The sequence below is a fragment of the Pararobbsia alpina genome (assembly GCF_965118125.1).
In the GTDB taxonomy this organism is placed as follows: domain Bacteria; phylum Pseudomonadota; class Gammaproteobacteria; order Burkholderiales; family Burkholderiaceae; genus Pararobbsia; species Pararobbsia alpina_A.
Map to the genome: position 1 here is coordinate 57,672 of NZ_OZ221289.1, position 56,566 is coordinate 114,237.

The window sequence follows — 56,566 nt, forward strand, 5'->3', positions numbered from 1 at the left end:
CCACGACGGGGAAAATGCACTACCGGTGCTGGCCGGGGGCACTTTGGAGCGATGTGCGCGCGTCGCACAGTCGATGCATACGCACGCTACGGATACAGATTCAGGCGTCGTAAACGCCCCGCGACATTCAGCGAAAACGGCGGGCTTTGCGTCACCCGTTCCAGCACGGTTCTCATTGGTCCCTGCACCGTCAACCGGCGAGAGAAACCGACCGCCTCCGGGTCGGGCCCCTCGGCCACGGCAATTCGCCCAGCTAGACGAGATTCCGTCACTTGACCCTTTGGTCTCCTTGACAATTCTTCGACACGGATTCAGTCCACTGCGGGAACGATTCGGTCGAGAAGTTGCGATGCACGGGGATAATAGCGTCCGCCTTGACGTCGACGCACCAATCGCCCGCGCGTTCGTAAATGAACGCCTCAAGTCGCACGTCTGTGCGGCTGCGTCCGCATTTCTTGTCCATGTCCCGCTCCGCGTCGACTAGACGACTCATCTCTCGTGGATCGAATGGAACAGCACACAGCAATTTGTCACTTCCGAATTTATCCCGTAGATACCCGACGAAGAATTCTCTGAAGGCGTGGTGCGGAGTATTCGAGAGGAGTGGCGATGTGCAAAAGGAATATGTTCGCCGAAAGCCGAAGTACTCAGAAGAACAGAAAACCGTCGCACTCGAGCACTACGTCAATCACCGGCGTTGCTTCAGCTTCACCCTGAAAGCATTGGGCTATCCCAGTCGCCAGTTACTGACAACGTGGGTTCGCAAGCGCTATCCGGAAACCAGGAGATGCGTGGTTGGCAACGTAGGTCGACCGGCCGCGTCATTAGCGTCCAGGCAAGCCGCGGTGTACGAACTCTGCACACGTCAAGGAAGCGCACAGGCGTTGGCGCGAAGCTGGACGTCGAGGGGTGACGCTGTACAACTGGAAGACCAGTTGCTCGGCCCGCACGCGTACCACCGTACCCGATACATTCGCTTCCAACGTCTGATTGGCCTGCCCCGCGATAGCGGGCGAGCCGAAAGCGCACCCATGACTGCGAGCGACACGATCGCGATCGATGACCTGGTGATTTCCAACATTTGCTGCGCCGAGAAAAGACGGAGCGCCCCCACACGGGGGGCGCCCGCATGGGTGGAACACGGAAAGAAAAAAGCCGCGTCCCCCACGGGACGCGGCTTTTCGGAAAACTGGCGGACGATCAGGCCCGCGAAACGAATACTGCCGTGCTAACTGCGACGGTGCTTGTCGGCGTAGTAGCCGATTCCGAAGACGAGAGCGACGGCGAAGAAGGTGACGAAAATGCTCATTTCGAAGGCTCCATTAGGACACTTCCTTGTGCAAAGAGTAGCACGAACGCCAGAATGAGACCCCAGACGGTCAATTCCTGTCCGACCGTCCAGAATCCCAGCCCGTAAGAATGCGCGAGCCCCACAGCCCCCCCTAGCGATGCGATCGCCAACGAATGCAGCGAGCGCCCCATTTGCTGGCGCTGAGCTACCGTCGGGCGCAGCAACGAATCTACCGCCCGGAAGACCCAGGCCTTCGATGGTGGCGACGCCAGGTCCACGAAATAGGTCAAGTGGCTGACGACGTCGACCCGATATTCGCGATCGCCCGCGGCGAGCGTAGCTTCATGAACTGCGCCCTCATCCACCACCGCTCCGATGGCCGATTTGAGGCGGTCAGGGAGAAAGACCTGCCCGTTTTCCTCGGAAAACGACACGCCGCCGGACAGCACGACGCCGTTGGCGAACGTCAGCGTAATAGTTCCGATAGTCATGGGATGGAACGGCCGAGCCGTTGAAGAAGAATCACGCGATCTTCAGGCCCGAGGCGAGCCGCAGATTGCTGAGGAAGGATTGATAGCCGGAGTGCGACATCAACTGCGTGAACGACACGAAGTTGTCTTTGCCGCCGGCGTGGTCATCGCGCCCGCGACAAGTGCGGTAAAGGATTGCGATGCCCGCCCGATTGGGGGCTTTACGGATATGCACGTACAGCGCATCGGCATGGAGAGCGACGTAGCCATCCTCGCCGCTGTGCCTGTCCTCGCGAATCGTGAATTCCGATTCACTTAGATGCATATCACTTGCGACACGACGAAAGAAGCGCGTCGCTTCTCGAACCAAAACATCGACCGCGCCGCTGCTGCCGGCAAAGTCGAGTGCTAGAAAGCTCTTAGAAATCTTCATAGGTGCCCAGAAAGGTTTCGGGCACCCTTCCCTTGCGGGGTCGAGTGCCCCGAACAGGAGAGGTGGACTGGCCGCGGAGCCAGACGTTGTTTCGATGCGTCGATGACGCTACGAAAGCATTGATGCAACCGTGGCGGTGGAGCACCGCTCGGTTGCATCAAGCCTCTCGTTGAAGAACACCGCGCAGCCCCGCAAGGGGCCACGCTGCAAGTTGGTGATTGGTCAATGAGTGACGCGGTAGTCCATGCCACTCGAGACAAGCATCACGCGTTCGCCGGGCGCGAACATCTGCTGCGCCCCCTGCGTAATCGACATGAACCGACCAGACTCGGTCTTCACGACAATTTCGAGTCCCGGCTGGCGCACTGCGCTCGACGTAACCTGTTGGGCAACCACACCACTAATCGTCCCGGACATTGCACCGGCGATGTAGCGGCCGTTGCCGTTACCGATCACCCGCGCGCCGAGGACGGCGCCGGCGACCGAGCTAAGAACAGTCGCGATCGGACTTGCATCTCGGCCGTTCGCTTGCCCTTCAATCATGACCGGGCGGACGCGCACCACCGTCGCAGCTTCGACCTGGCTGCCGCGCATAAGCGACGACGGCTGGTACGAATCAGGACTGCCCACGGGAATTTGTGTGCATCCCGACAGAATGGACGCGACGACGACTGCAACGATGAGTTTGAACATGGCGGATATCTCAAAAAAAGGGCGAAGCCATGCAGTCAGGCAATGGCTTCGCCTGAACGGAGAAAAGGAATAAGCGGACCACTACTGCGTAAGCAAAACGACTGGGATTGCTGTACGTCGAGAACCGTCGTCGACAAGATCCGCGATGCGGTCACCAAGGACTTTGGCAAACACGCGTCCAAACAACTTCGACGCCCCTTCGTCCGGTTGCACCTTGATGCCGAAGCAACGGTCAAACGGGTTGTCGACGATGATGAGAAAACCCTTGAGCTTGCTTGTGTCCACGCGGAACTGAAGCGCGGCCGGGAGCATCGACTCATCGTGCTCACAGGGATCTCGGAAAAGGATGTGCTCGGTAGAAGCACCTGCGTCGACGAGCATTTTCCAAATCGTGCGATTGCCATCGGGCGCCTGCGCAACTTCAATAAGCTCGATCATCTGAAGTAGACGGGGTGAACGGATAGACTGGCGATCGATGGGAAGCTTCGACTGCTGAAATTGGGAGATGGTCATACGTGCTCGCAGGAGACGGAGCACGCCCTTTTGGGGGCGATGCCCCATAGGGAAAGAAAGCTGAAGCCCGCTCGCGCGGGCTTCGAATGTGACGCTGGTGGCGTCAGTAATGCTTGCGTACGAATCGACCAACCATGATGCTGCCCGATGCCAACGAAGGCAGGGCAAACAGCAAGACCAATCCCCACGCCTGAAGCTCGTCACCGAGCCATGGAAGCTGCATCAACAGCCCACCCACCAGCCACTCAGAGAACGGCAGCGGTAAAGGGGCGTCGGTGTACGCGCTGAGTCCGAACAGGTCGCCGCCTTGAACTGCGAGGCCAGCCTGACTCGACGCTGTCAACGCGCAACCGAAAATGAAGAAAATGCATGCGATGACGATGCTGAAAGCCAAGGCTGTCGGCAATTGAACACGGGCAAGTCGCAATGCAACGCGAAGCGAAAACGAAGTCTTCAAGATGTGCTCCTGGAACAAAAAAAGGAGCACTCCCTTGGGGGCAGTGCCCCAATGGGAGGAAGAACAAAGCGAGGCGCAGCCTCGAACAGCAATCGCGCCCAAAGTCAGCGCGGTTTCCCTGGCGGGAGAGTCGATGCGTCGAAGACGCGGAAAGTGCGCAAAGCCTACTGCAACGGCATTCGAAAATCTAGCCCACCACGAGCGAAGGAAGCCTTCTCGCTGGAATGGATACCTCATCTCGCCGACCAAAGTTGAAACGACTATGGCCATTGATCCTATTGCTCTGGAACGCGCGATCGTTGAACACGCGGTGCGCAGCCCACGCGGCGGCCACGCGCACACAGCAGGGTCTTGAAGAATGCTGACGTTAGTGAAGACCTGCTTTGGATGTTTGACGGCCGACCCCGGCTATAGCCACCGAGCCTCCAAACAAAAAAACCCACGCATCCGTTAGGACGTGTGGGTTGGGTAAAGTCCGACAGCACTTAGGGTCGGGGGTGATCAAAAGCCAGCGCGAGCGCGCCGAGAACAGCTAAAGCGCCGCGCTCTGGCTCGACATACGATTGAGCGGCAGATCGGTGGACGTGCACCTGCGGTATGTCGGCACCGGCAGCGCTTGGCCCGAAGCCTAGATCGGCGTAGCAAAGCGATATTGCCAACGACAAGCGTGCTGCATGGCCTGCCGCTGGACGCAGCCGTTGAGCCAGCTGTTCAATTGGTGATCGCCTCACGGGTGGCGCAGGCTTCACTTCATAAAAATCGCGCCGGACCGAGCCATCAGGCAATACGAGCTCACAGAACTCGATATCCCGCGGATCGGCCATCGCATTGTGCCCGTCGTCAAACTTAAACGGCCGGGCAATTCGTACACCACCATCAGCATAGAACTCGCCCTGCGCGATGCATCGAAACACCTCGCTGTCCGCGAACTGCACGACTGTGACTAAAACGGGGTATTCCATTGTTTGCTGCTCCACAAATGAAGCAGACGCAGCAGCCCCAATGGGCGGCTTCGCCCACTGGGGTTAGAAAATATGCGTGACCTACACGTTTGAAGACATCATGCCGAAGCGGTATCTCCGTGCTTCGGCCGCTTTGAACCTCTCCCGCTCATGGTCGCTGTCGAGTTCGCGCTCTTCTTCGTTGGGGCTTTTCGCTTTTTTAGTCGAATAGCCGAAACGCAACCAAGCGTCGGTGTCACACGGAAGTGGGTTTGTTCGACCCGTCCTCAGGTTCACAAAGACGCCGTTGAATGACAGCGTGCCCGTCCGAAACAACGTCCAGAGCAGGTTGTACGCCTGCACAGCGATCGCCTGATTGATAACGAGCGATTGCTTGGCCAGCGCTTCAGCCATGGAACACGACGGCGTGTCGTCATCCTTGTCCAGACTCGGGTTCAATAAATCCGGCAGGAGTTCGCCCGCATGCGCGAGTCGCTCGGATTCGGATGTGGCGCTCCGAATCTCACCAAGGATTACCTGGCCTCGATCCGTGTCGTTGCCACAGTCCAGGTAGTAACCGCCGCCACCAATCGCAAACGCTTTTACGATCGCCGCTCGAGCGGCCCGCGTATCCACACAGCTAACAACCATATCGGCGCAAAGCACATCACCATCGCCGACCCGGCGCGTCAATGCATCCCAGCGCGTGCCCATCAGCGTATTAATCCGCGTGACGAGCAGCGGCGCCTTGTGCTGGCCGACGTCGTTGGGATAGAAAGCTTGTCGACCAACGTTCGTTTCCGACACTACATCGTCGTCGTACACGGTGCAATCGATACCGCCGGGATGACCAAGTGCGAGCATCGCGTGGTGCAGACGCGCGAGAAACGGGAGCAATGCACTCCCCGTTCCTCCCGCGCCGATCACGATGACATGCCATGCGTCCGTCGTCATCTTTGGCGGGATGCGGTGAATGACCTGCGTCATTGAACCTCCCGCACCGAAAGCGACTGCGTCCACGTGGCCGGTACCGACGTTTCTTCGAAGATACCCTTTGCGCACAAGCGAAGCGCAGCCGAGAAACGATCGGTATCGCAGTGACCTAACACCAACGCGAACTTCACGTCGTGTGCATCGTCAGCGTTGTCGGTTCGCGAGAAGAACGCCGGCCCGCGGCCATGGGAATGGCAGTCGATCACAAGCACTTCGTCGGCCTCGATTTCAGGACGGTCGTAGCGCAAATGCCCCTCGCTATGCGAGAGAATTTGCACGGGCACCATTCGAAATCGTCGAGTCATCTCGCTCCACACAATCCACGCACCCGTTTCCTTGGGTGACGCCTCCTGTGCGAGACGAGCAAACTCGCTGATTACGTCGCCAGGCACCTTGCCGCAGAGCAACTCGGTGACCTCTTCCGCAACACCGTACGGAATTGCGGTGCGCACTTGAAAGGACGCGATGCGACGAACAATGTGCACCCACGGGCGCACAATTTCAATAAAGACACCGTTGCTCGCAGCAAGAAGCCGCTCGCCAAGCCCTACCATCGGTGCCACCGACTCCCGTCGCGGCACCATCACGGTTGGAAACGACATCTGCAGCGTTTGATCAATCGGATTCATTGTGACTCCAGTTTGCCCGCGATCAAGTCGCCAAGCGTTCGTTTCATTGGAATTAGCAGTTCTCGTGGAAACTCCGCGAACTTGCCGTCGAGCATCGCTTTCCAGAAGGCAAATTCGCCATCCTTATCAGCCACGCGTTTGCCACCGTGATTCGGATGAGTGAATGCTGAATCGAAGAAGCCGCTCTCCCACCCGTCGATCGATGCAACATCAATGCAATCAGGTACACGTGCACTACCGATGCAGATCTTTCCTGCATTCCACGTGTTGAAGTACGGAGGTTCGAACAACGGCGTCGACGGATCCGGCCGCCTATCGTCTGCGAGCGCGAAGACGCGGAAGCCGCCGTGCGACGCGTGAAAGACCAGCGAGGGGTGCGGCACGCGCTCATTGCGCACGCCGAGTTCGCCGCAATTGAAAAAGACGCGTCGAGGCGCCGACGGGCACCACCACGCAATCGAGTGTTGCCCGATCGAGAGAACGTTCGGCGTGACAAATTCGGCCTTGGTCGTGACCTCGCGCGACAGCGACGCAAGTGCGTCCGTGAGCGCAATTCGATCTATCGGCGCACCGGCTCCCAACTTCGGAACCCGCGTGTCGTCGTCGATGGAAATATCGTGAACGGTTGCGTATTTGATCTCTTGAGCGCTTGTACCGTAGAGCACCATGGCGCGAACCGCATGAAGCTCGGATTCCGCGCCTGCAACGATCTTGGACATGGAAAAACACCTCAGGAAGAAATAAGTGTGAGAACCCGGTCGAGCGAGCCCAGAACTCGAAGTGCATGCCGCCAATCAGCGAACTGCCGACGAATTGCGCGAGCCTCCGTTGCAAACGGCGCGAACCCTTGGAAGTAGGTGTACTCGCCACCCTGCATTTCGCAGTTGTAGTGATCGTCGAGCAGTTGACCAACCAATTGGTCCTCATTCATCGCGAGCGTCGCCGCGGGAAATAGTGAGTTGCCCCATGCTTCGAGGCCAAAGAGGTTTCGGGTTTGATTGCGGAAGCCACGGCGTCGCTTCGCACCTGCGAGAAGCGACTTCAGTTGAAGGAGTTCGCGACACAAGCCTCGTGCAGCCTTGTCGCCTTCCAGCGACAATCGCTCTAGAGCCGGCGCCCCAAGTACGGGCGCCTTTCTCCAGCGCATGACAGACGCGTCGTACCGGAAAGGTCTAGCGTCGTCAGGGCACAGAATTGGACGCACTGCGGAGGGCATATATCGATGGAATTCTTCGAAATCCTCTCCAAAGCGATCTTTCAATTCCTCGGTCGCCTCTTCATCCGTGCAATCGCTACTGCCATTCCAGTACCAGCGCGCGAACATGTCCAGAAACTCGTCCGGAGTGCGCACGTAGACTGTTCGGCGTGACGCTTCATCGATCAACGAAACTGCTGTGGCCATTAATCGCGGATGCGTGCGACGGATGGAATCAACGCGATCGCCGATTGAGTGAAAGGACTCGTTCGACAACTCCAGACCCAAATACAACGGCGACGCCACATCGAGACCATGACCATTGCCTGCGATTTCGACGTCCACTCTCACGGCCTGGGCATCGAGAAGTACGAATTGAAACTCGAGTCGCTCGAACTTCGGACATTCGCGATCGAGCCAAGCGTGGAATGCCTGAGCGAAAGCATCTCCCGCGTCGACTGGACTCGTCACATCGTCGGCGCGCAACACGCCGGTTTGGAAGTGACGAAACACCACTCTCCGATAGTCATGGGTATGCGGGCGACGAAGCACTGCATTCGGCACGACCCCGCCCAACTTGGGAACGCTTAAAAAACCAGCGGCAGGTCGATGTTCGGTAGCGGTACGGCTCGCGCGCTCGTACGAGCGCTGGCCGCTTGCCTCGAACTCGACATCAGCCGATTGAGGATCAAAGAGCATTGCTCGATTTCCTTATCTAAAAGAAAGACCGCCCTTTCGGGCGGCTCCACTTGATTCGACGGACTGTCCATATCGGACAGCCATGTCAGCAAGTCTTCCTTACGCATGGCAACCCTTCGCCCCTGCCGCACGCTTGAACGTGTAACGAGCGACTGCGTTGCTGTACTCAGGTCCTTCCACAGCTGCCGTGGTCAGCTCCGGGTACTGCGCAGAGTAGATGTCGCGAACATCCTCAGGCGTGAACGCCTCGCCGGGATCGGCGATGGTCATGCCGTTGTAGACGAACTCACGAACCAGCGTAACGATGTTGATTCCTGTCTCAGCCATGTCGATCTCCTCAACCCAAAAGATCAGCCATGTTCGTACCGCTCGAGGCGGTAGCGACAGGTGGAGTATCCGGCGTCGAAACTGCCGGCGATGATTCACCGGCCTCATCTTCGCCATCGCTTTCCACTTCGGCCGTCTCAAGCGCGGGCTTACTGCCCTTTGCGATCGCCGTCGTTGCCTTCCTCGATTGCGATTTCGTTGCCGCCTCGAGGACCAACGCCGCCGCCGCCGCCTGTTCGGCGAGCGTGGCGCGCTGCACAGCGTAACCGGCAAGCAGCTTCGCGAAGTGCTCATCGAGATCCGCCGCAGTGCCGGTCAACTGGAACGGCTGCTTCAACGCGGGGTCACTGGCATTTTCGCTAAACGGCACAACAACAACGCTCATCAAGGGATTCTCGGCACCCTTAACGGCCTTCATGGTAAGAACGACCTTGTCGCAGGACGCGACGATGCCTTCCAAAAGCTGGAACATTTCGAAACTCCGAATTGGATGAAACAAAAAGGGGATGTGACCTGCGAACGCAGATCAGTACTTCAGGACCTTCGGAACCTTGCCGGCATAGTCGAAGCCCCTGACGCTCAGCAACGCGTCAATGACCTCGCCCTTCGGCTTGTTGAAAGTCTTCTTGAACTCGTCGGCAAGCGCTGCGCGCAAACCGATCTCGTCCGCTACGACCATCATCTCGGACTTTGTGAGCAATTCCAGAAACTCCTTGGAGAGTTGGAAGTGCAGACCGAGATCGAGCTTGTGATGCTTGCAAAGCTGCACGAGATTGTTCACCTCGATCCCTTCGATCGCGGCGACAGTCGCTCCGATCAAAAGACTGCCCTGCACGTCATCCGCAAGCGCTTCAACCGCCATCGCTGCTCTCCCCATGTCGGAGAACGCCGCCTTCTCGTCGGTGAGCTTTTGCCATACGACTTTCATCGCATCGATGTTGATCTTGCGGCCGTAGTCACAGAGGATCGTAGCCAACAGATAGCGGCGCGCTTTGTCGGCATCGCGCGCGACTTCACGCCGCAGCGCCTTGCGCCACAGCGCAACACGAAAGGCTTTCACCTTTTCGGTCTCGCTCACAGGCGTCACAGGTGCTTCGGCCGACTTGCTGCTGCCGAACGACTTTCCCTGTGCCTTCGCGGGCGCAGAACCGTCGGCCGATGACCTGGCTTTGGGTTGCGATGCGTCGCGTTCCGACTTGATGCGCGCGGCAACCTTTGATGCATTGCATGCAGTATCGAAACATTGGCCGCGATAGATCTTGCCCAACGAATCAGGTAATCCGCTGATAGCGGCACCGTAGTTCTGGCACGCGTGGCACGACTTGGCCTGCTCTTCACCAACACCTGTCGCACCGTCCGGCCGAAGCCGGACACGGGTGTTGTTGTCGCCCGCGCGCACGATTCGAATCGTCGGGTACTCGTCTTTCATTGCAGCCGCCGTGGTCTGCAAGTGCGCTTCGGCCTTCATATTGAAGCAAGCACGATTGGTGCAGTTACCTGCATCGATCGCTTCGCCGAAGAGCGTCGATTGAAGCGCTGAATTGTGCTGACATCCCGCACACTCCGCTTTATCGAAGATCGCCGCGGCGAGAACGCACGAAACGCTCTCGATGGTCCTCTTCAATTCAGGAACCGTTTTCTTCTCAGTGAGAATGATCGGCAGGAGCTTGTCCTGATTTTCCTTGGACAACGCGGCGAGCAACTCGGCGTGGCCAAGCAAGATCCCGCGCGTATTCAGAGCCTCGAGCACTGGCGTGCTGCAATTCATTAGCGCCAGACGACTATCCAACGTCGCTCTGCTCCAACCCAGCACCCGCGCGGCCTCGTCGCGGTCACCTTTGAGGTTTCCCACGAGCTCAGCCGCGGAGATAGCTTCCTCCGAAGGTGCCATGTCGTCTCGTTGGATGTTCTCAACGATTGCCTTCGCTCGCGCTTCAAGTGCCGACATCTCTTGCACCAGGACGGGAATTTCATAGTCGTCCCCGTGCGCGTCGCGCGCGGCTCGGAATCGACGCTCACCAGCTACGATTTCGAAGAAATCGTCTTCGATAGGTCGAACGAGGAGCGGTTGCATCACACCGTGCTCTTTGACAGACGCAGTGAGCGATGCCATCGCAGCCGGATCGAAAAACTTACGGGGATTGTTGCACTGCTTGATGCGACCAAGAGGGAGAAAGGAAGGATACGACATGCAGGTTCTCCAAATGAAAAAGGGAACCTGCATCCCGACGGGAAGAGATTCCCGATGGGGTGGTATGGGTACAGCAGTGGGCCTTGCGGCCAGGGTCGATGCGTCAGAGACGCGGAAAGTGACGTGAAGATATCACAAGGCAATGCGGAACTCTACAGGGTCCGTCGGCGGCCAGGCGACGATGCCTGCCTGGTAACCACCGCTGCGGGATGACGGACCGGACACGACCCACAACGGCCCTTGACCCAACGCAATTGCTACGGCCGCTTCCGAGGTGGGAGCGGCCTTGGGGCGCCCGAGAAACGCATCAGCCGCAGCCGGATCACTAGCTAAGTTTCGAAGAGCCCCGAAGTCGTTGTCGACCCGAACGTCAACACTGATACCATGACAGCCTACAAAAAGCTTTCCAATTGTTCGAAAACCATGAAGCTTTTATTCGCGGCTGCGGCCGTCTTGGTGATAGTTGCGCTGTTGCTGACTCTTCGCAGATAGATGCACACCCGCTGAAAGCCTCAAATTAGAGATGCAGCGGCCCTTCGGAATTTCATTACGAAGACCGAACATGGCCGAACGGAGCCCGGCGCGACGGACCTTTGCAGACCCGACTCGGCCACCCGCCACTACCTGACATCAGTCCATTTGCGGTCACTTAGCAGACGTCCCATAGGGACATCCAACGAGCACAACGCCATGATCTAACGTGGTTGCTCCGCCCAATCATTTCGAATATATTGGAAATATGGAAGAAAACGATGTTGTTCACGCCCTTGCTGCGCTCGCTCATGGCCTTCGCCTTCGCGTGTTCCGACTACTCGTTGTAGCCGGTCCAGACGGGATGACGCCTGGTGCCATCGCCGAGGAACTTGCCGTCCCCAACGCGACGCTCTCCTTTCACCTGAAGGAGTTGATGCACGCGGGGCTGATCACGCAAGAGCGCGATGGTCGCAGCCTGATTTATCGAACTGCCTTCGAGCAGATGAACGCACTGCTGGGTTTCCTGACCGAGAACTGCTGTCAGGGGCAGCCCTGTCTTGAGCAGGGCGCGGTGGCTTGTAAGTGTTGACGGAGAATGTCCATGAAGCGGTTCCACATACACGTCCACGTTGACGATGTTGCAGCCAGCGTTGCGTTCTACTCAAAACTCTTCGCCGCAGAGCCGTCGCGCGTAGAGGCGGATTACGCGAAGTGGATGCTGGACGATCCGCGCGTGAACTTCGCGATTTCGACGCGCGGAACGAAAGTCGGTGTGGACCGTTTGGGTTTTCAGGTCGACGACGCGGCTGAGCTTGCAGAACTCAGCGAAAGAGCGTCGGCGGCGGACATGACCTTGCTTGACCAAGGCGAAACGACCTGCTGCTACGCACGTAGCGACAAGCACTGGATCGTCGACCCGCAGGGAATCGCGTGGGAGCACTTCCACACTCTTGACTCTGCCCCGGTCTACGGAGAGAGCCGCAAGGAGACGCCGCCGGCAACTGCATCAGCTTGTTGTGTTCCCAGCGGAAAGCCTATCGGCGTATCCGTCGAACCTGCCAGTTCAGCCTGCTGTTGAGACCATTGGACTTACATGAGTTCTCCAAATGTCGCCGCCTCGCGAAAGACGGCCTCGAAACCCGCCATCAGCTTCTTTGAGCGGTATCTGACGATCTGGGTTGCGCTCTGCATCGTAGCTGGCATTCTGCTCGGCCAACTGCTGCCGGATGCATTTCAGGCGATTGGACGAATGGAGTACGCCCAAGTCAACCTCCCGGTCGGCTTGCTCATCTGGGTCATGATCATCCCGATGCTAGTCAAGGTCGACTTCGGTGCGTTGCACGAAGTCCGTCAGCACATTAAGGGAATTGGCGTCACGCTCTTCGTGAACTGGATGGTCAAGCCATTCACGATGGCGTTTCTCGGCTGGTTGTTCATCAAGCATCTCTTCGCGCCGATGCTGCCGGTTGCTCAACTCGACAGCTATGTGGCCGGGTTGATCCTTCTTGCCGCTGCGCCATGTACGGCAATGGTCTTCGTCTGGAGTCGGCTGACAGGTGGGGACCCTCTCTTCACGCTGTCGCAGGTGGCGCTCAACGACAGCATCATGGTCGTGGCATTTGCGCCGCTCGTGGGGTTGCTGCTTGGCATCTCTGCGATCACCGTCCCTTGGGCGACGCTCCTTACGTCTGTTGTGCTTTACATCGTGATACCGGTGGCGCTCGCTCAACTTCTGCGCAAGATGCTTCTTGCCAAAGGGCAGACGGCTTTCGACGCAACGATGGCGAAAATCGGCCCCTGGTCGATCACGGCGTTGCTCGCGACATTGGTTCTGCTATTCGCGTTCCAGGGTGAGGCCATCCTGCGGCAGCCGCTGGTGATCGTACTGCTCGCCGTGCCCATCCTGATCCAGGTTTTTTTCAACTCCGCCCTGGCGTATGGACTTAACCGCGCAGTCGGCGAGAAGCACAGCATCGCCTGCCCCTCGGCGCTCATTGGCGCGTCGAATTTCTTTGAGCTGGCCGTCGCTACCGCCATCGGACTATTTGGTTTTAACTCCGGCGCGGCCCTCGCGACGGTTGTGGGCGTATTGATCGAAGTGCCGGTCATGCTGCTCGTAGTGCGGATCGTGAACCGTTCGAAAGACTGGTACGAGTGCGCTTAAGAGTCTGGGAGCCAAGTACATGAATGAAGTTACCATCTATCACAACCCCGACTGCGGAACCTCGCGCAATACGCTTGCAATGATCCGCAATGCCGGAATTGAGCCCACGGTCATTGAGTACCTGAAACACCCGCCATCACGAGAAAGGCTGATCGAACTCATCGAAAAGTCAGGACTGGCTGTGCGCGATGTGCTGCGGCAAAAGGGAACCCCGTACGCCGAATTGCAACTGGACAACCCTGCATTGACAGACGGCCAACTGATCGACGCGATGATGTCACACCCGATTCTCATCAACCGTCCGTTCGTGATGACAGAGATGGGTGTGCGGTTGTGTCGTCCTTCCGAGATCGTTCTCGACATTCTGCCGGCTGCGCAACGCGGCGCGTTCAACAAGGAAGATGGGGAAGCCGTAGTCGATTCGGAGGGCAAGCGTGTCCGGAATCACGACTGACCTGCCTCAGATCGATCCGCCATTCTTTCGCGTTCCCGCGATCGGTAGCTTGCATTCCGCAAAGCCTTCGACCCATCCGCCGCGCATTCTCTTGCTCTACGGCTCTCTCCGCGAGCGCTCGTTTAGCCGCCTGCTGAGTGAGGAAGCCGCGCGCCTTCTCTTCGCGATGGGCGCCGAGGTTCGCACATTCAACCCGAGCGGGCTGCCGCTGCCTGACGACGTGCCGGATAGTCATCCGAAAGTGCGTGAATTGCGCGAACTCGCGCTGTGGTCGGAGGGTATGGTCTGGTGCTCACCCGAGCGGCATGGCTCCATGACCGGCATCATGAAGGCTCAGATCGACTGGATTCCGCTATCAGTTGGCGCGGTACGTCCTACGCAAGGCAAGACCCTCGCAGTCATGCAGGTGAGCGGCGGGTCTCAGTCCTTTAACGCAGTCAATCAGATGCGCGTGCTCGGACGCTGGATGCGCATGCTGACCATCCCGAACCAGTCCTCCGTCGCCAAGGCGTTCCTCGAATTCGACGAAGCGGGCCGCATGAAGCCGTCTGCGTACTTCGACCGCGTCGTTGACGTGATGGAGGAGTTGATCAAGTTCACGCTCCTGACCCGGGACATCGGTCCGTATCTGGTCGACCGGTACAGCGAGAGAAAGGAAAGCGCCGAGGAACTGATGAGGCGCGTAAATCAAGCAAGTATCTGAGCGGTAAGCGCGGCCTGGATGGAGGGTCGCTCGTGGCGAGGTTCTCAGAATATTTTGGAGGTCGGAGCGCGGTTGCTCGTTAGCGAAAGGGGCATTCACTACGGCACCTGATTGGTAGTAGCTTGGGGTTTCGCTGCGACGCGGTCCTCGCAAAGAGCGAGGGGCCTGACAAGAAACCAACTTCCTTATTTTTAGCAATGTGCGAAGTGAACAAAACAACAGGAACACCTGGACGAACCTCAACGTCACACCAACAATGGAGTCGCGTTTTAGAGGTAGGTTGGGTGTTCCTCAAACTTGGTCTGACCAGCTTCGGCGGCCCGGTGGCCCACATTGCTTATTTTCGCCGTGAGTTCGTCAAACGACTCCAGTGGCTGGACGACGCGGCGTTTACCGATCTCGTTGGTCTTTGCCAATTTCTTCCTGGGCCGGCCAGCAGCCAGGTTGGTTTTTCCATCGGCTTGCTTCGCGCAAGTTGGCTCGGCGCGTTCGCAGCGTGGATTGGATTCACGTTGCCGTCGGCACTTCTACTCGTAGCATTTGCGATCCTAGCCCCGCGCCTCAACGGCGCTGCCGGGACAGCGCTTATTCACGGACTGAAACTTGTCGCAGTCGCAGTCGTAGCCCAGGCCGTGTGGGATATGGCGCGGCGACTCTGCCCTGACCGACCCCGCGCATTGATCGCGCTCATTGCGTTGGCCATGTCTGCTGTTTTAACGGCGACCTCCGCGCAGATTCTGGTGATTCTTTGCGGCGGATTGCTCGGGACGGTTGTTTGCCGCTCCGTCGAGTCCACCGCCAAGATCGGGACACCTCCCGAGTCATTCGGATTTCGTGTTTCTCGCCGAATCGGTGCAGTTGCATTGCTGCTTTTCTGCGTGTTGCTCTTTGCGGTGCCTGCGCTTGCACGGTCCGACCCAAGTCCTGTGTTGACGTTATTTGACGCGTTTTTTCGCTCAGGTGCGCTTGTGTTCGGAGGCGGACACGTGATGCTGCCTTTGCTGCAGCAACGAACCGTCGCAACGGGCTGGGTCGCACCGAACGATTTTCTTGCAGGGTACGGCGCGGCCCAAGCCATACCCGGCCCCCTCTCCACGTTTGCGGCTTTTCTCGGCTGGGTCGCCATTGGCGTTCCAAGCCATGCATTCGGCGCGACCATCGCAACCATTGCGATCTTTCTGCCGGGCTTCTTGCTCGTAATTGGCGCGATGCCGTACTGGCAGGAGTTGCGCGCGCATCCATCGATGGCTGCAGCGCTCGCAGGAGTCAATGCGGCCGTTGTTGGTCTGCTGGCGACGGCACTCTATTCCCCCGTATGGACGAGCGCCATTCACTCGTCGGCCGATTTCGCAGTTGCAGGGATCGCGTTTGTGTTGCTTATACGCTGGAAGGCGCCGCCACTCGCAATCGTTGGATTCTGCGCACTTGCGGGGCTCGGGGAAATGTTTTTTCACTAGCTCTGCGACCCAGAGCAGTTCGCTCGGTCGAGATTGTGTCGTGTCACCGGAGGGTTATGGCCGAGGGACATCGACGAAATGGCGCACGTCGTAGATTGATGTGGTTTAACCGTGCGTGTCCCGGAGTGGCCCTATTGGTTCCTATGGCGGACCTTGATTCGACTGCATCAAAGGATTGTTCCTGGCCGAGTGCTGCATTTCAAGAATCGCCGTCGGCAGCCCAGCGGCCCGGATACTCGTGTTGCCGTTGCCGAGCCGTAAACGTCGATCAGACGTCCCGGTGCCACGACTGTTAAATGCGTGAAAGCGGTCATTCGCGAAGCCAAGAACGATATTCCGTCCGCGCCTACGCAACCTCGCCGAAGCGAAGAATTCAAAGTGCTTCAGCCTTTCCGGCGGTAGAAAAAGCCGCTTCGAACGCTGTTGACTCCATCTGTGACGGTCCCCCATATGCGCCCGGAACCGAACGCCAATCAATGATCACTCGCGTGCAATCCGTCAGCTCTTTGTAGTTTGGCAGGCGGCCGTCAGGGCGTGGCTTGTAGCTGAGCTTGAATAGTGCGGGTGTCTTCTTTCGGCGCCATAGATCGTCGAGGCTCGACGCGAGCCCAGCAAACCGAAACCGCACCCAAACCGGCTTCTTCGCGTCTGACGTGTCGGCCAGCAGGTCACTCAGGACGAGAAGTACGGCGGGTACGTCGTTGAGTCTGAATTCAGGATGCGCCCAAAGCCTGAGAATGTCGGCATGCTCGACTAAGCGAACAAATCGTTCGATATCAAGGGAGCCGATTTGCCGCTTCATTGCGAGGTACTGGTGATACCACACCTCCAAAAACGCGTCGCGATGGGATGAATAGGCTTTCAGATCGCTCGATGATTCTGCTTGAAAACCAACTGGCTGCACGCCCGTCGTTACAAGGGGACATGTACCCGAAGAACCTCGATGACGGTGGAAAAAACCTTGGACGCGGCCTTGGTGCCAGTCTGGGACCATCGCCAACTTTAGACAAAACGGGCAACGGGCGTCAGGAGCCACATCCGGCGCAGTAGCGCCAATTTCGCGCGAATACACCGCGCCGTTGATGTATTGGTTCTTCGAGGGGTGAAGAACGTCTTGAACTGATGCCTTCGTGAACGCCACTGCAACGGCTCCGTGCGGGGTTGGTGCTAGACACGATGCCATCTTACGGGAAAGCGATATACGGCGCGATATGGTGCCGCCAAACCGCGCGCTCACGCGAGGCAAAGTCATCGCCGTATCGACGCGAAGACATTCGGCGTCGATACTGCACGACCACTAGCTATTACGGTTTGTATCCGTCGTTGAGCGTCTTGATGAACGCGATGATGTCGTTAATCTCCGCTTCGGTCATCGCCGGCTTGTCACCGAGCTTGCGATCGAACGGCGCGTCGGCGACATCGATATTGGCCTGGTATTGAGCCGGAATGTCATCGTACTTCATGACCTTGCCCGATGCGTCCTTCGGATAAATCTTGTCCGGGTTGGTATTGCGCAGGTTGTAGAAGTCCATCACCTGTTTGAGGTCCGTGTACACGCCGTTATGGAAATACGCGTGACGTGTGGCCGTATTACGCAGCGTCGGCGTGAGGAACATGCCGCAGTATTGCGTCTGGTCTTTGATATCCGTACGGAACGGTCCACACACGCCCATATCGAAAAACTTCGGATCCTTGTTTTGCGCCAGATGCGGGTTGCGCGGTGCGCCGAGCGCTTCGTATTGCGTGTCGGTGAACATCGGCGGCAGACCGTCGCCGGACACCTTGCTCAAATGGCAACCGGCGCAGTTCGCCTTGTCCGGATCGTTAAACAGCTGCAGACCGTGAAGCTCTGCGCGCGTCAGACGTGCCTTGCCTTCGAGCCAGTAGTCGTACTTGCTCGAGAACTCATGGAACGAGGCATCTTCAAATTGATACCGCGCAACCGCGAACATCGCCTCATCAACGAGCATGTCCGGGGCGTTGACGATGCGCGGACCGAACAGACGCTTGAACGCGTCGACGTACTTTGTCGCAAGCAGTTTTTTCGCGACCGCGTGCGCGTCGGTATTCGCCATTTCGACCGGGTTGGTCAGCGGTCCGATCGCTTGCTCTTGCAGCGTGTTCGCCCGGCCGTCCCAGAAGAAGCCGCCCTGCGGCACCATCGCCGGAGCAGCGGGCGCGACACCTGCCGTCTTGACGGCACGCTGCACGCCTTGCGCGGCCGAAGCGGTTGCATTGAGGTCGACAGGTGCGTCGGTATCGCCGAGGTCCGGGCCGATGCTGAAGGTGGCCTGTCGATAGAGATACGTAAGCGAAGGCGCCGGACGATAACCGGGCTGCGTCATATCGGGGCCGCCCAACTGCACAGCCAGATCGTTTGGCGGACCATATGCGTGCTGCGGGCTATGACATGTCGCGCACGACATCTTGCCCGAAGCAGATAACGACGGATCGTTGAAGATCTGGCGGCCGAGCTCAGCCATCGCCGACAGCGGAGCGACAGGCGGGCGCACGAGTTGCACGGGGTGAGCGTTGATCCCCGTCATGTCTTCGATGAAGGCGCCGATCGCATCCGGCATTTTCTCGGGATGCGTCAGCGCATAACCCGCCGCAAGAATGCACACCAGAAGCGCTGCGAGCAAAATTCTTAGCGCGTGCTTGCGCGTGAGGCGTCGCGGCGCGCCAGGTGTAGGACTATCGCCCTTGGGCAGCGGCGAAGAGACTGTGGCATTCGTGTGAAGAGTCATGGCAGTAAAAGCAGGCTCGATAAACTGACAAAGCGCCGAGCCACCCTGGAAGGCAGATCGGCGCCGAAACGGCTCAATTCAAGTGGCAAGCTCGCTATGGACTACACACTGCGCAGGTATTCCATTGCACGGCGTATAGATTCACGTCGCGAGCTTCGCCTTGCTTAGTTCGCGGGGGCTGCCGCGAGCTTCACACCCGTCGTCGGATCGACGAACACGGCCGGGGTCGAACCACCGTTCGTGAAGTCGAACAGGGCGTTGATGCTGCCCGTCGAGGCGTCGTGCGAAGCGTTGCCGATACGTTGACCGCCGAGCCAGTTGTCTTCGATGAACTTGACAACCGATGCTTGCGTAATCTGCGTGTGGTCGATGTAGTTCTTCTTCGCGTACGGCGAGATCACGATCAGCGGGATACGCGTGCCCGGGCCGCAACGGCCGTTGACGTTCGAGCCGGTAACGCCGATGCCAGGCGTTGCGCCCGCTGCGTTACACGTGCCGGCGCCATTCAGCTGGTCAGCCGTAGCGTCAGCCGACGACGTCGTCGGTGCCGTGTACTGGTGGTCATACCAACCGTCCGAGTCGTCGTACGTGATGATGACGGCGGTGTTCTTCCAGTCCGGCTGCTGCTGGAGGAAGTTCACGACCTTCGCGTAGAACGCTTGCTCGTCGAGCGGATCCGAGTTACCCGGGTGACCGTCGCCGACTGCCGGTGCCTTGATGTAGCTGACCGACGGGAAGTTGCCTGCCGTCACAGCCGCGAAGAAGTCGTTCACGTCATACTGGTGGTGAACCGGCGTTGCCGTGCTGTCCTTCGGATCGGTGAAACCGACCAGCGCCGTCGACGTCGGACGCGTATGCGCCAGGTTCGCCGTCGTAGCGTAGTACTGGAACCACGCATGGTGCGGCACGTAGTCGGTCGAATTGGCTGCCAGAACCGACGAGAACGTACTGCGATGGCATGCCGTCGTGCCGTTGGGGTTCGTAGCCGTCAAGTCGAAGCCACCCATGAAGCCGCCCCACGTGATGTTCTTCGCGTTGAGCAGGTCACCGATGTTCTTGTTGTTCGTGCTCATGATCACGTTGTCGGTCGTCGAGGTCGACGAGCAGGTGTCGCCCGTCGGATCCGAGTCGCCGTTCAACGTGAAGCTACCAGCACCGTCGGCGATCACGTTGTCGCCTTGCGCCGCGCCGTTCGCCGGGATCGCGCCGTTCGTCTGGCCCGAGATCACTTCAATCGCACCCGGGGTCGACGGACCGAACGTGTCCGTGTACATGTTGTCGCTCATGGCGAAGCCTTGAGCCCAGTTCCACAGTGCCGTGACCGTGTTACCGTCGAAGTAACCCATCACGAGACCCGGCGTACCGAACTTCGTGCCGCTGCCTGCACCGTTGTTACCCGTGAATTCCGGGAACAGGTCCATGGCACCGTTGTCTTCGGCTTGCTGTTCCTTCATGTAATCGTGCGACTGGCCATTGGTGTTGGCTTGCGAACGATCGAGACGGAACGGGTTGATGCCGCTACCCGGCGACGCCGTGTTGTTGGCGGCGTTCAGGGTCGTCGGATTCGCCGTGAGGAGGTTCAGCTGGTTCAGGTTCGACGGCGTCGTCGTGCCGGCAGCAGCCGTGAACGACGGCTCGTTCAGCGGGTTTTGCGCGTTCGGGTACGTACCGAAGTAGTGGTCGAACGAACGGTTCTCACCGAAGATCACGACCAAGTGCTTGATCGGCGTTGCCGTCGGCAGTGCGTCCTGTGCGGACACGGTCGTGGCGGGCGTCGAGGGCGTCGTGGACGTCGTCGAACTGTTGTTGTCATCGCTTCCGCAAGCGGACAGCGCGAGAAGCGCTGACGCACATGCGATCGGCAAAAGGGCTTTGCGGAACATTTAAACGGGCTCCAGATTCGCTATCCGGCGCGCCTGTTTCGGGCGGGCGGAGTGTGCTATGTGGGATAGTTAGTCGTATTGCGCTACTGCGTACCATGATGAAGCGGAGCGAATTGGAGCACTGGCATGTTACTGAGGTCCGGCACATAATTTACTTTTACCTTTCTAGAAAATTACGAGGAGTAAGAATTGGCTAAATACTCGAGTGCGAGCGGTGGCTGACGCTAAACAGAGACTGCCTGACGACATAGTGTTGGTGGGACTCCGGGCCGGAAAGGGTCCGTGGGGGAGCTAAACTAGAGAGAGGGGATCATGCGTAACAGCGACGTTTACAGATAATTTAATACGGCAGATATCGATGTATTCCTTCGGCAAGGTGGACGGATTTCGTCAAGTCCCCTTCTTGCGACGCGGTCCGTGCAGCGGATGACACAATGGCGATGTCCGAACACACGTCTGACGCCCGTCAACCTCGACATCACGCACTCGAGGTCGGGATAACGTTTCTGAAACTCGGCCTCACGAGCTTTGGTGGTCCGATCGCCCATATCGGATATTTCCGGAAGGAGTTTGTCGACAGACGCCGCTGGCTCGACGAATCGGCGTTCGCTGATCTGGTCGCCTTATGCCAGCTCCTGCCGGGGCCGGCGAGCAGCCAAGTTGGATTTGCAATTGGACTGTTGCGTGCGGGGTGGGCCGGCGTCATCGCGGCCTGGGCAGGTTTCACGATTCCGTCTGCAAATCTATTAATTGGTTTCGCACTCTTTTCGCCGAATATCACGGAGCGAGTCGGTACAGGCGTGATTCACGGCTTGAAGCTCGTGGCGGTAGCCGTCGTCGCACAAGTTGTGATGGAGATGAGATGGCGCGTCGGTTCTGCGCAGACACGCCACGGGCGATGATCGCGGTCTTGGCGATTTGCGCCACAGCAATGGTCCCATCGGCCTATTCGCAGCTCTTAGTTATCGCACTTGGAGCAACGCTGGGTGTCGTGCTGAGTCGCTCGAATTCCATTTCGAAGCGGCAATCTGTCACAAACTCGGATTTCCAGGCGTTTCACGTGTCTCGGCGCGTTGGCCTGACCGCGTGGTGTGTTTTCGTTGGTTCGCTTGTGGTACTGCCACCATTAACCGAGTTTGATGGTACTCATGCGATTGCAGAGTTTTCTGCGTTTTACCACTCAGGAGCGCTTGTGTTCGGTGGCGGCCACGTGATCTTGCCGTTGCTCCAACAACAAACGGTCGCCGCCCCAATACCGCGCGAGCGGTTTAGTCCCTCGACCCCTTTCGGACATCCGCAGTTCGTTGTCGACGGACTTGAATTCCCTCAATAGCGGACGGCGCGACGGGCGCCACTGGCTCAACCCGGTGACCTTGTTGCAGGTTCTGCATCGAATCTACGTCGCAACTCTACAATCTCCAAATCATATTCGACCAGTCTCCTGTACTCAAAGCATTCGAAACCAAATTGAACCTAAAGCGCCAGAGTCGGCGCGTTGAGCTCACCTGTCCAGACCGTGAATGTGTTCCCGCTCGTCTCCTGAAGCAATGCCTCCACTAACGCGGACGCAATACGTCGTATTTGAAAAGCTGGAGCAACAGTCATCGACGAAATACATTTATCCGACGGACCCGGTGCAAACTTTGGCAACTGCGGTAGTAGCCTTGCGCAAGATCGACGCGAGTCTCTCGGATTTGTTCTTTAGCGACGTATACTTATCGAGCAGCCATGCAGTTGCAGGCTCCACGGTCCGTCCGCTCTCGAGTTCCGCGGCACTCGCCGTATGTCCCCGGTACAGGCGGCAGTGTGAGGAAGAGTAAGAACCATGAGACGCAGACCGGGCTAGTGTCCTCGGGCGTCAGTTATTTCTTCTTTGCTGGTGGACTCGTAGAGGCTTTCGGGGCTGCCGTCCACGCTAGATTTGCTGCAGGAGTCAATATCTTTTTCGGTTTCTTGGCCTCGCGATTGCCGCGCTGTTGACCTTTTGCCATGTCGTTTCTCCAAAGCTGCTTTGGCTGCCGAAGTGGCAGACCTGCCTTTCATTCTGCGCGCGTTTACCTGTTCCGTCGCGATCTATTTTGGCGCGTATCCCATCCAGGGTTTGAGCGTTCCGAAGACGTGTTCGACAGTTCTTCTCCGGAATAATCGTCGCGTCGGGTTCGCGATCTGAACGACGATGCGCTGTCTGTAGCTCGACCTCATGTTCCAATCGTTGGGAGCGACGATAGTCGCTAGTTGAACATCAATCTGTTAGCTGGATGTGCGGACATGCCCGTGGCCAGTAGGCTCGCTTTTGTGCGCTCGACGCCCCCCCTCTGGAGTGGTCTTCGCTCCGGGACATCAAAAAAATTGTGGCCAGGGGCCTTGAAAGGCGTTTTGAAGACCCTATCTCCCGTGCCACAGGGCAGCCGCTTTCATCGCGCGCTGCGTGTCTCAACTTGATTGTCCGCGGCGCAGGGGCAGCTGAGCTGATTCGCGTAAGCTGCCTCCTCCTGCGTTGCGAGAGGAGAGCGAAATGAGTGATGCGTTCATTACACCCAACCTCTTCGGTGAGCTGGACCGCCTGCAACGTCAGATGTTCAGTCTTTTCGGCGGGTTCCCCACCAGCCTGCGCTCAACGCGCGTTGGGCTATTCCCGCAAATCAACGTTGGCTCGACCGAAGATTCCATAGAAGTCGTCGCGTTCGCGCCCGGGCTCGATGTGGGCAAGCTAGACGTCTCTATCGACAAAGGCTTGCTGACAATCGCCGGCGATCGGACCGCGCAGTCTGACCGGCTGCCCGACGGCGCTCGGCAGTACGCACAAGAGCGGTTCAGTGGCGCTTTCCGCCGAGCTGTCGAACTTCCACAGCAGGCCGACCCGGACAAGGTGGAAGCCAGATACATCGATGGTTGTCTTCTGATTTCAATCGGGAAGCGTGAGACGTCGAAGCCACGCTCGATTACTGTTCAGTGAGGTGACATCATGAGCGAATACACAAACACGCAAATTGCAGAACGCGGCTCGGATGGCGTGACGCGCCAGCAAGCCAACGAAGCGGCTCGCCGACAAACGTTGACGCCTGCCGTCGACATCATTGAAGACCTACACAAGGTCACTTTGTGGGCCGACTTGCCGGGCGTCGCGAAAGACAAGCTTGAGGTCAAGGTCCATGATGGCAGCCTCACCATCGAGGCGGAATCGGTGGTGCCGGTGCCAGCGAACTTACAGCTCGCACACGTTGAGGTTCGTGCGCCGTACTTCTCACGCACCTTCACAGTTAGCGAGGACTTCGATACGTCCAAGGTCGAAGCACTGTTGAAGAACGGCGTATTGACTCTGACGATACCGCGAAGGGAGGAAGCGAAGCCGCGGCGAATTGAAATCGCGACAGGATAATCGTCCAGCTGGAGCAGCGACCATCAGGCGGTCGCTGCTCCCTTGTTGCTACGCGCTCTCACGAGCACCGACAAGTCGTACGGAGAAACGGTGACGATGGTCGCGGCGAGACTTTAAAACTCAAAGCAACGCCTGCGCTCGCTAGACGCGTCTACCGATGCCACCTCCGGAAACGCTTTGATACTCAGCGAAAAGCCACACATCCACGAGATCACATCGCACTACTAGCGGCGCAAACATCCGGCGCCGATCGATCTCCCCTCCATGCATGAGCCGCGTGTATGCGACCAATGCGCGGATTCTCGAGGCGATGAAGTCCTGATCCGGCTCGGATGCTTCCGCCCATCGCGTCACGACCATATTGTCGAGAATGATACGCACTGGCCGCCCTGGATGAGGACGCGCGGACGTACCGTCGACGAACCACGAAACATCGACCGTGTCCGACTCTCCGGTCTCTGAAAACCGTGCATCAACAGGAAAATCGCTTCTCAGCACAAACGCCAACCAATCGGACGCGCCAGACATGACCGTTCTCCCATAACGTTCGCACGAAGGCCGACCCTTCTGTACGGCGGCAAAACGTTGAGCACTACGTCCGCTTGAATTTGTGCGCGCCTCAGCACCAATTCCAGCGCCTCGTGTACGTCGACCGCTCTGTCAAAGGTCTTGATGAAGGACTCGACGACGACCGAGAATCCGTCGCACTTCGAACGTCCGACGTGCGCCTCAAATACCCAATTGCGGTCCAACTTCTCAAGTGAAATTCGGATTACCAGCGATCGATAAGAGAAATCTCGTTGCGCATTCATGTGCCCCATCCTTGCCGTTACGATCATCGCTGCGGGAAAGGGGCATTCACGTACTCCCGATCCGCCGACGAAGATGCTGCTTGAATCTTGACCTTAGTAGAACGACAGGCCGTAAGGCCTAGCGACGACGCAACCGCGTTCGCAGCCACCACGCCCATATCGGCTTCGGTGCGAACTGCCGTGAATGCCACCTAGTACCGACGCGCGCATGCGAGCGCCCGCAGCAGAAAAATCAGCCGAACGATGAAGTTCACGCATCACGAATCACATCGCGCAGTGTTCTAGTCCGCAGCGCTGTATTGCGCCGCAGGTCGCCGGATGGCCAGCTAGACTCTGACCAAGCGAAAAGATGCAAGCATGCTGCAATGCTCGCCAATGAGGAGGGGCGCGCTCTCCAAGCGGTAATTCCGCAGGAAGCATCAAACGCACAGTCGTTCAAAGACCGGATCGAATCAATCTACGCCCCGGTGCAGTTGAGGTCAACAAATATCGCCACCCGATTGTGTGCGTCCTCACGGCGCAGCCTCAACGAAGCCAAAGCGCGTCGGGGCGATAACCCGCGATCCACGGTCGCTCGCCCGACTGAGCAATTTCCACCTCGCGCGACTAGGGAATACTTCGCAAGTCGAGGCCGTCATAACTGCCGTGAGACGAGACCGTTACGCCTGCGCTGTATCAACGAGACGCATCAGTCGTTCACGACGCTGTACTATTGAGCGACGGGTGCTTCCTGTCGACGCTGCGAACCACGCTGCGCGCGTATGCATTGACGCTCCAGCGGGTGATCCTGGGAGAGACATAGAGTGCAAAATCGCAAGCGCATTTGGGCCGCAATTCACCTGCAGACATGGTCGAACAACTATGCAGTCGATACTGGCGATACGCGTAACGTCGATATTACCGAGGACGTGCTCGATCTCACTTTTTCGGAAGTTAGAGCGTTGCGTGACGATGATGAAACGACGGATGCCCTGATTGCTGCGCGCAGCTCCCAACTCAACGGCTTTGACGGCCCCTTCAGTGTGCAGGTGACTTTTCAGATCGCTGCATTCTTTGGTGTCGAGCGATTGAGTGACATTACTCCCGCGATCTTTGCTCAAGCAAGAGCCGAAGGTTAGTCACGCGTCGCACGTAACCTCGCGGCGCCCGATCCAAAGGGTCGCATCTCCTTTATGGTTCCGGCACCGCGATATCGCCGTCGACAAGCGGCCAACCGTATTCGAACCCGAACGTTCTCGCCTGCTCCCAGTCGACGAACGAAGGCATCGCTTTACCGCCGAAGAACGGATAGATCGTCCGCCTGTCAACTAAGCGAATGACCTTCAACTTCGCGACGTATCCCCGCGGTGTTTTTTGTGTCGACACCGTGACCTGATAGTCAGCGCGCGTGCCCTTCGGAGATGCCATGGCTACATCCTGAGCAAGCTCTCTCACATGGAACACCAAATCGCGATTGGCTCACGTGGTGACACTCGAGCGAGCCCGAGGTCTGTCAGAGAATCTGTATGTTCGAGGCTTGCTTACCCTTCGTGGAGTTGCCCCTGTAACTCAGGACACGCAGACACCGTTAGGTTGATGCTGCCGCAGCACGCCTGAACTCGCGAGGCGAGCGGTATTTCAGGGCTTTGTGCGGGTGGCGCTCGTTGTAATGCTCAAACGCAACAGCCAGACGCGAGAGCGCCGTTGGCGCATCGGGCTTGTCCATATAGGCAACGTAATTGTGCTTCATGGTCTTTACGAACCGACTCGGCCATGCCATTACTCTGCGGCGAGCGCACGGGCGTGGTCAGAGGTTCCAGGCCCAGCTCGCGTGCAAAGCGGCGCGTGCGATGGTCGATGTAGGCCGAGCCGTTGTCCGTCAGCCATTCGATGGGCTGTGCCGTTTGCGTGCTGCCGAAGCGTTGTTCGACAGCAGCCAGCATCACTTCGCGCACTACGTCTCCGCTATGGCCGCCGGTCGTTGCCGCCCAGCTAATTGCCTCGCGGTCGCAGCAGTCCAGTGCGAACGTCACGCGCAGCGGCGTGCCATCGTCGCATCGGAACTCGAAGCCGTCCGAACACCAGCGGCTATTGCTCCGGTCCACGGCCACGCGGCCATCGTGCCGCCGCTTATCTCGACGCACGCCGGGACGGCACAGCAGCAACTGATGCTCGTGCATTACGCGGTAGACACGCTTATGGTTGATGCACGGTGCGCCGACCATCTCGCGACTGCGGCGCAGCAGCGCCCAGATACGCCGATAGCCGTAGGTCGGCAAATTCGCCACATGGCCCTGGATTTCTTCGACCAGTTCCGTGTCGTCAGTCGGCCTGGCGCGGCGACCATCCTGCCAACCGGACGAGCGAACCCGTTTCACCGCCACGCCAGAGCGCGCCACGCCGAGAACTTCGCAGACCGTTTTCAATGGTCGTCCCCCGGCAGCAAGGGCGAGCGCGCAATCAGGTTTTTTGAGCGGCCCCACTCGACGGCTTCCTTCAGGATTTCGACTTCCATCGTCTTCTTCCCGAGCAGCCGTTGCAGTTCCTTGATTTCCTTGATGGCGGCGGCCAGCTCAGATGCGGGCACAACGGTTTCGCCCGCTTGCACCGCCGCCAGACTGCCTTCCTGGTATTGCTTGCGCCAGCCGAACACCTGGTTCGGGTTCACGCCGTGCCGCCGTGCCACGGCTGACACCGATGCGCCCGGTGCCAGCGTTTCCTGCACGATGGCGATTTTTTCCGGTGCCGTGCGCCGCCGACGACGCTCCGGCTCGGTCAGAATTTCGATGGGTTCCACGTAATGACTAGGCTTACTGATAGGCACAAGACTATCCCTTATTTTAAGAGAGTCCTTGTGTCCTCAGATACGCGGGGCCGCTCCACTTCGGACCCTGCTTGACCTCGAAGCTAACCTTCTGGCCGTCCTTGAGAGACTTAAAACCGTCACTCCTGATTTCCGAATAGTGCGCAAAGAGATCCTCGCTACCGTCTTCAGGTGAGATAAATCCGAAGCCTTTTTCGTCGTTGAACCATTTCACCATGCCGGTCGCCATAATCTCCCCCGTTTTACATGAACTGCGAAGTCACGCCGCCTTGTTTCGGTGACGAAGACGGTCTTTCCCGCGGACCTTCCGCGCGGCAACGCCCCTGAATGGCAGTCATGTCGCATACAGCAGACTCTTCGAGAATTCGAATCCGAGCGACGAGCCAGCGAACATCAAAGGAAATTCAGTATGTACTCATCCAGCCCTTTCGGCCACTGCGTGTAGACCGATGGGCGACGACCGGACTGTGCATAGATGGCCAGCGATCAGCCTCCTTATAAGGCGCGGACCACGAGCGCCGCTCCGGGACTTTTACTTGCGCGGTCGGGAAACACCTCTGAACGATTGAGTTGGATTGCAGGTGGCCGTGACCGAGCATACGCTTGAATAGCGACCGCGTCGGCTTCCACCGCTTTCTTCTTGGTGCGTTGCTATGACTACGCACTCGAAACCGCCGCATGCAGGGTTAGTCATCATGCAATGTGTACAGCGGCGCCGTCATTCCTGGTCGCAGTGGACTGCGAAGTGCGTGAGCGCGGCGGCCCCGAACGCATTGCTAATCGCGACGTCGGCGGCGTCGCGCCCGTATGCCATCAAAACGCGCCCTATACGCGGCGCGTTGTTTCGGGGATCGAAGGTCTGCCAGCCACCCCCGACATATGCTTCGAACCACCCCGCGAAGTCCATCGGCGCTGCAACCGGGGGTAAGCCCACATCGCTGATATAGCCAGTACAGTAGCGCGCAGGGATATTCATGGCCCGGCAAAGGGTGACTCCAAGGTGCGCGAAGTCACGGCAGACGCCTTTGCGCTCGCGGTAGGCTTCCCACGCGGTCTTGGTCGGCCGCGCATGGCCATAGTCAAACTCTATGTGTCGGTGAACAAAGTCGCAGATTGCCAGAACAGTCTCGCGACCGGGGCTACACCGACTGAACATTTGCCATGCGGTCTCAACCAGCAAGTCGGTTTCGCAATAGCGGCTGCCCAACAAGAAAATCAACGTGTCGTCGGGCAAGTGCTCAACCGGATGGCCGCGGCCATCAGCAGGTCTCATCTCCATGCCACTCGACACATTCAGCAGCGCGGTCGTGCGCAGTTCTAACCTCCCGACAGGCGCGACGATTCGACTGCAGAGGTTGCCGAAAGAATCTCGATACTGTCTTATTGGAACCGGCGGGTCGGCAACGAGCAGATCTGCCACTTCGATATCCTTCGCATGCGAAAAATGTGTGTTCAGCATCAGCATCATCGGCGTCGGCTTAGGGCATTCATATGCCAGTTCATATCCAACGCGAAGCTTCATGAAATCTCCCTGATCCGGCTAACGGTGGACAGCGTTGGACCCGCTACTTTGAAGCACATTTTGAAAACGCCGTGACGTTCAATTCTTGCGGCCGGACATCGCGCTCTCCGGCGAACGACTGACCGCGTGTTGTGGCGCCGAGAACGTCGAAACGAACGGCTTGGTCCGCTTGATAGTTGGATAGACGCTCGAGTTAGATGGCGCACGTATTCGGTCTCAACTGGTAGGCGAAATGAGAGCGTCGCGAGAGGTTATCGAGGTGCGATCGCAGAGTCTTCAAATCGGCGGGAAGCGGACTCATTCGACGGGCCCTAGCAGCACGTCTATAGCAGCTTGCCCGGCAATTTCGGCTACTAGATAGGCCCATCGTTCAGTAAAAGGTCCATTGCGTAAAGGTATGCGCCCTCCTCGTGCGCCGAGGACTTCGAGATTCGCCCCGCCCGCTATCTGAAAACTCACGTTAAACGTGTCTTCATCGGTAGCTGGTGCTAGTTCGACCTCAATGTCAAAACCACGATACGTAATGGTTCGATGCATGGACACCCTCCGTTGTGAGACTAGAACGGGGCAGCGAGGAACGCGTTGAGTAGTCCTATGCCCGCAAAAGTCGACAAAAATGCGATGAGGTATAACGCTCCGCCCAAACCTCGTTTTCCTTCACTCGGTGGCTTTTGCGCGCTCAACGTCCCTGTTCCACGGGAAATGAGTGGCAGGTAAATTGGGTGCGCATTCCATGATCGCCTCCTTTCGAGTGATGGAAGACATAGCCAAACGCGTCGTGAACGCGGCGCAGACCGACCCTGAGGCGATGATCGCCCAGCTCCTTGGCCGGTCTCACTCGGATGCGGTCGTTCGGCGCCGCGGCAGTTGTGTGGCACCCCTCAGAGATTACCCGTTCGCTCGTCCCATCGGGTCGAGGTATCTCAAACGCACCGGACCGGCTGGAAGCGCTACTGTCGGAGGCCGTGCGACTTTGCTCGACGTCTATTGCGGTTGAATTCCTGCAGCGTATTCGTGTAGCCAATAAAAGCAGCATATGACATGCCTCGCAAACTCGTCTCCACGCTTGCGAAGTGCCGATTGCCATTGCTGCACATCGGTCGGCAACAAAGCCCTGTTCGGCTCGGTCCAAAGCTGCCGTAAGAGGAAAAGGTCGGCCTCGTGGGGAGTGCCGGCTTTCAGCACGCTGGGAATTGGCTCGTTGATCATGTCTGACGCCCCTATTGCAGGTTTGGGTACGTCGCCCGGGAGATCAGTCGCGGCTCAACGGCTCCTCTGCACTATACCCGCTCTGCAAGAACGCGCTCGATGTCACGCAACGCCATCACGGCAGCGAAGCGGGTCTCAATTGAAACCGTCATGAAGTCCCCTCAGCGATGAAAGTGCCAAAATCGGCTGTGGCACGGCTTCGCCCTGGCACAGCCAATCGCTGCCGACGGCGAGCTGGCGCCCCGTCGAGCAGTAACGAGGAGGCAAGCTCCCGTGAGCAACCGATATGCTGAAGCGCCGCCGATTACCGCTGGTCTCCTGATGGTTCGATAGCGGTCGTTCGAAGAATATACGCGAACGTCTCGTCATGGCCGTTTGCGGTAATTCGGCAATCGGAAACGGCCGGCAAGACGATCACGCGGCTACGCTTCGAGCACGAGCACATCGATGCCAACGCGCCTTCAGCGAATATTGCCAAGCGGAAACAACAACGAAACCGCGCAGGCGAACGAAATAATAGGGCCGAACGGCACTGCACCTTGCGCCGACACGCCTGCCCGGTCGCGCGTCGCCAAACCCCATGCAAACATACACACGCTGGCGATCGCTAGTGCCTGCCAAATTTCGGCAACACCGAGCCACGCGCCCGCCGCTGCAGCCAACTTCATATCGCCGCCCCCGATCGCGTGTCTGTTTCTGCGGAGCCGATAGAGTTGATTCGCGCCCCATAGCAGCCCGAAGCCCACGGCGGCCCCATCGAGCGCGCCCGCGATTGCCGTGAAAACATGAAACGCATTGACGGTGACACCGACGACTAAGAGCGGCGCCGTGATCACGTCCGGCAGTGTTCGCGTCCGGACGTCGATGATCGCTAGCGCGGTCAACGTGATCACAAACACGATCGCCGCAGCCGCTTTGCCCGAAGCGCCAAACCGCCAGAGAACTCCGAAAACCGCAACGAGCGCGCATGAGGCAATCACTTGTTCGACGGTCGCTCGGGCTGCTGTGCTTTTGTCTATCGGTCTCGTTGGTTGCGCACTCATAGGCGTCCGTTTTTTGAAATTGCTTGGGGTTGCTGTGAGCCTTGTGCCGGCGGTGTCGGAGACTCTGCGACCCGCACATACGGCGACGAACCTCGGCCGCCGCACGCGCCATCATTTCAGGCCGAGCGCCGCGTCGTCAATTTACACAGTCCTTGCCCGTCGCACTCGAGCATCAAATTAGGGTCAGCCTACGCACTCTTGACTCTTGGGCTTATACTGTATAAATATACAGGTAATTGCCATGAGCCTCCCCGCTGAAATTCTGCCAGAAACCATCCACCCATCGTTGTGGAGAGGGTCGCAGCTTGCGCGCGGCCGGGATCGCGGGATCGCCACCGGCCACGCTGAGCTCGACCGTGAACTGCCGGGCGGCGTATGGCCACAAGGCGCGCTCACCGACCTGCTTGTGCGCCAGCCGGGTATCGGGGAATTGCGATTGCTCGTGCCGGCGCTGGCCAAACTCGGCGCACGTCCAATCGCGGTCGTCCAGCCGCCGCATACCGTGCAGCCTGTTGCCTTTTCGCACCGGGGGCTTGATGCGAAGCGATTGACCGTCCTGCGCGCGCCGAAGACTGCCGACGCATTGTGGGCGACGGAGCAAGTGCTACGGACCGGCACATTCGGCGCCGTGATGTTCTGGCAGCAGTATGTTCGGCCCGAGTCGCTTCGCAGACTTCATCTTGCCGCCCAGAGCGGAGGCGAATCGGTCTTCTTTCCGTTCCGCCCCCTTGCAGCCGCTCGCGATACGTCGCCGGCTCCGTTGCGATTGTCGCTAACCCCGGCCGATGTTGGCATTTCAATTAGCTTTGTCAAACGACGCGGACCTGCGCGCGACGAGCCGCTTGTCGTATCGCTCTCACCGTCGCCTGTTCTTTTGAGTCGCCATGGCAGTCTGGATCGGCGTACATCTGCCGCACATCGCCCTCGAGTCGTTCCGACCGATATGGTCAGCGTCCTCGTCTGAGCATGGCCTTGTCGTGCTCGAAAAGGAGCGTGTCATCGCCATGGACGACACCGCAGATTCGCTCGGCGTCCGCATCGGCATGCGGCGCGGTGGCGTCCTCACACTCGCGCCCGGTGCCCACATTCGAGATCGAGATCTTCGACGCGAGGGCGACGTCGGGCGCGGTGTCGCGTACCCGTTGATGAATTACACCCCACTCGTTGTTCTCGACCAAGAAAACGTCGTGCTAATGGACGTTGGTGCGAGCCTTCGTCTATTCGGAGGCGTGCGATCGCTGCGACGCAAGATTCTCACATCGATCGCAGCATTCGGCGTGAGCGCGAGGGTCAGCGTGGCGCTTACGGGCCGAGCGGCGTGGCTCATGGCGCGCACGCGCGGAGGTACCGCGCTTTCACATCGATCGTTTCTCCGTGCGCAACGCCACATCCCCTTGATGGCAGTACCGCCCGCCCGACGCTATGCGGAGTGGTTTGCCGGACTCGGATGCGAGACGATGGCGGACATGCAACGGTTGCCCCGAGCCGGTCTCAACAAACGTTGTGGCACCGCCCTGCTCGACCTCGTCGACGAAGCCAACGGCGAGTCCCCGGAAGTCCATGACTGGCTCGTTGCACCACCGACCTTCGATGCACGCGTTGAACTGCCCGATCGGATTGAGCACGCGGAAGCCGCGCTCTTTTCCGCACGTCGGTAGATCATGCAGATGACGGGATGGCTGAGTGCCAAGCAACTGGCCGTCGCGCGCTACGCGATATTCCTCGAGCATGAGCGCGGCCGCGACGCGATACCGCCGACTGAAATCGATATCGCACTCGCCGAACCGACATGGCGTGAAGAACATCTGGTGCGGCTGTTGAAGGAGCGTCTCGGTCGCGTCGAACTCGACGCGCCGGTAATCGCGTTGCGACTCGAAGCACGCGACGTACGCGAGGCTCAGGCGGCAAGCGAATCGCTCTTTCCCTAGCCGGGTGGCACGCCGCAGGACCACGCACGCCTGATGGAATTGCTCACGGCGCGTTTGGGCGCAGAGAATGTTCTGACGTGCTCCCCAGTTGCCGACCACCGTCCCGAAGTCGCCGCCAACTGGGTGCCGATATCGGAAAACTCGAAGGGCACGTCGTTGCCCACCGACCTGCCACGGCCTTCCTGGCTTCTCGACACACCAATACAACTCATCATGCGCGGACATCGCCCGTTTTACGGGACATCACTGCGCATGGTCTCACCCGGCGAGCGTATTGAGTGCGGCTGGCAAGACGGTGGTGCCGTCACGCGCGACTACTTCGTAGCTGCAGCCGAAGATCACGTGCACTAATGGATTTTCCGTGAACGCGTGAGTAGTCGCGACGAAGGCGAGCCGCGCTGGTTCCTTCACGGCCTGTTCGGCGAACTTCGACAGTGCCCACGTCATGGCCTTCGAGTTCGCCGAGCTACCCGGCTATGCCGAGCTCTTCTGCGCTTCCAACTTCTCGTTTCTGCACGGTGCGTCACACGCCGAGCAACTCGTCGCGCGCGCCAAACAACTGAACTATGCGGCGATCGCGATCACCGACGAGTGCACGCTCGCCGGCGTCGTGCGAGCGCATGTCGAAGCCAAGGCCGCGGATCTCCCGTTGATCGTTGGGTCGTATTTTCGCCTGACGAACCCCGATGGTTCACATGCGGTGTCGTTCATTGCGCTCGCGACCAACCGCAATGGCTCCGGCAACCTATCCGAGCTCATCACGCTCGCTCGCACTCGTGCAGCAAAAGGCACTTACATTCTTCGGCCCGCCGACCTGGCACGCCCCGAAAAACCGTACGAGCACCTAAAAGGTCTGCCGGATTGCCTCATCATCGTGTGTCCAGAGTTTCCGAGCGACGATCGCAAGCTCGATGCGCAGGTGGCATGGATCTCCGCAACGTTTGGCGAGCGAGCGTGGGTTGGTTTGACCCTTCACGCGCGCGCGATGGACGACATCCACCGCGGTGTAGTGCAAGCGGTCGCGGCACGCCATGGCCTGCCGCTCGTTGCAACCGGACAGGTGACCATGCACGTGCGATCCCGCAAGCTGTTGCAGGATTCGTTGACCGCCGTTCGACTCGGCAAATCGGTCGGAGAATGTGGATACGACCTCGCTCCTAACGCTGAGCAGCACCTTCGCTCTCGCTTGCGTCTAGCCAATCTGTATCCGCGCCGAGCACTCGAAGAGACGCTCAACATCGCTAACCACTGCTCGTTCTCGTTGGATGAACTTCGGTATGAATACCCGGACGAGTTGGTGCCGGGCGGCCACACCCTGACGAGCTATCTGCGACAAGAAACGTATACCGGCGCGCATCGACGCTTTCCGGGCGGCGTCCCGCACAGTGTTCAACAACAGATCGAGCACGAACTGCAACTGATCCAGGAACTCAACTACGAACCGTATTTCTTGACGGTCTATGACATCGTGCGCTTCGCCCGAGGCGAGGGCATCCTCTGTCAGGGACGCGGCTCAGCCGCCAACTCCGCGGTGTGTTTTTGCCTCGGCGTGACCGAAGTCGATCCGGCCCGCTCCAGCATGCTGTTTGAGCGCTTCATCTAAAAGGAGCGCGGTGAGCCGCCCGATATCGATGTCGATTTCGAACATCAGCGACGCGAGGAAGTCATCCAGTACATCTACGCCAAGTACGGACGGCACCGTGCGGCGCTCACGGCCGCCGTCACCACCTATCGACCACGCAGTTCGTTGCGCGAATCCGGCAAGGCACTTGGAGTAGATCCAGCGATCGTCGATAGAGTGGCGAAAGCGCATCAGTGGTTCGATTCGAGCGAGGACCTGCTCAAGCGTTTTGCCGAGTCCGGATTGGATCCTGAGATACCACTCGTTCAGCAGTGGGCGACGCTGGCCGCCCAGTTGCTCGGCTTTCCGAGGCACCTCTCGCGGCACACGGGAGGATTCGTTATCAGCCGCGGCCCTCTGTCACGCCTTGTGCCGATCGAGAACGCAGCGATGGTCGATCGCAGCATCATCCAATGGGACAAAGATGACATCGAAGCGGTGGGATTGCTAAAAATCGACGTCCTCGCGCTGGGAATGCTGTCTGCAATCAGAAGGACGCTTGCACTGATTTCAGAAAAACGCGGCGAGCTATTCGAGCTTCAGGACATACCGGCCGAAGATGCGCAAACCTACGACATGATTTGTCGCGCGGACACGGTGGGCGTGTTCCAGATCGAGTCGCGCGCGCAGATGAGCATGCTGCCCCGTCTCAAGCCGCGTCAGTTCTATGACCTGGTCATCAAGGTCGCAATCGTGCGCCCGGGCCCCGTTCAAGGCGGCATGGTTCATCCATATTTGCGGCGGCGCCAGGGCCTTGAACCTGTCACGTACCCCAGCCCCACCGTCGAGACGGCGCTTGCCCGCACGCTTGGCGTACCGATCTTCCAAGAGCAGGTCATGCAGGTCGCGATGCTGGCCGCCGGCTTCACTCCGGGCGAGGCAGATCAATTGCGACGAGCCATGGCCGCATGGCGCCGCAAGGGGGGACTTGAGAAGTACCACGAGCGCATCGTCTCCGGCATGCTTGAGCGTGGTTACGAGCTCGAGTTCGCTGAGTCCATCTACTCGCAGATCCAAGGCTTCGGCGAGTACGGCTTTCCCGAGAGTCATGCGGCGAGTTTTGCGTTACTCGTCTATGCGAGTTGCTGGCTCAAATGCCATGAGCCCGCCGCGTTCGTCTGCGCGATGCTCAATAGCCAGCCAATGGGTTTCTATTCGGCCTCGCAACTCATTCAGGACGCGAAGCGTCATGGCGTAGCGTTCCGTCCCGTCGACGTCACGATCAGCGATTGGGATTCCGCCCTTGAAGGCCCAACGACGAAAGCGCCGGTACGACTCGGCATGTCATTCATCCGCGGCATGAGAGAAGACGCGGCAGCACGCATTGAGCTCGCGCGGTCCGTGCGCCCATTTCTGGACGTCTCGGACCTCGCGCGGCGCGCACAACTCGACCGTCGCGATCTGCAGCTACTTGCGGGTGCAAATGCGCTGCGAGCGCTCGCTGGCGAGCGCCGTGAAGCGCTATGGCAAGCGGTCGCGGCGGTACCGGACAAAGATTTGTTGCGCGGAGCGTCCGACGACGATGTGACGCCTATCCTTGCTGCACTTTCAGGAGGGCAAGAGATCGTCAGTGACTATCGCGCATTGGGCCTAACGCTCAATCGGCACCCAGTTGAACTCTTGCGGCCGCGGCTGGAAGCCAAGCGGATCTTCGCTGCGACGACGCTCGCGACGTTCCGCAATGGTCAACATGCGCGAGCCGCCGGAATCGTGACAGTCCGCCAGCGCCCGGGCACAGCCAAAGGCGTCATGTTCGTGACACTCGAGGATGAAACGGGTCAAGTCAACGTTATCGTATGGCCCACCATGCTGGAGCGATATCGACGCGAAGCGCTGGGCGCAACGATGCTCGGGGTGTTCGGGATCTGGCAACAGGAAGGCGAAGTTCGCCACTTGATAGCGAAAAGGCTCGTTGATTTGACTCACCTGCTCGGCGCGCTCACAACGTCGAGCCGCGATTTCCGATAAACGACCCAGCCGCTTGCGCCGCGAGAAAATTGGAACCTGTCTGACGGCGGCCATAGAACTCGACCGAGCATAGTTGTTAATGACTTAGTCGCCATCCTCGCTCGCGCCGAATCGCACGGGCTACCGCTATTTTCACGAGAAACCGAGGGCGCCATATGTGTACGAGTTACGAAGCGAACCCAAACGACGCGTTCGAAGTGTTTAGCATCTTCCCGTCGCCGTCATTCGAATACAAGCGTGAGATATACAAGGATTACCAAGCGCCGATCTTCCGTCGAACGGATAGCGGCCTTTCGACAGATCCTGCCACCTTTGGCATTGTCCCGCGCAAACACATACCCGATGGCGTCAAAGTCTTTGATACGATGAACGCGCGTGCAGAAACAGTAGGCGAGAAAAGAAGCTACAGCAGCGCGTGGAAGAAGCTCCAGACCTGCCGTATTCCGTGCCAGACTTTCTTTGAGCCGAACTATGAGACGGGCAGCCGGTGCGCTGGAAGATCGGACTAGCTGACCGAACACCACTCGCGATTGCTGGTTTGTGGCGTGCGTGGTCCGAGCCCGACGGCGCCACCGCTCTGGCATTTACGATGCTCACCGTAAATGCGGACGACCATCCGCTCATGAAGCGCTTTCTTGACATCCTCCCCGCCCTAAAGGACGGGAATTCCTACTGTGCTTAGGCTAAAGCAGCCTGAGTCACTTCGGCGGGTTCCTGCTTCGTCGGGTGGCCTGACTGCGCCATCCCTCCACAGGCAAACAAGCGCTGTCCGCGCTCTAAAACGTTGATCGCACCGACATGATCGGCGTTGTTCGAATAGCCGCAAGCCACGCAGGCAAAGCGCGCCTGAGTCTTGCGATTTTCCTTCCCCACATGGCCACGGCACGGGCAGGTACGGCTCGTGTTGGCCGCAGGCACCGCAATCAAATAACCGCCACGCCACGCGGTCTTATATTCCAACTGGCGATGGAACTCGCCCCATCCTTGATCCAGGATGGACTTGTTGAGTCCCGACTTCGCGCGCACATTGCGTCCTGGCGCCGCGGCCGTGCCGCTGGCCGACTTCGTCATGTCGCGGACTTTCAGGTCTTCGACGGCGATCATTGCGTGGTTTTTGCTGATGCTGTCTGAAGCCTTGTGCAGAAAGTCTGCGCGAGTGTCCGCGATGCGTGCATGGATGCGCTGAATGCGGGATTTCGCTTTCTTCCAATTGCTGCTGCCTTTGACCTTGCGGGCCATGCGGCGTTGATACTTCGCGAGCCTCCGCTCGTGTTTCTTGAAACTGGCGAGCGGCGCGATGTACGTGCCATCGCTCATGGTGGCGAAGCGCGCCACGCCCACGTCGATGCCGACTGACGTGCCATGCGGAACCGGCACATCTACCTCGCGCGCCGTGAGGATGGACACGTACCACTTGCCCGCGCGCAGCGACACGGTCGCACTGCGAACCTCGCCGAGCACGTCGCGGCTGTTGCGGTGGCAAATCCATCCCAGCTTGGGGAGCTTGATGCGGCCGTTTGCGCGGTCGAGCGCGATCGCCTTCTTATCCGGCGAGACAAACCCGTCGTACTCGCCCTTGCGCTTGAAGCGCGGGTACGACATGCGGCCTTCGAAGAACGCTTTGTACGCCTTCTCCAGATTCTTCAGTGCGTGCTGTTGCGCATGCACCGGGCCATCCGACAGCCACGGTGTTTCGTCGCCATTGCGCCAGCCCGTAAGCCACTTCGCCATGCCGATGTAGCCGACGAACCTCTCGCCAGCCTTGTAGTTCTCCTGTTGCAACGCCAGTGCCTTGTTATAGACGAACCGGCACGCTCCCGCGAACTGGCGCATCTTGCGCCTGCTCGCCGCTCGGCATGAGTTCGAATCGGAAGGCCTGGAGTCGTTGCATAGCACGCAGATTCTCGATCAAGAGCACCCGTGGAAGGCGCGGTGTTGTTTGCCGATTACAGAAGGACGGCTCGCGCCGTCCGCGCTCCAACCCCCACCCTGAAGTGCGGGGTTCGCCGCGCACCAGATCGACCAGCCCACGAAAAGCGATCGGCCGTGATCATTGCGCCCGACGAGTATGAAAGCTGGCTGTCGTTTCGCAGCACCGACGAGGCACGATCATTTCTCAACCTCTTTCCCGCCGACTTAATGCACGCGGAGGCATATCCTCTGCCCCCGCGAAAGCCAGCCGCGACACCAAAAACCAGAGATCGGCCGCTGGACTGACTCGGGTCAGATTTCGTATTGCGACCGGTCCTGGCCTGCAATCCACTTCGGCGGCTTCCCGCGGCCACTCCACGTCGCACCCGAAACGGGATCGCGGTACTTGGCTTCGGCCGCCTTTCTCTGCATCTTGCCCTTTCCACGGCCGGTAGCAATTCCGAGGTCGGCAAGGGTAATGCTGTAATCGACCATCTTTTGCTTGATTTCATCGACGACCTGCGCGAACTCGCGCTCCTTGGCTTCCGCAATTTGTTGCTCGAGTACTTGGCGCTGTTGGAGAAGCTCTTTGTATGCAGACATGGTGTCCTTTTCGATATTGCTGAGTTGAAAAGCTTTGTCATTCGAAAGTCGTTTGAGCCGCGCTGAACTGTCCAACTACTTTTTTTGAAACTCTTTCGACAGCGTCTCCCACGCCGATGTTCTTCGTGGGATTTGCGGTGCTCAAACCAATACTAATGCTTCCTGCGCCAATAAGCTCCCGAAAGCCCCCCAGATTCTCTCCTCTTATCGCGTGAATTACGCATTCGCTCCCCATCAAACTAAGCGGTAGTCGCTGGCTTGACTTCGCAATGGCGACGCTATCTTGAATGCATCGCCCTATCGGAGGCCCTATGCAAGTCAGATCCGCCAGCACGTCTCGTCTTACTCAATTGCTCAACGATCAGCCCAATGTGCAATTGTGGGCGGTGCATTTTCCGGAACAGAACGATTGGTACGCAGCGCCCAACGAAGCCGCCGCACGCGATCTCGCCAAGGTCTGGAACGCGTTTGTCGTGCGAACGGCAACGCTCGAACCGTCTGAGAAAGTGAACGTGGCAGCCACGGCCCGGGTGCGGCCGCACGGCGCCGATTCGCACGCGAAGTGCGTACGCGAATGGTCCCGCGTTGTATGGGACTTTACGCCGCCAACTTCCGTGCTGTCATGAATGCGCGCGACGAAAGTGTGATCGCTGCGCGCCGGCGCAAGCTTATCCTAGGCGACGTCGACGCGCTGGCCATTGCCGACGGCCGCAAGACCCAAATCCGTTGGCCGGTCGCCGCATCACACGACCAACCCAATGCGCGCGGTGCCTCATCTCAGATCGCCCAGCAGTTTAAGGACGTGGCGCCTGGTGATCGCTTTTGGGGTTCAGAGGCCTTCCGCGTCGTTGAGCTTTTCGAGCGCACCGAACCGGGCATCGCTACTCGATATTTCGCGCTAGTCGAGTACCGCTGCGACCTTACGCAGGCCAAGGTCGAAATCACCGCGCCGCAGTTCCGTCGGCAAGAGGCGTCGCGCCGACGCGGTTGGATCGCCGCACGGTTGATGCCGCTATGGGCTTCGCGCTTTGAGGTTGTTGCCGAGACGGTGCGCGTCGAGCCCACCTGGGACATCTCTGAAGCCGACGCGATCGCACAAGGAGCACGGAAGTTCACGGATTTGCCAGACGCACACTCGGGTCAGGTCTACTGGAGCGTACCGACCCCGTCCAGCGTGCACGAGTGCCTGCCATCCGCACAGTTCGCGTTTGCCAACGATTTATGCAAGCAACACTCGGGCGCAAGCGACCTCGAACTCTGGGACCGGAACGTTGCTCTTTGCGTCGTTCGATTCAACGTCAGTCGGAGTGAGTGATGAAAATCCTTGGATACGAATTGCCCGACGCGACGATGCGCACAGTCGAGCGTCGCATGGCAGCCGGCAGTTTCGAGGCGTTTGACGTGCGTCGTGTACTGCTTCGCGAGTTCCGCAGCCAGAAGACCGGGCCTCACGACGCTTATCGCACCGCTGACGCAGCAGCGACTCGCTTGATCCGCCACTACGCGGAACGCGGTGTGATCAAGAAAGTCGACGGGACGCGGCGCTGGGTGTCGCGCCCTTCGCAAGAGCCACAGCGGCCCACGGCAATGGAGATCTAAATGTGGGATCACCTGCAATGGGCGGCAACGGTATTCGGGATTGCAGGCGCGATAACCAATAGCGTCGGCGGCGGCCTCCTGCGATTCACGTGGCCAATTTGGCTTGTCTCGAACCTGGCGTGCATTGCTGTGCTCCAGCATCTCGGTGCACACGGGCTAATCGTGCAGCAGGTGTTTTACCTTGCCACGACTCTTGTTGGCGGACTTCGCCACTACTTTCCGAATACATGGCGCCGATGCATCAACGGCGTGCAGCTGCTTTGGGGACGATGGGCATCGTGAGCGAAAACAGCGAAATATAGTGGACCGATCACACGCACAACGAGTGGGAAGGTTGCCAATCGGTCGGCCCCGGTTGCGACCACTGCTACGCTGAAGCACGGTACGCCCGATTCGGTGGCGGGACCGCCCCGAACCTCGGCCCAGGAAAACCGCGCCGGTTGACTAGCGCCGCGAACCGCACAAAGCCGAACAAGTGGCATGCGGCGTATCAGGCTTTCTATGCGGCGCACGGTATGCTCCACTGCAAACAATCTAATAAATCATGGCTCTCATCGTCCTAAACGGTACATCCCTCGAACTCGAAGCGATCCAGGAGGATCCAGCACGGTATGTCACTGAGCTCGAGCGCGCCAAGCGAATCGATGGCTTCGCGACTTGCTTGTGCTCACCAAATCGCCCCAAGCTCGTCGTGCGCGCGTGCGGCACCAGTTTCATACTCGCGGGCTGGCCAAATACGGGCGCAGAGCACGACAAGGACGGTTGCACGTTTTTCAAAGATGAGCGTCGTCCAACACCAGGGTCGGGAAGCCCTCAGGATCCGTTTATCGAAGGCCCTGACGGTCTCAACGCTAAGCTCGATGTGTCCCTGACCGTGCGAACCGCCGGACCGGTGTCTGCTGGCGGCAGCGCAAGCGGGTCGCATCCGGGAACACAGCGACGATCAGCCGGCCTGCTCGCGTTCCTGGAATACCTTTGGGAAAGCTCGAATCTGCACAAGTGGTACGGCGATCGGTACCGTAGCTGGGGAACGTGCTTCTCTCGTCTGAGCACTCACATCGACGGCGGTACGGTCAACTCGCAACCGATGTCCCAAACCGTGCACGTCATGGAGCCGTTCTCCGAAGATCGTAAGTCGGCTATCGATGAACAGTTTGAGGCGTTTCTGGACCGCGTAAAGCGCGATGGCCAGAACAGCCGCCGCGGCTTCCTGCTGTGCGAGATCAAGGAATTCAAGCCAAGCAAGTTTGGATTTCAGCTGCTCATCCGCCAAAGCAACCGTGCACGCATCTTCGTCTCGAATCAACTATTCGAAAAGCTCCAGTCCTCGTTCGCGCCCGCTTGGTCGTCGATCGGCGACACCGACCGCCGCAACGTGGCGCTCTTGGTGCTCGAGCGCAACGCATCCGGCACGCTGAACCTCGTCGACGCCGCCGCAATGCTTCTAAATCGGACCTATTTGCCGTGCGACTCGTCGTACGAGGTGGACCTTGCAAACAGGCTTGTTGCCGAATCTCGACGTTTCACGAAGCCACTTAGGCACGTCGAATCGGAAGCCGTCCACCCCGACTTCGTTCTCACCGACGTGCGGCCGAACATCGTGATCGAGGTCTACGGGATGAGCGGCAACGAACGCTACGATGCTCGGAAGGTTGAGAAGCGTCGACACTACGTCCAAGCGGGTATCCCTTGCATCGAGTGGGAGCCGCAGACCACCCCGCTCCGAGATCTCAAACTTCCGCCACCGCACGCCCGTGCGAACTGAGCGCTCCGCCCCGGCAGAAAAGCAAAAATCCCCACGAACCCTTTCAGGTAGCGTGGGGATTCTTCTTACACGGCGACCATTTCCGCTCGCGGTGACACTCCCGCCGTAAGCCTCCTGTAGTCGCCATCGCCGATCGGCGTGCTATAGATTGGCGAAGCGTCAGATCTCGGTGCCTCCGATCCAGCGCTCGCCCAAAAAAACGTCTGCACCAAACTCCTCGTGCACGACAGCGCGCGTCTCGTTCGAATTGCATGCCTCAAACAGGAGCGCTTCGGTCCACGGCTGGTTCGCCGGGACTTTAAGTAGCTCCACGCCCGCAAGCGTGCGAATTGACACGTCGGCGCGCTCAAGTCCGTGTTGTAACTAAGTGCGCGACACGCCCCGTCCTTCAGGTCGGGGAAGGATCGCGCGGCTGGCGAAGCCGGCCTTGTTGTCGTCTGATGGTGCCGGTATGCTGTTTCGATGCAACGTCCTCAAGCCTTTAAATACGCACTGATGCCGACCGGGGAACAGCAGCGCGACATGCGCCGCTTCGCCGGCGCGTGCCGTTTCGTGTTCAACAAAGGGCTGGCGCTGCAAAAAGAGCGTTACGAACGCGGCGAGAAGAAACTCGGCTACGCCGGACTTTGCAAAGAACTCACCGAATGGCGCAACAGCAAGAAGACGCCATGGCTCGCCGACGGTCCGGTGCACACGCAGCAGCAGACGCTTAAAGACCTCGAGCGTGCGTACGCGAACTTCTTCCAGAAACGTGCGGCGTTTCCTCGCTTCAAGCGCAAGGGATTGGGCGATAGTTTCCGCTACCCCGATCCCAAACAAATCAAGATCGACCCGATCAACGGCCGCATCTTCTTGCCCAAGCTGGGCTGGCTTCGCTATCGCAACAGCCGCGATGTGCTCGGCGAGCTCCGTAACGCGACAGTGTCGCAGATCGCCGGCAAGTGGTTCGTGAGCATTCAGACCGAGCGGACTATTGAACACCCGGTACACCCGGCCAGTTCTATTGTCGGCATTGACCTCGGCATCGCTCAGTTCGCGACGCTGTCGGACGGCACCGTACTGACGTCTGCCGACAGCTCTCGCCGTTGCAAAGAGCGCCTCGCGTTCTTGCAGCGACGCATGAGCAAGAAGCGTAAATTCAGCCGTAACTGGGTCAAGGCGAAGGCCAAGGTTCAGCAACTGCATCACAAAATCGCCTGCATCCGTCGCGACCACCTTCATCAGGCCACGAGCGTAATCAGCAAAAGCCACGCGATTGTCGTCATCGAAGACCTGAAGGTTCGCAACATGAGCGCGTCGGTCGCAGGCACCAACGAAAGTCCTGGGCAGAACGCGCGGGCCAAGGCTGGGCTCAATCGCTCGATTCTCGACCAGGGATGGTTCGAGTTCAGGCGACAGCTGCAATACAAGCAGGATTGGGCAGGCGGATGGGTGATCGTAGTGCCGCCGCAGAACACAAGCCGCATGTGCTCGTGCTGCGGTCACATCGCTGCCGAGAACCGAGTCTCGCAATCGAGGTTCGAATGCGTCGCGTGCGGTCACCGTGAGAACGCGGACGCAAATGCATCGAAGAACATTTTAGCGGCAGGACATGCCGTGTTAGCCAGCGGAGAGTGGGTGCAGTCAGGCCCCTCGATGAAGCAGGAACCCACCGAAGCGACTGCGCAGTTCAGCGCGTAGCGCCGTAGGAATCCCCTTCTTTCGGGGAGGGGAGGATGTCAAGAGAGGACGGATTCCGTTCGGGGACACATCCCCCGAATAGGTAAGAATCGGAGCCTCAGCGTGAAATCAACACGCTTTCGGAGCTCCGACTGGATAGACGATGATTCGTCCATCAGGACAGAGGTTGAAATCCCCGGGCCACCGTTGTAGATGACGCTTGGCGGGTACACCACGGGCGCCGACAACTTCGGCGCAGATAGTGACGGCTGCAAGGAAGCGCAGCCCGACGTAACAGCGACGCACGTGATTAGGCAGCGACGCGCGAGACGCGAAGGGTTCATGGGTAGTTCCACAAAGGTGTTTGCAAACGAGCGGCCAGCTGTTGGCTCCCATCGGGAGTACGGCGGCGGTGAAAGAGGCGCTGTTCAACAGAACAGCGAGAGTCGATGCGTCAGAGAGACGCGAGGGTGTCCAGACTATAAGCCTCGCACGGGGCGCATCAAACTGGATAACACGCCGATTTCCAGCCTCTTATTCAGGTTGTTGCCAATACACGTTAAGACTTGTCGAACGGCTGCGCGTCCGCTCTCGACAGTAGTTCGTCCGCTCGGTGCGCCATGAGTGCCGACAATACCTCCGCGTCGTTCGCCGCGTCGACGGGATCTCGCTGCAGCAGATCGATCACGGCGCGCTTGAGCCACGATGATGCAGAGCGATCCGCGAGCACCTGGTCGACCGTCACGAATGAAGGCTGATCGCTCATTGCACATCCGAAAGCTGAGCCGAGACGTTGGACACCATCGCCCCGAGCACTTCGTCCTCTCCCGTGAGATCCTTGCCTTTTGCTCGCGCTTGCGAGACGACGGTCGCAGGATCGACAACCTGAGCTCTTATCACCAAGGCCGGGATCGCTGTTATTCCGTGAGCGCTAGCCTCGGAGTCCGCGACTTCGCAAGCATGACTCACATCGGCCGACTCGTACGCGGCACGATATGCCGCGGGGTCCACGCCGCGCGCCGAGAGGAATGTTGCTTGGGCGGACTCAGTCAAGAGCAGCGTATTGCCGGACGTAATTGCCTCGCGAATCGCCACATGGACCCTCTGCTCCGCCCCCAGTTGCTTTAGGGCGAAGTACATCCGCTGGTGTGCTCGTGAAATCATCGTTCGCGCTACTGGAACGCGGACAACGCGGACGGTGCCGCCTCGCGCGGCCAACATTGTGTCGAGTTTGGGCTCGAGTCGCCCGCAGTGGGGGCAACCATACCAAAAAAATTCTTCGACTACCGCGTTACTACCCTGTTGGGTCGCAGCTTGCACGTCGAACCCTGCGACCAACGAGAGGACAGTAGTTACTAGGATTCTGGGAAATCGGGGCATTTCGGTATCACGCGGACTTATCCTGCATTCGATACTGCCCTGTGCGCGACGATTCCTGATCGCCTTTTGGCGCGGAAATCTTGTGTCTTATGAGCTTTGCCGGAGTCGGCTAGGCAAGCCGTGTACCGGGGGTGCCAGTGTCGGAGTAAAATACTCATCGCCAAGTATACTTGGCTGCGAAGTATACTTGGCAACACCAAAATTCGCGCCGAAGCCATATTCGGTCCGGACCGTGGACAGCCAGCCTAACCTCAACAAGCCTCTCGGCGTCGTTCTCAGGCGCCTCCGGCACGCCCGCGGCCTGTCCCAGGAAGAGCTCGCGTTTCGCTGCGGCTTGTCGCGTACTATCTGACCCTGCTCGAAGCCGGCGAAAATTCGCCAACCCTGAATCGGCTCGCCGCGATCGCCACCGCTCTCGAGCTCCCACTGCCCGAACTGCTTTCGCAAGTCCAGACAGAAGCGGGACCCTCTCCAGATACCACCCTCGCATAATCCCTTACATATTGTCGCGACTGAGCTTGAATAGGACGCGGCATAATTCACAGATCAATTTTTTGAACTCTAGACCAAAGGTCGACGAATGCTGGACGAACTCCTGCCGTGCGCAAATTGCGACGGGCAGCCTCACTTCGAATTCGACGATGACCTAAAGATGGTCCGATTGCATTGCTCCGTATGTTTGATGACGACCGAGAAGATCCCCTCTAGTCCCGATAGAAATGCCGCCCTGACCCAACTCACCAACGCTTGGAATCAAAGACCCAACCGTGTGCCCACCACCGCAGGATCAATCCACGAGTTGATCAACAAAGAGATTCACGCTGTGGATTCCGCTATGGTCCTCGAGATGATTGCCCGCAACCAGGAAGATTGGGAAACACGTGGCCCACTTTTAGGCGAACTTGCGGCCAAATGTATCGACAGCGCTCTAGCCTACTCTGACTACTGGCCAATCGACGCGGTCATCTACGATGCCGCTCGCTATAGAAAACTGCTTAAACTGGCCCGATTCTTTGTAGTTGACGGACGACGAACGCTACGATTTGAACCCATTGTGGCCGCGAAATCCGATTCAAACATGCCCTTTGAGGGCCTCGCCAATCTATCGATTGACCAGTTACCGGACAGAAATCGCTGGTAGCGACGCCCAGGTAGAGACTTGACTCCGCTGTGCATGAGGCAGACTTTTCACAAGCCGTCTCCTCACGCATAACGAATGAAATCTCTGATCATCGCCCTTTCCCTCACGATCGCGAGCAACCTCGTCAATGCTTCTTGCGCGGATCATTTCGTGGGCGGTCGACCGCCCACGACGCGACTCTCCGAAAAGACCCACTACCTCTGTTTCTCGAGCTACAGCGTCCTCGAATCAGGCCAGACCCGCACTGGTGTATGGTCGGCCGAGCATCTGACGCGCAAAGCTGTCGAAGGTGCGCGAGGCATTTCGCGCGACAATGAGTTTCGTGCCGAAGATTCGATCGCTCCATCGGATCGCGCCGAGCTCGACGACTATCGCCACAGCGGGGGCTTCGATCGGGGACACCTTACGCCTAGCGGTGACGCGGGCGACCCGCAGTCCCAATATGAGACGTTCACGCTTGCGAACGTCCTCCCGCAGTACCGCGATAACAATCGCCGTGTATGGGAGCACCTCGAATACGCCACGCGCTTACTCGCAAAACGTGTTGGCGATATCTATGTCGTGACCGGACCAGGGTACACGTCAACAGCGCCGCGATACTTGAACGCGCGCGTCCGAATTCCGGATTTTATATGGAAAGCCATCGATATCCCCGGTCAAGGCGCAGCTGCTTACGTAACTCGCAATGACACAGGTCAAGACTATGCAATCGTATCGGTTGCCGACATCACACGCATATCCGGAGTCGACCCTTTTCCGTCATTGTCGTCAGCCGTCAAACACGTCGCGATCGACCTGCCATCGCCCGTTCCTCATCGCGGCGAGGAAGCCGACAACCAACTTTCTCCCTCCGCACTGTTCGCCCGTGCAACGGAACGCCCAAATGATGACACCGCTCGAAGGTATCGGTGCCCCGGCCGACAGTATCGCAGCGACTGACCAACTTCAATAACGAGAAAAAACATGCGAAAGCTCATTACCCTGTGTCAGCGGGCAAAGCACAGCATCGACACTGACCCGGACATGGATGCGTTTTGGCTCGCCGCGCTCATCATTGTGATCGTCGTTCGTGTGTTTGCTTGACGACGTGAGAGCGACCTGCCACTCCGTCGAGATCGAGGAACAGCGCAACGTGAGCACCTTTGACTACGGTTTGATCGAACGACATGGCCGCGCCCGGTCTCACGAGCCCGAGGCGAACGAAAGCGATTGAACTCGCCGCTTCGTAGTCTCGCCGGTGACGATCAGTTCGATGAAGCGCCTCCGATAATTTGTCCGCTGGTCGTCGCTTTCGCGAGCGCTCGATAGAGTGCCTGGCGCGAGATTCCCAGTTTCTTTGCCGCACGGCTCACGTTCCCACCCTCTTCGTCCAGTACGGACTGAGCAGCGGCCGGCGACACTCGAATTCGCTGTTGCGCCGCCATTGCCGCATGTGTCGACAGGTAGGCGCCGGACTTCGAAGCGCGGCTGTGCCCTGCGGCTTCGACAACTTGTTGGAGCGTACTTCGATACGTCTCCTCATCCGGCCGGTCGCCACCTTTGATCGGCGCGTCCTCGCCTGATAGCTGTTTGTAGTATTCCTGCAAGAACTGGTGTCGCAGTCCGTGACTGGTTACGCCGATGCCTCGTTTGGTGACACCGAATTTCTTCATCACGTCGTTGTAGTGATTCCGCCACTGCGCCAGCGTTTTATCAGGCGGCATCGTTGTCCCTGTGAACGCGTTGGCGAGCTGCGCTGCTTCCTCCAATACGCTAAGACGAAGAAGGATCGGCACGTCTCTTGGACGGCCGCCCTTTGTTCCGTCCGTGATTCTTAGCGTCTCAAGATCCTTGATGGCGCGATGAACCTTGAACATGAAGCTCTCTTCCACGCGAAGGCCGAACGCCGCCTGCAGCTTCAGTTGTACCCCGACGTGCGGATGCACTTGCGAGATTCTCGAGATTACGTCCTTCGCGCTCACTCCATTTCCGTCCCAAGACTTGTCAACTCGCGCGACGTACGCTCTCCTGAGACCATGCGCGTCTTTGTCGACATACTGGTCCAACGCCAGCACAACGCCGTCTTTGCGCATCCACTCGCACAGCGTTCTCATGTGGGTAAGTTTGTTTTCTATGGTTCCCGCGGATTGCCCTTCCGCAATCCACCGGCTTACAAGATGCCGAATGTGCTTCTGCTTGATGGCCTGCGCAGAAGTGACGGCAAAGCCATCTTCACGCAACTCTACAAAGCTTGCGCAGATCGACGAGCATCGTCGTTCCTGCGTCTTGATTGACACCGCCTTTGCGCTGATGCGAGTTCTACTGTGAATCCGGGTGATGTTAGCGCTCAACAACTCGTTCAGACTTCTCGTGAGGCCTTCGCCCAGCCGATATCCGGCGAGTTGCTTCCGTATGTTCAGTATCGCGCCCAGAATCGCCCCCTCGTTTGCATGGCGCCGGTTAGCTCCGTGCCGTGTGTTTTCTGCTCCGATCTCGGGCGCCCCCTACCAGGCTGCGACGCTACGGCCGCGATCCCCGAATCCAGCAGTCCTCGTTACTCCGGCACGCTGCCAACGTGCCCGCCGTCTTATCCCGTTGCGGCCTGCGGTCAACCCTTCCATTCCTTTAGCGATTTCCATCGATCGGCCGACGCACGGAAGAAGTGTCATCCGACTGTCCGACCCACCACGGTTGCTACTGCGACTCGACGCCCATAAGGCATTCGCGGCAACACGCCGGTCGTTCGCCCCGCCGCGTGTTGCCGCTGCGCGGTACTGCTGCTCCGCGCGTCTTGCTCGCGCACCGCCGCTTCGCGGCTACCCGACCCATGTGAGCTTTCGCTCCGGGCGGGTAGTGTCGGAAATCGCTTTCCTGTCACTCCTCGCCCGCATTTGACGGGCAATCACTTTTGCGCATTTCTGGCTACGGCTGCGCCTACCGTTTGTCATGTATTCAGGAGTCCGCCGACGTGCTCGTCGGCCCTGATTCCCCACCCCTAAGTACGACCCGCCACGCTCTTGATTGAGGCCTTGTGATCTATACCCAGCGTCGCTGAAAGGGTGTGTGTTCGCAGTGCCACCAACGCACCGCATGTGTCCGAGTGTCCGGCTCCCATATGTCCATTTCTGTGGGCCGGTCCGCGAAATTCATCTCAACATCAATGGATATCGCGGTGTCCGGTGTCCTCAGTATGGGTCTGTGTGTTTTTGATTCGAAACAAAAAAATGCCGACTCAGTTTCGGCGGCGGACATGCAGGCAAACGGGGCACTTCGCGGGATGCTTGCGCGCTCTCTGAGGATCGATCACACGGCCAACAGCCCGCGTCTCGATCCCGATTTGTAGCACGTGATAAGGGCGCAAAGCCCCGTGAGATATGTGCCTTCTGGCACGAGTCGATGCGTCTAAGACGCGGTAGGTGAACGGATCATATCGCCACGCGGCAGATTTGCAAAGCTGGGCTCCCTAGAGATGCGATTTCGATCGCTTTCGTGCCCTTGACTTCGGTGTTGGCTCGGTAGAGTGGGTTGAAGTTCGATCGAGGCACGTACGTGGCTCGATCGTGCCTTGTATGTGCCTCGTCATTAGTTGGAGTTGATCGAACTCCTTTACTGGTGATGATTCGAGGCACGTTCGTGCCTCGCTTGTGCCTCCTTCGTGCCTCGATCACCAGCACGTCAACTCGCTACCCAGGAAGACGCCCGGCTCAAACGCGATGTACGCACACAACACCTAACTACCAAGGACCAGCATGAAAGCAAACACAGTCGCCATTGACGTCGGTTACGGCAACACCAAGACAGCCGTGCGAATCGGCGCGGGGATCTCCACCAATATGTTTCCGTCACTCGCACCGATGTGGGTGCCGAGCGCACTCTCTGAGTATGGCCAGGGCGCGCTCGTGGCGCGCAACGTAAAGCCCATCGACGTCGGCGGCGCGAAGTTCGAGGTCGGTCCAGACGTACCTTTGACGTCCGCCTATGGGAACACCGGGCGCACACTTTCAGAGGACTTCGTGACAACGCAGTGCTACGACGCGTTGCTCGGCGGTGCACTTACGTATGCCGGTGTCCGTGAAGTAGAGCGCCTCGTGCTAGGCCTTCCCGTTCACACGACGAAAAAATATAGCCAGCTGCTCAAAGACCGCTTCACCAGGTCGTTCGATTTCGGTCACGGCAAAGTCAATATCCGCTCAGTCCTCGTTGTGCCTCAGCCTGTCGGGGCGCTGGTGGCGCATGCCCAATACGCCGGCGCAGAGTTCTCGGCCGACCACACAAACCTTATTATCGATGTCGGCTATTTCACTACGGACTGGGTCGTAGCAACCGGCTTCGCAATGGACGATCGCCGAAGCGGCGGACTTCCCGGCGGCGCCTCGCACATCTATCGACAAATCGCCTCGGCGATCGCTCACGCGGAAGACCAGGGCGTCGACGAGATCGAACGTATCGATAATTGCCTGCGCTCAAATAAGCCGTTCTTCTTCCACGACCGTGATATCGATTTGACTCCGTATCTGCTAGCCGCACGCCCGTTCATCGAGTCAACCGTCAAGGAACTGCAGTCGCGCGTGGGGCGCGCATCGGACATCCGCTCCATCGTTCTGGCGGGCGGCGGATCCAATCTGTACGAACCGGTCGTGCGAGCCGCGTTTCCCGGCAAACGCATCAAACTCATGGATGCGCCATGCTATGCGAACGTCAAGGGCTTCCTTCTCGTCGGCGAGTCCGCTCATGCGCGCGAGCGCAAGAAGGCGGCCGTATGAGCGACCCACTGAAGATACGATGCACCATATACAGCGAGGTGACGCGATCGCTCTTTGATCATCTAAACTCGATCACCAACCCGAAAGTCCGTGCCTCCGTGCTCGTAAGCCTCGCGCAGCAGGGGCTGCTTGCTTCGAATGGCATCGCCGCGCGAGGGGCCTCAGCATCGAGCCTCATGCCGGCGGGGCAACCAATGACAGTGGACGTCGCACCGGAGATATCTGCTGGCGACGCGTCCGTGTATCGCGCACCTTTGAGCGTCGGAACGGAGCAGTCGATCGGATCAACCATCGGAAAAGGCGACGAACGTGGGGATCAACACGAGAAGCCTCTGAACGACGAACAAAACGACCTGCTCTTCAGCGGGCTCGGTCGCTTTCTATCTTGACTTTCCTCGGTACGGGTTATTCTGTCTTCAGTCGAATAACCCGTACGTGGGGGATCACAGCAGATGAACGGGATATTGCAATATTGGCCGCTAGCAGCAAAAGGCCCTCTCGCCGTTGGCGCTATCGCGGCACTTCACGAAGGTGTTCGGCTTCTTCTGCGCGCTTGGGATAGACATCATGCTGAGTAAATTGTTGGCATTCGATCCATATCGGTCGTGGAGAATTGAACTCACGCGGCACGCAGTCGGTTTGCTTTGTTTTTTCGCATCCGATTTCATCGTGTGCGTCTTCTCTCCACTGTATCCATCTCCGCTTGCACTTACGGCTCTTGCCTTCCTGGCGGCTTGGGCAATATCGTGGCGAATCTACAAAGCCGGTTTGCTCCTTGCGTTTGGCACGCTCGCCATCGCTATCATCATTCAGACAGTGAAATGGGAGAGACGACGATTGTTTTAGGGAAAAAAAAGCCCGGCGATTTGCCGGGCTTTTGTACAAATGATGTTTTGGCACCTTAGTGAACGACACGCAGATTAAGCTTGCGCATCGCGACACGTGCGATGCAAAAATCGAATGCGTCCTCGAATCGGGTGCAACCATGCATCGGCTGCTCATGACAGCGATGCCGCGCAAAGACGTCAAATCCAGCGGCCTCCGATTGCGGAACGGAGCGTTCGCCGTTCGGTCCACGGCCGTGAATTTCGAACTGCCCAACAAGCATACGAAACGACATTATTTTCTCCTTGGCCCCCATCGGGGCCCCCGATGGGATAAAGGAAGATGACGAGGTGCCTTACCTCGATATGGCCTCGTGCGCTATCGCGACTGTCGTCTCGACAAACACACCGAAAGCTGCTGAAAGCTCTGACTGCTCAAAGATAAAGCGCTCGAGCAGTTCAAGCAGCGTCAACGACGACCAACCTTGCTCGTGGACTAAACGTCGCCATGAACCCGCCGTGAACGACTTCTCGCTGCCAAGTAACGCAACATGCGACCAGTCATACAACCGAGAAAATCACCGCGCTGTCGTGCTGCATGCAGGATCGCGTCCACACGCTCGCGTACATCGTCCATCTTTTCGGGCGCTTTCTCCGCAACCATGTCAATACCTCCAACCGCACACGCCGATTCATCGTGACTCCTATAAAAACGCCCGTGGCGACACGATGCCCTTCCGGGGACTGTGTCCCCTCGGGCGTATGCACACCCGCGATATCGGATTCCCTCAAACCGCGGCAACCATGTGACGCGAACGCTCAATTGCCGACTGAGTGCCCAGCCACGCCTCTATCCATTCATCCGCGAAGTCCGTCCCTCGCTTCTTTGGACGATGAAAAACAACCTCGAAACCCTCGTCGCGCAGCCGCTTCTGCAACGTCAATGCATCGGCCATTCCCGGCGATTTCCCGGTGTTTGGATCGACCACGTCGAAGTCCGCAAAGATGTGCACCCGTTTGATGCCGAGTTCGGACGGAACGACGAACCGAGCCAAATTCACTCGATTCAGTGCGTACCAACACGGCACCCGAAACTTCATCCATGAGGCACATGCGTTCTCGAGTCCTTCGGCTACGCCGATTTCACCGTCCAACGGGCTCATGAGACGCACCGCGCCGCCAGCAAGTGGCAATGCCGTAACCTCATTCTTCTTGGCCGGAAGAATCTCGCCGTCCCCGGTGAGGATCGTAGCCAGCTTCGCGTCACTTGAATCGAGGTAGTGACGCTGAAGCGTCGCCATACGACCATCAGGCAATGAGTAGCGGCCCACGATTGCCGGAAACACCCCGATCCTCTTGCGCTGCTCATCGCAGTACGAGAGCTTCCCGAGCCGAAGCTCGGTAGATATCGGCATATCCAATCCGGGAACGCGCCGTTGGAGATATTGAGAAATCAAATCGCCTTGACGACCTGGTCTCGAACTGGACCAGATTTTCTCGATCCGGTTTGCCTTCCACACACGATCATCGGCCGGCAGGCGGGCCTCCTGCCTGTCAGACTGACGATGCGGTGTTTCGGGGACCGGTCGTCCCGTGAGCTCGTGCGCAAGCTGCACGAATTCGAAGCTCCGCGGCCGAATCCCCTTTACTGCGCAGATCAACGCAATGCCGTCGCCGGCCTTCGGTGAACCATTGTTGCAACGCCGGCAAACCCAACCGCCGCGACTGCATTTGTTATCAAAAGTAAAGCGATCCGTCCCCCCGCAAACGGGGCATGGAGCCGCTCTTCCAGTCAGCGATTCTTCGCGTACGCCATATTCGACGAGTAGCGAAATCCACTGATCTCGGTTCAGCTGCAAGTTCATCTGGCCTCCTTACGGGGTCGTGAGTCGATGCTCGGTTGAGCGGTTGAAAACCGTGCTCAAGAAGCGCGTCGATTCGGCGCGCTTCTTGAACAGTGTCTTTCTTGATAGGGATCGGCGAGCCAGCGTCGCGGAGCAAGAGAGAGATGCGTCGCCCCGAACGGGGCGACTGCATGTGTGCTGCAGATTGAATAGGACGGGCTAGCTTCGCTTGATGGACCACACCCACTTTTTCCAGATCTTCTGGTTTCCGTGGGAATCCAACAGCGCTCGACCCTCGTTGTCTACCGCTGGCACGTCAATCTGATGCAAGCGTTTCACGTTCACGCGATCACCGACATTGGACTTCGCTTCGGCAAGCGCGTCGCGGAGTCCCTCACCTTGCAGAACTTGTTCGCCACCATCAGTACGAAGGACCAAAGCGAAGTTTTCGTAGGTCTTCTTTTCATCTTTCCGATCGGGGAACTTTCGAACACCCCATTCCACGATCGTTCCTTTATAGGCCACTACGCGTCGAATTCGATCGCGGCCGCCCTCGACAGCACCACGCCTTTGCGCTCCAAATTCCGGGGTCGTCGAGCCGCTGCTTACGTGCGGATGTTTCTCGGCGCGAGGCGCTTGCGAGCCATCTGCCGCCGACGTAGAGCAATTCACAGTTGCTGTGTTGGACTGCGAAGGCTTTGAGAATCGCTGCATGACTTTGCCTACCGCACCCGCCAGAGAATCTCCAACGAACGTCTCAGATAGCGCCCAGTGAGGGGCAACGCTCGGAAGCAATTTCGTGCCGAAGCGTGTCTCACGCATCTCCGTCGCGAACTGCGCAACAAAATGCGCGACGAAGTTGCCTTCGTCACGGAACAGATTCGGCACCCCGTCGAGCGTGACCACACGCTCATTCGCGGCCCCGGTTCCAACGGGTACGACGCATCGAGTGTTGCTCGGCTGCTCACTTGTATCAGACCGGCCGAACACCGTTTTCTTCAATTGTGCGAGCCATCCGATCTTTGAGGTATCCATCTCACCTCCTAGATCAAAGTACCGCAGCACGCGTGCTGCAAATCACGCAAATCGCGCATAAGAATGCGATTCGAGTAGATGACGTCCTGAAGCGTTTCGGGATCGATGCCATTGACCGCGCAGGCATACGCGTAGGACAACGCACCGTCGAAATACCCCATGATCCAACCGAGGGTAACGAGGAAGTCGTAGCGATCGACAGCGACGCCACGAATGCGCTCGCCGAGTAGCGCCGCACAATCCATGATGGACTCCGGCATTTTGTCTCCGCGACGGCTGTCGCATGCAAACGAAATCAATGCATCGATCATCTTTTCGCGAACAGACTCGGACCAGAGCAACGGATCGGGCAGCGGCTCTTGATTGGGGACGCTTCGAAAGACGGGTACAGCACCACCGAAAATATCGAGTTGCTGCCCCACTAGAACAGTTTGCATGGGATAACTCCTGAACGAGCGATCCCATCGCCCGGGCGGAGATAGGACCCCGTGGGCGGAAGGTGCGCCAACCCGAACGGGCTGGCGCGGCTGGTGAATCAGTTCGACGCGGCTTCTGCTTCTTTCCGCACGCCGTTCTGTGTCACTTGACGAAAGGGATACACAACAGCGGACTTCTCGTACTTAGGAACGTCCGGCAGCTGCGGTTGGGCAGCGTGGAGTGTCGCGGAAGCAGGCTTCGCACGACTATCGACGTCCGCTGCACTCGCTTCTGGCGCAATCTTTCCGTTGACTCGACGCAACTTTACGTATCGATGCCAAAAGTAGACTGCGCAGACGATGGCAGCTGGCAGCGAATACCACACCACCAGCGCGACGAGGCAGAGACACAAGAGCTTCAAAGGCGAACCGATGACGCTTTTCAAAGTGTCAAGCACGTGTTCTCTCCAGAGAAAATACAAAGGGTCGGCCAGGTCTCTCCATCCGGCAGTTTCGATGCTCAGCTGAGCAGGGAAACCCTGGGCGCGAGCACGCACGCTTTCCAAAGCGCTCTTTGAAAGAGCTTTGGAAAATTGCGGTGAAAGTGAGAACGGAACGAAAGCGCGCCGAAAACGAACAGATTCGGCA

At 58.6% G+C, this 56,566-nt stretch carries 52 protein-coding genes and 7 pseudogenes; 26 read left to right on the forward strand and 33 right to left on the reverse strand.

Annotation, left to right across the window (positions count from 1 at the left end; translation table 11 throughout):
* Nucleotides 1–554: 554 nt before the first annotated feature.
* Nucleotides 555–948 (forward strand): annotated as a pseudogene (locus tag ACMFWR_RS31030) (IS3 family transposase); the annotation flags it as partial.
* Between the two features lie 357 nt (nt 949–1,305).
* On the opposite strand, the gene ACMFWR_RS31035 reads toward ACMFWR_RS31030, so the two are convergent.
* From ACMFWR_RS31035 to ACMFWR_RS31095, 13 genes are all read right to left on the reverse strand, one after another.
* Nucleotides 1,306–1,782, reverse strand: a complete 477-nt coding sequence (locus ACMFWR_RS31035; RefSeq protein ID WP_413197629.1) for a hypothetical protein — start codon at nt 1,780–1,782, stop codon at nt 1,306–1,308.
* A gap of 31 nt (nt 1,783–1,813) precedes the next feature.
* The gene (locus ACMFWR_RS31040) at nt 1,814–2,194 is read right to left on the reverse strand and encodes a hypothetical protein (protein ID WP_413197630.1); all 381 of its coding nucleotides are present in this window, start codon (nt 2,192–2,194) and stop codon (nt 1,814–1,816) included.
* 222 nt (nt 2,195–2,416) lie between these two features.
* Nucleotides 2,417–2,887, reverse strand: a complete 471-nt coding sequence (locus tag ACMFWR_RS31045) for a glycine zipper 2TM domain-containing protein (protein WP_413197631.1) — start codon at nt 2,885–2,887, stop codon at nt 2,417–2,419.
* An 81-nt stretch (nt 2,888–2,968) separates the two neighbouring features.
* The gene (locus ACMFWR_RS31050) at nt 2,969–3,400 is read right to left on the reverse strand and encodes a hypothetical protein (protein ID WP_413197632.1); all 432 of its coding nucleotides are present in this window, start codon (nt 3,398–3,400) and stop codon (nt 2,969–2,971) included.
* A 103-nt stretch (nt 3,401–3,503) separates the two neighbouring features.
* Nucleotides 3,504–3,857: a hypothetical protein gene (locus ACMFWR_RS31055; protein WP_413197633.1), complete on the reverse strand. Its 354-nt coding sequence runs from the start codon at nt 3,855–3,857 to the stop codon at nt 3,504–3,506.
* A gap of 485 nt (nt 3,858–4,342) precedes the next feature.
* Nucleotides 4,343–4,819 (reverse strand): hypothetical protein, encoded by a 477-nt coding sequence (locus ACMFWR_RS31060; RefSeq protein WP_413197634.1) that lies wholly within the window; start codon nt 4,817–4,819, stop codon nt 4,343–4,345.
* A gap of 81 nt (nt 4,820–4,900) precedes the next feature.
* Nucleotides 4,901–5,785 carry a PRTRC system ThiF family protein gene (locus ACMFWR_RS31065; RefSeq protein ID WP_413197635.1) on the reverse strand — a complete coding sequence of 295 codons (885 nt, stop codon included), beginning with the start codon at nt 5,783–5,785 and terminating at the stop codon, nt 4,901–4,903.
* Nucleotides 5,782–6,420: a PRTRC system protein A gene (locus tag ACMFWR_RS31070; RefSeq protein WP_413197636.1), complete on the reverse strand. Its 639-nt coding sequence runs from the start codon at nt 6,418–6,420 to the stop codon at nt 5,782–5,784. The genes ACMFWR_RS31065 and ACMFWR_RS31070 overlap by 4 nt, the downstream gene beginning before the upstream one ends.
* The gene (locus ACMFWR_RS31075; protein WP_413197637.1) at nt 6,417–7,139 is read right to left on the reverse strand and encodes a PRTRC system protein B; all 723 of its coding nucleotides are present in this window, start codon (nt 7,137–7,139) and stop codon (nt 6,417–6,419) included. The genes ACMFWR_RS31070 and ACMFWR_RS31075 overlap by 4 nt, the downstream gene beginning before the upstream one ends.
* A gap of 11 nt (nt 7,140–7,150) precedes the next feature.
* Nucleotides 7,151–8,314: a PRTRC system protein F gene (locus ACMFWR_RS31080; protein WP_413197638.1), complete on the reverse strand. Its 1,164-nt coding sequence runs from the start codon at nt 8,312–8,314 to the stop codon at nt 7,151–7,153.
* Between the two features lie 99 nt (nt 8,315–8,413).
* Nucleotides 8,414–8,641, reverse strand: a complete 228-nt coding sequence (locus tag ACMFWR_RS31085; protein ID WP_413197639.1) for a PRTRC system protein C — start codon at nt 8,639–8,641, stop codon at nt 8,414–8,416.
* Nucleotides 8,642–8,651: 10 nt separating this feature from the next.
* A complete protein-coding gene (locus tag ACMFWR_RS31090) occupies nt 8,652–9,113 on the reverse strand; it encodes a PRTRC system protein E (RefSeq protein ID WP_413197640.1) in 462 nt (153 codons plus the stop codon).
* 54 nt (nt 9,114–9,167) lie between these two features.
* Nucleotides 9,168–10,832 carry a PRTRC system ParB family protein gene (locus ACMFWR_RS31095; protein WP_413197641.1) on the reverse strand — a complete coding sequence of 555 codons (1,665 nt, stop codon included), beginning with the start codon at nt 10,830–10,832 and terminating at the stop codon, nt 9,168–9,170.
* 739 nt (nt 10,833–11,571) lie between these two features.
* Between ACMFWR_RS31095 and ACMFWR_RS31100 the strand changes: the two genes are divergently transcribed.
* The 6 genes from ACMFWR_RS31100 (at nt 11,572) to chrA (ending at nt 16,084) form a co-directional block, all read left to right on the forward strand.
* Nucleotides 11,572–11,895: an ArsR/SmtB family transcription factor gene (locus ACMFWR_RS31100; protein ID WP_413197757.1), complete on the forward strand. Its 324-nt coding sequence runs from the start codon at nt 11,572–11,574 to the stop codon at nt 11,893–11,895.
* A 12-nt stretch (nt 11,896–11,907) separates the two neighbouring features.
* The gene (locus ACMFWR_RS31105) at nt 11,908–12,384 is read left to right on the forward strand and encodes an ArsI/CadI family heavy metal resistance metalloenzyme (RefSeq protein WP_413197642.1); all 477 of its coding nucleotides are present in this window, start codon (nt 11,908–11,910) and stop codon (nt 12,382–12,384) included.
* A 15-nt stretch (nt 12,385–12,399) separates the two neighbouring features.
* On the forward strand, nt 12,400–13,470 hold the full coding sequence (gene arsB, locus ACMFWR_RS31110; RefSeq protein ID WP_413197643.1) for an ACR3 family arsenite efflux transporter: 1,071 nt from the start codon (nt 12,400–12,402) through the stop codon (nt 13,468–13,470).
* A 19-nt stretch (nt 13,471–13,489) separates the two neighbouring features.
* Nucleotides 13,490–13,924 (forward strand): arsenate reductase (glutaredoxin), encoded by a 435-nt coding sequence (gene arsC, locus ACMFWR_RS31115; RefSeq protein WP_413197644.1) that lies wholly within the window; start codon nt 13,490–13,492, stop codon nt 13,922–13,924.
* Nucleotides 13,890–14,627 (forward strand): arsenical resistance protein ArsH, encoded by a 738-nt coding sequence (gene arsH, locus ACMFWR_RS31120; protein ID WP_413197758.1) that lies wholly within the window; start codon nt 13,890–13,892, stop codon nt 14,625–14,627. The genes arsC and arsH overlap by 35 nt, the downstream gene beginning before the upstream one ends.
* Before the next feature lie 197 nt (nt 14,628–14,824).
* The gene (chrA, locus tag ACMFWR_RS31125) at nt 14,825–16,084 is read left to right on the forward strand and encodes a chromate efflux transporter (RefSeq protein ID WP_413197759.1); all 1,260 of its coding nucleotides are present in this window, start codon (nt 14,825–14,827) and stop codon (nt 16,082–16,084) included.
* Between the two features lie 373 nt (nt 16,085–16,457).
* Here the strand turns inward: chrA and ACMFWR_RS31130 are convergent, their stop codons facing one another.
* From ACMFWR_RS31130 to ACMFWR_RS31140, 3 genes are all read right to left on the reverse strand, one after another.
* The gene (locus ACMFWR_RS31130; protein WP_413197645.1) at nt 16,458–17,225 is read right to left on the reverse strand and encodes a hypothetical protein; all 768 of its coding nucleotides are present in this window, start codon (nt 17,223–17,225) and stop codon (nt 16,458–16,460) included.
* 163 nt (nt 17,226–17,388) lie between these two features.
* Nucleotides 17,389–18,831 carry a cytochrome-c peroxidase gene (locus tag ACMFWR_RS31135; protein ID WP_413197646.1) on the reverse strand — a complete coding sequence of 481 codons (1,443 nt, stop codon included), beginning with the start codon at nt 18,829–18,831 and terminating at the stop codon, nt 17,389–17,391.
* A gap of 164 nt (nt 18,832–18,995) precedes the next feature.
* Nucleotides 18,996–20,714 (reverse strand): phospholipase C, encoded by a 1,719-nt coding sequence (locus ACMFWR_RS31140; RefSeq protein WP_413197647.1) that lies wholly within the window; start codon nt 20,712–20,714, stop codon nt 18,996–18,998.
* Nucleotides 20,715–21,148: 434 nt separating this feature from the next.
* Between ACMFWR_RS31140 and ACMFWR_RS31145 the strand changes: the two genes are divergently transcribed.
* Entirely contained in the window at nt 21,149–21,616 is a 468-nt protein-coding gene (locus ACMFWR_RS31145) for a chromate transporter (RefSeq protein WP_413197648.1), read from the forward strand.
* Between the two features lie 1,186 nt (nt 21,617–22,802).
* Here ACMFWR_RS31145 and ACMFWR_RS31150 read toward each other — a convergent pair.
* Nucleotides 22,803–23,004, reverse strand: a pseudogene (locus tag ACMFWR_RS31150) (IS5/IS1182 family transposase); the annotation flags it as partial.
* A gap of 225 nt (nt 23,005–23,229) precedes the next feature.
* Here ACMFWR_RS31150 and ACMFWR_RS31155 point away from each other — a divergent pair.
* The gene (locus tag ACMFWR_RS31155) at nt 23,230–23,670 is read left to right on the forward strand and encodes an Hsp20/alpha crystallin family protein (protein WP_413197649.1); all 441 of its coding nucleotides are present in this window, start codon (nt 23,230–23,232) and stop codon (nt 23,668–23,670) included.
* A 9-nt stretch (nt 23,671–23,679) separates the two neighbouring features.
* Nucleotides 23,680–24,093, forward strand: a complete 414-nt coding sequence (locus ACMFWR_RS31160) for an Hsp20/alpha crystallin family protein (protein WP_413197650.1) — start codon at nt 23,680–23,682, stop codon at nt 24,091–24,093.
* A gap of 491 nt (nt 24,094–24,584) precedes the next feature.
* On the opposite strand, the gene ACMFWR_RS31165 is transcribed toward ACMFWR_RS31160, so the two are convergent.
* Nucleotides 24,585–24,905, reverse strand: a complete 321-nt coding sequence (locus ACMFWR_RS31165) for a hypothetical protein (protein ID WP_413197651.1) — start codon at nt 24,903–24,905, stop codon at nt 24,585–24,587.
* Between the two features lie 803 nt (nt 24,906–25,708).
* Here ACMFWR_RS31165 and ACMFWR_RS31170 point away from each other — a divergent pair.
* Nucleotides 25,709–26,023 carry a hypothetical protein gene (locus ACMFWR_RS31170; RefSeq protein ID WP_413197652.1) on the forward strand — a complete coding sequence of 105 codons (315 nt, stop codon included), beginning with the start codon at nt 25,709–25,711 and terminating at the stop codon, nt 26,021–26,023.
* A gap of 52 nt (nt 26,024–26,075) precedes the next feature.
* Here ACMFWR_RS31170 and ACMFWR_RS31175 read toward each other — a convergent pair whose 3' ends face one another.
* The 6 genes and pseudogenes from ACMFWR_RS31175 to ACMFWR_RS31200 all read right to left on the reverse strand — a co-directional run bounded on the left by ACMFWR_RS31175 (nt 26,076) and on the right by ACMFWR_RS31200 (nt 31,332).
* Nucleotides 26,076–26,312, reverse strand: a complete 237-nt coding sequence (locus tag ACMFWR_RS31175) for a DUF6723 family protein (RefSeq protein WP_413197653.1) — start codon at nt 26,310–26,312, stop codon at nt 26,076–26,078.
* Nucleotides 26,313–26,472: 160 nt separating this feature from the next.
* A pseudogene (locus ACMFWR_RS31180) lies at nt 26,473–27,672 on the reverse strand (IS3 family transposase).
* 52 nt (nt 27,673–27,724) lie between these two features.
* Nucleotides 27,725–27,937, reverse strand: a complete 213-nt coding sequence (locus ACMFWR_RS31185; protein ID WP_413197654.1) for a cold-shock protein — start codon at nt 27,935–27,937, stop codon at nt 27,725–27,727.
* 489 nt (nt 27,938–28,426) lie between these two features.
* Entirely contained in the window at nt 28,427–29,230 is an 804-nt protein-coding gene (locus ACMFWR_RS31190) for a transglutaminase-like domain-containing protein (protein WP_413197655.1), read from the reverse strand.
* A 297-nt stretch (nt 29,231–29,527) separates the two neighbouring features.
* A complete protein-coding gene (locus ACMFWR_RS31195) occupies nt 29,528–29,767 on the reverse strand; it encodes a hypothetical protein (RefSeq protein ID WP_413197656.1) in 240 nt (79 codons plus the stop codon).
* A 1,133-nt stretch (nt 29,768–30,900) separates the two neighbouring features.
* Nucleotides 30,901–31,332: a prepilin peptidase gene (locus ACMFWR_RS31200; protein ID WP_413197657.1), complete on the reverse strand. Its 432-nt coding sequence runs from the start codon at nt 31,330–31,332 to the stop codon at nt 30,901–30,903.
* Between the two features lie 391 nt (nt 31,333–31,723).
* Between ACMFWR_RS31200 and imuA the strand changes: the two genes are divergently transcribed.
* The 4 genes and pseudogenes from imuA to ACMFWR_RS31220 all read left to right on the forward strand — a co-directional run bounded on the left by imuA (nt 31,724) and on the right by ACMFWR_RS31220 (nt 37,508).
* Complete coding sequence (gene imuA / locus ACMFWR_RS31205; protein ID WP_413197658.1) at nt 31,724–32,446, forward strand: translesion DNA synthesis-associated protein ImuA; 723 nt, start codon at nt 31,724–31,726, stop codon at nt 32,444–32,446.
* Nucleotides 32,367–33,833, forward strand: a pseudogene (locus tag ACMFWR_RS31210) (Y-family DNA polymerase); the annotation flags it as partial. The gene imuA and the pseudogene ACMFWR_RS31210, both read left to right, overlap by 80 nt.
* 22 nt (nt 33,834–33,855) lie before the next feature.
* A pseudogene (locus ACMFWR_RS31215) lies at nt 33,856–36,999 on the forward strand (error-prone DNA polymerase).
* A gap of 155 nt (nt 37,000–37,154) precedes the next feature.
* Nucleotides 37,155–37,508, forward strand: coding sequence for an SOS response-associated peptidase family protein (locus tag ACMFWR_RS31220; protein WP_413197659.1), 354 nt, complete (start codon nt 37,155–37,157; stop codon nt 37,506–37,508).
* Between the two features lie 169 nt (nt 37,509–37,677).
* Here the strand turns inward: ACMFWR_RS31220 and ACMFWR_RS31225 are convergent.
* Both ACMFWR_RS31225 and ACMFWR_RS31230 read right to left on the reverse strand, forming a co-directional pair.
* Nucleotides 37,678–38,890: pseudogene (locus ACMFWR_RS31225) on the reverse strand (RNA-guided endonuclease InsQ/TnpB family protein).
* A 332-nt stretch (nt 38,891–39,222) separates the two neighbouring features.
* Nucleotides 39,223–39,513 (reverse strand): H-NS family nucleoid-associated regulatory protein, encoded by a 291-nt coding sequence (locus ACMFWR_RS31230; protein ID WP_413197760.1) that lies wholly within the window; start codon nt 39,511–39,513, stop codon nt 39,223–39,225.
* A 311-nt stretch (nt 39,514–39,824) separates the two neighbouring features.
* Between ACMFWR_RS31230 and ACMFWR_RS31235 the strand changes: the two genes are divergently transcribed.
* The 7 genes and pseudogenes from ACMFWR_RS31235 (at nt 39,825) to ACMFWR_RS31265 (ending at nt 44,557) form a co-directional block, all read left to right on the forward strand.
* A complete protein-coding gene (locus ACMFWR_RS31235; protein ID WP_413197660.1) occupies nt 39,825–40,139 on the forward strand; it encodes a hypothetical protein in 315 nt (104 codons plus the stop codon).
* Nucleotides 40,136–40,828, forward strand: a complete 693-nt coding sequence (locus ACMFWR_RS31240) for a hypothetical protein (protein ID WP_413197661.1) — start codon at nt 40,136–40,138, stop codon at nt 40,826–40,828. Before ACMFWR_RS31235 ends, ACMFWR_RS31240 begins: the two co-directional genes overlap by 4 nt.
* Nucleotides 40,828–41,112 (forward strand): hypothetical protein, encoded by a 285-nt coding sequence (locus ACMFWR_RS31245; protein WP_413197662.1) that lies wholly within the window; start codon nt 40,828–40,830, stop codon nt 41,110–41,112. The genes ACMFWR_RS31240 and ACMFWR_RS31245 overlap by 1 nt, the downstream gene beginning before the upstream one ends.
* On the forward strand, nt 41,113–41,394 hold the full coding sequence (locus ACMFWR_RS31250; RefSeq protein WP_413197663.1) for a hypothetical protein: 282 nt from the start codon (nt 41,113–41,115) through the stop codon (nt 41,392–41,394).
* Nucleotides 41,391–41,627, forward strand: a pseudogene (locus tag ACMFWR_RS31255) (DUF5131 family protein); the annotation flags it as partial. The gene ACMFWR_RS31250 and the pseudogene ACMFWR_RS31255, both read left to right, overlap by 4 nt.
* Nucleotides 41,628–41,656: 29 nt before the next feature.
* A complete protein-coding gene (locus ACMFWR_RS31260) occupies nt 41,657–42,877 on the forward strand; it encodes a DUF1173 family protein (protein WP_413197664.1) in 1,221 nt (406 codons plus the stop codon).
* Between the two features lie 462 nt (nt 42,878–43,339).
* Nucleotides 43,340–44,557 carry an RNA-guided endonuclease InsQ/TnpB family protein gene (locus ACMFWR_RS31265; protein WP_413197665.1) on the forward strand — a complete coding sequence of 406 codons (1,218 nt, stop codon included), beginning with the start codon at nt 43,340–43,342 and terminating at the stop codon, nt 44,555–44,557.
* Between the two features lie 538 nt (nt 44,558–45,095).
* Here the strand turns inward: ACMFWR_RS31265 and ACMFWR_RS31270 are convergent.
* Together ACMFWR_RS31270 and ACMFWR_RS31275 are read right to left on the reverse strand one after the other, a co-directional pair.
* Nucleotides 45,096–45,302 carry a hypothetical protein gene (locus tag ACMFWR_RS31270; RefSeq protein ID WP_413197666.1) on the reverse strand — a complete coding sequence of 69 codons (207 nt, stop codon included), beginning with the start codon at nt 45,300–45,302 and terminating at the stop codon, nt 45,096–45,098.
* Nucleotides 45,299–45,916: a thioredoxin domain-containing protein gene (locus ACMFWR_RS31275; RefSeq protein WP_413197667.1), complete on the reverse strand. Its 618-nt coding sequence runs from the start codon at nt 45,914–45,916 to the stop codon at nt 45,299–45,301. Before ACMFWR_RS31275 ends, ACMFWR_RS31270 begins: the two co-directional genes overlap by 4 nt.
* Nucleotides 45,917–46,496: 580 nt before the next feature.
* On the opposite strand from ACMFWR_RS31275, the gene ACMFWR_RS31280 reads away from it, so the two are divergent.
* Nucleotides 46,497–47,057 (forward strand): hypothetical protein, encoded by a 561-nt coding sequence (locus ACMFWR_RS31280; RefSeq protein ID WP_413197668.1) that lies wholly within the window; start codon nt 46,497–46,499, stop codon nt 47,055–47,057.
* Between the two features lie 75 nt (nt 47,058–47,132).
* Nucleotides 47,133–47,996 (forward strand): DNA/RNA non-specific endonuclease, encoded by an 864-nt coding sequence (locus ACMFWR_RS31285; protein WP_413197669.1) that lies wholly within the window; start codon nt 47,133–47,135, stop codon nt 47,994–47,996.
* 305 nt (nt 47,997–48,301) lie between these two features.
* Here the strand turns inward: ACMFWR_RS31285 and ACMFWR_RS31290 are convergent, their stop codons facing one another.
* Nucleotides 48,302–49,468 carry an integrase domain-containing protein gene (locus ACMFWR_RS31290; RefSeq protein WP_413197761.1) on the reverse strand — a complete coding sequence of 389 codons (1,167 nt, stop codon included), beginning with the start codon at nt 49,466–49,468 and terminating at the stop codon, nt 48,302–48,304.
* Between the two features lie 1,317 nt (nt 49,469–50,785).
* Here ACMFWR_RS31290 and ACMFWR_RS31295 point away from each other — a divergent pair.
* Nucleotides 50,786–51,799: a PRTRC system protein D gene (locus ACMFWR_RS31295; protein WP_413197670.1), complete on the forward strand. Its 1,014-nt coding sequence runs from the start codon at nt 50,786–50,788 to the stop codon at nt 51,797–51,799.
* Nucleotides 51,796–52,188, forward strand: a complete 393-nt coding sequence (locus ACMFWR_RS31300) for a hypothetical protein (RefSeq protein ID WP_413197671.1) — start codon at nt 51,796–51,798, stop codon at nt 52,186–52,188. Before ACMFWR_RS31295 ends, ACMFWR_RS31300 begins: the two co-directional genes overlap by 4 nt.
* 1,223 nt (nt 52,189–53,411) lie before the next feature.
* Here ACMFWR_RS31300 and ACMFWR_RS31305 read toward each other — a convergent pair.
* The 4 genes from ACMFWR_RS31305 to ACMFWR_RS31320 all read right to left on the reverse strand — a co-directional run bounded on the left by ACMFWR_RS31305 (nt 53,412) and on the right by ACMFWR_RS31320 (nt 56,376).
* Nucleotides 53,412–54,488 (reverse strand): primase-helicase zinc-binding domain-containing protein, encoded by a 1,077-nt coding sequence (locus ACMFWR_RS31305; protein WP_413197672.1) that lies wholly within the window; start codon nt 54,486–54,488, stop codon nt 53,412–53,414.
* Between the two features lie 198 nt (nt 54,489–54,686).
* Nucleotides 54,687–55,502: a hypothetical protein gene (locus ACMFWR_RS31310; protein ID WP_413197673.1), complete on the reverse strand. Its 816-nt coding sequence runs from the start codon at nt 55,500–55,502 to the stop codon at nt 54,687–54,689.
* 8 nt (nt 55,503–55,510) lie between these two features.
* Nucleotides 55,511–55,939 carry a hypothetical protein gene (locus ACMFWR_RS31315; RefSeq protein ID WP_413197674.1) on the reverse strand — a complete coding sequence of 143 codons (429 nt, stop codon included), beginning with the start codon at nt 55,937–55,939 and terminating at the stop codon, nt 55,511–55,513.
* A 98-nt stretch (nt 55,940–56,037) separates the two neighbouring features.
* Nucleotides 56,038–56,376 (reverse strand): hypothetical protein, encoded by a 339-nt coding sequence (locus ACMFWR_RS31320; RefSeq protein ID WP_413197675.1) that lies wholly within the window; start codon nt 56,374–56,376, stop codon nt 56,038–56,040.
* Nucleotides 56,377–56,566: the final 190 nt, after the last annotated feature.

Bases quoted from the DNA above. Each gene is read 5' to 3' on its own strand.
- ACMFWR_RS31035 (WP_413197629.1), bottom strand. From the start codon at position 1,782: ATGACTATCGGAACTATTACGCTGACGTTCGCCAACGGCGTCGTGCTG.
- ACMFWR_RS31040 (WP_413197630.1), bottom strand. From the start codon at position 2,194: ATGAAGATTTCTAAGAGCTTTCTAGCACTCGACTTTGCCGGCAGCAGC.
- ACMFWR_RS31045 (WP_413197631.1), bottom strand. From the start codon at position 2,887: ATGTTCAAACTCATCGTTGCAGTCGTCGTCGCGTCCATTCTGTCGGGA.
- ACMFWR_RS31050 (WP_413197632.1), bottom strand. From the start codon at position 3,400: ATGACCATCTCCCAATTTCAGCAGTCGAAGCTTCCCATCGATCGCCAG.
- ACMFWR_RS31060 (WP_413197634.1), bottom strand. From the start codon at position 4,819: ATGGAATACCCCGTTTTAGTCACAGTCGTGCAGTTCGCGGACAGCGAG.
- ACMFWR_RS31065 (WP_413197635.1), bottom strand. From the start codon at position 5,785: ATGACGCAGGTCATTCACCGCATCCCGCCAAAGATGACGACGGACGCA.
- ACMFWR_RS31070 (WP_413197636.1), bottom strand. From the start codon at position 6,420: ATGAATCCGATTGATCAAACGCTGCAGATGTCGTTTCCAACCGTGATG.
- ACMFWR_RS31075 (WP_413197637.1), bottom strand. From the start codon at position 7,139: ATGTCCAAGATCGTTGCAGGCGCGGAATCCGAGCTTCATGCGGTTCGC.
- ACMFWR_RS31080 (WP_413197638.1), bottom strand. From the start codon at position 8,314: ATGCTCTTTGATCCTCAATCGGCTGATGTCGAGTTCGAGGCAAGCGGC.
- ACMFWR_RS31085 (WP_413197639.1), bottom strand. From the start codon at position 8,641: ATGGCTGAGACAGGAATCAACATCGTTACGCTGGTTCGTGAGTTCGTC.
- ACMFWR_RS31090 (WP_413197640.1), bottom strand. From the start codon at position 9,113: ATGTTCCAGCTTTTGGAAGGCATCGTCGCGTCCTGCGACAAGGTCGTT.
- ACMFWR_RS31095 (WP_413197641.1), bottom strand. From the start codon at position 10,832: ATGTCGTATCCTTCCTTTCTCCCTCTTGGTCGCATCAAGCAGTGCAAC.
- ACMFWR_RS31100 (WP_413197757.1), top strand. From the start codon at position 11,572: ATGGAAGAAAACGATGTTGTTCACGCCCTTGCTGCGCTCGCTCATGGC.
- ACMFWR_RS31105 (WP_413197642.1), top strand. From the start codon at position 11,908: ATGAAGCGGTTCCACATACACGTCCACGTTGACGATGTTGCAGCCAGC.
- arsB (WP_413197643.1), top strand. From the start codon at position 12,400: ATGAGTTCTCCAAATGTCGCCGCCTCGCGAAAGACGGCCTCGAAACCC.
- arsC (WP_413197644.1), top strand. From the start codon at position 13,490: ATGAATGAAGTTACCATCTATCACAACCCCGACTGCGGAACCTCGCGC.
- chrA (WP_413197759.1), top strand. From the start codon at position 14,825: ATGTGCGAAGTGAACAAAACAACAGGAACACCTGGACGAACCTCAACG.
- ACMFWR_RS31135 (WP_413197646.1), bottom strand. From the start codon at position 18,831: ATGACTCTTCACACGAATGCCACAGTCTCTTCGCCGCTGCCCAAGGGC.
- ACMFWR_RS31140 (WP_413197647.1), bottom strand. From the start codon at position 20,714: ATGTTCCGCAAAGCCCTTTTGCCGATCGCATGTGCGTCAGCGCTTCTC.
- ACMFWR_RS31145 (WP_413197648.1), top strand. From the start codon at position 21,149: ATGGCGATGTCCGAACACACGTCTGACGCCCGTCAACCTCGACATCAC.
- ACMFWR_RS31155 (WP_413197649.1), top strand. From the start codon at position 23,230: ATGAGTGATGCGTTCATTACACCCAACCTCTTCGGTGAGCTGGACCGC.
- ACMFWR_RS31160 (WP_413197650.1), top strand. From the start codon at position 23,680: ATGAGCGAATACACAAACACGCAAATTGCAGAACGCGGCTCGGATGGC.
- ACMFWR_RS31165 (WP_413197651.1), bottom strand. From the start codon at position 24,905: ATGAATGCGCAACGAGATTTCTCTTATCGATCGCTGGTAATCCGAATT.
- ACMFWR_RS31175 (WP_413197653.1), bottom strand. From the start codon at position 26,312: ATGGCATCTCCGAAGGGCACGCGCGCTGACTATCAGGTCACGGTGTCG.
- ACMFWR_RS31185 (WP_413197654.1), bottom strand. From the start codon at position 27,937: ATGGCGACCGGCATGGTGAAATGGTTCAACGACGAAAAAGGCTTCGGA.
- ACMFWR_RS31190 (WP_413197655.1), bottom strand. From the start codon at position 29,230: ATGAAGCTTCGCGTTGGATATGAACTGGCATATGAATGCCCTAAGCCG.
- ACMFWR_RS31195 (WP_413197656.1), bottom strand. From the start codon at position 29,767: ATGCATCGAACCATTACGTATCGTGGTTTTGACATTGAGGTCGAACTA.
- imuA (WP_413197658.1), top strand. From the start codon at position 31,724: ATGAGCCTCCCCGCTGAAATTCTGCCAGAAACCATCCACCCATCGTTG.
- ACMFWR_RS31220 (WP_413197659.1), top strand. From the start codon at position 37,155: ATGTGTACGAGTTACGAAGCGAACCCAAACGACGCGTTCGAAGTGTTT.
- ACMFWR_RS31230 (WP_413197760.1), bottom strand. From the start codon at position 39,513: ATGTCTGCATACAAAGAGCTTCTCCAACAGCGCCAAGTACTCGAGCAA.
- ACMFWR_RS31235 (WP_413197660.1), top strand. From the start codon at position 39,825: ATGCAAGTCAGATCCGCCAGCACGTCTCGTCTTACTCAATTGCTCAAC.
- ACMFWR_RS31240 (WP_413197661.1), top strand. From the start codon at position 40,136: ATGAATGCGCGCGACGAAAGTGTGATCGCTGCGCGCCGGCGCAAGCTT.
- ACMFWR_RS31245 (WP_413197662.1), top strand. From the start codon at position 40,828: ATGAAAATCCTTGGATACGAATTGCCCGACGCGACGATGCGCACAGTC.
- ACMFWR_RS31250 (WP_413197663.1), top strand. From the start codon at position 41,113: ATGTGGGATCACCTGCAATGGGCGGCAACGGTATTCGGGATTGCAGGC.
- ACMFWR_RS31260 (WP_413197664.1), top strand. From the start codon at position 41,657: ATGGCTCTCATCGTCCTAAACGGTACATCCCTCGAACTCGAAGCGATC.
- ACMFWR_RS31265 (WP_413197665.1), top strand. From the start codon at position 43,340: ATGCAACGTCCTCAAGCCTTTAAATACGCACTGATGCCGACCGGGGAA.
- ACMFWR_RS31270 (WP_413197666.1), bottom strand. From the start codon at position 45,302: ATGAGCGATCAGCCTTCATTCGTGACGGTCGACCAGGTGCTCGCGGAT.
- ACMFWR_RS31275 (WP_413197667.1), bottom strand. From the start codon at position 45,916: ATGCCCCGATTTCCCAGAATCCTAGTAACTACTGTCCTCTCGTTGGTC.
- ACMFWR_RS31280 (WP_413197668.1), top strand. From the start codon at position 46,497: ATGCTGGACGAACTCCTGCCGTGCGCAAATTGCGACGGGCAGCCTCAC.
- ACMFWR_RS31285 (WP_413197669.1), top strand. From the start codon at position 47,133: ATGAAATCTCTGATCATCGCCCTTTCCCTCACGATCGCGAGCAACCTC.
- ACMFWR_RS31295 (WP_413197670.1), top strand. From the start codon at position 50,786: ATGAAAGCAAACACAGTCGCCATTGACGTCGGTTACGGCAACACCAAG.
- ACMFWR_RS31300 (WP_413197671.1), top strand. From the start codon at position 51,796: ATGAGCGACCCACTGAAGATACGATGCACCATATACAGCGAGGTGACG.
- ACMFWR_RS31305 (WP_413197672.1), bottom strand. From the start codon at position 54,488: ATGAACTTGCAGCTGAACCGAGATCAGTGGATTTCGCTACTCGTCGAA.
- ACMFWR_RS31310 (WP_413197673.1), bottom strand. From the start codon at position 55,502: ATGGATACCTCAAAGATCGGATGGCTCGCACAATTGAAGAAAACGGTG.
- ACMFWR_RS31315 (WP_413197674.1), bottom strand. From the start codon at position 55,939: ATGCAAACTGTTCTAGTGGGGCAGCAACTCGATATTTTCGGTGGTGCT.